Origin of the sequence: Shewanella sp. SR44-3, assembly GCF_014163735.1 — a bacterium.
In the GTDB taxonomy this organism is placed as follows: domain Bacteria; phylum Pseudomonadota; class Gammaproteobacteria; order Enterobacterales; family Shewanellaceae; genus Shewanella.
Genome location: NZ_JACJDV010000002.1, coordinates 1 through 57,671 on the forward strand (window position 1 = coordinate 1; position 57,671 = coordinate 57,671).

Below are 57,671 nucleotides of genomic sequence, written 5' to 3' on the forward strand. Positions count from 1 at the left end.
CTATGTACATATTTCTATGAACACTCTTTGTTGCATTGAGTTTAAATTTTTTGATTATCTAAAGCAGTTAAACTGATTTAAATAATTGTCGAATAACTCAATACCTGTGAGTGTCCACACAGATTACTTGATAAATTGTTAAAGAGCGTACACGCTACATGATGTTGATTCATTTGTTCTTTCAAACGTTGAATCGATTCACGCCGTGTCAGTGGTTGCGCATTATAGGCACTTCAATATTTCCTGCAACCCCTTTAAAGACTTTTCTTTATAAAAGCGCATCAAGCGAACACTTTTCAGTCGAAACGGTGTTTTTATCGACTTCAAATGCTGTGCTGCAGGGGTTTTCTGCATATTTACTGACGTTTAGTGTGGTTTCCCCCACTTAATCCTGTACATAGATAGCTAATACCTTATTAGCATCTTACTAAACATGCGACTTTAGCGGCTTATCTAAACCAAACGCTAACTAAAGGCTGGCTAAGTAACCTGGCACTTGGGCAATGCTGTCTACTACTCTAGTCGCAAGTTCAATTCCAGCATCATCGACCGTTTTACCGCTGCGCACCAGAATTGATGTACCAACTCCTGCAGCAATGGCGGCGCGCATATCATCGGCCTTGTCACCTACCATCACAGACTGACTTAAATCGATATTTAAAAACTGCGCGGCATCTATCAGCATACCTGGCTTAGGTTTTCTGCAATCACAATCTTGCTTATACTCGCCTATGCCTTTTTCATTGTGATGGGGACAATAATAGATCCCATCAAGCTCAACGCCTTTGTCGGCAAAGTTCCAATCCATCCACTCAGTTAATGAATGAAAATCGTCTTCACTGTACATGCCCCGAGCAATACCCGATTGATTGGTTACTACTACTAATAGGTAGCCCATTTTCTTTAATGCAAGGCAAGCGTCAAACACGCCTTCTATATACTCAAAATCATCGACAAGGTGAACATACCCAGTGTCTTTATTGATAACTCCATCTCTATCTAAAAATACGGCCTTTCTCACAGTCATTCACTCCTATCATTTTTCTGTGTAGATTATCCCACCCTCTTAAGCAGGGAGCCACACAAACCTTGGCCTGCTAGCCGATAAATATTTTTACTTTGATAAAATTCAGACTAAAGAGTAATCTTGCTCGGCACTTTTAGCTGTCGCTTCTGGGGTTATCAGCGCTGAACGTATTATCGGTGCACAGCTTTACTGACTTTATTCACCGTGTTTTTACTTTGGTTGCCCATGAATTTATCTTCGCCTGTTGTCCATAAAACTCGTAGCCAAGTGGTATTGCACACACTGAGGGAGTGGATCTTATCAGGGCAGATTAAAGGTGGCCAAGCTATTCGCCAGTCTTATATTGCTGAGCAGCTCAATGTGAGCCGCATTCCAGTACGTGAGGCGCTGGTGCAATTGGATACTGAAGGGTTAGTCAATTTTGAACCCCATAAAGGTGCCACCGCGACCTTGCTATCAGTGATCCAGGTGACCGAGCTTTTTGAGCTCAGGGCCATGATTGAAGCCGATTTACTTGCAAAAGCAATTCCGAATCTGCAAGATGAGGACCTAGACAAGGCAGAGCAAGTATTAACGCAATTGGAATTGGCTTTTAAGCTTGAAAGTTCCGTCGCAACGTGGAGCGAGCTTAACATGCAGTTCCATACTTGCTTATATCAAGCAGCAGGCCGTGCCCATACTCTTGATATTGTCAAAGGACTCAATACTCATAGCGATCGTTATATCAGATTACAACTGCTACACACGGGTGGCATTCCCACTGCCGAGAGAGAGCATAGAGCCCTACTCGATTTTTGTAAGAATAAAGATGTTGCTGGCGCCAGCGAGTTATTACGCCAACATATTCTAGGTGCTTTGGCCGCAATAAAAGTCTTGGTTGAGAAGCAATTGAGTTAATACCCTTGTAGCCGCTCAAGCAGTTAACTGCAGCGCTCAACCATTTCATTCTTCTATTATATTTACCGTTTTATTTTGAGAGAACATACAATGCAGTACGCTCATATCACAGGTTGGGGAAAATGTGTCCCACCGGCTACACTCACCAACGAAGACCTTGCTACGTTCATGGAAACCTCTGATGAGTGGATTAAATCACGCACAGGTATTAGCGAGCGTCACATTAGCCATGTGAACACCTCTGAAATGGCCAGCGTTGCCGCTCAGCACGCACTCGCGGCAGCAGGCATAGATGGCAGTGAACTTGACTTAATTATTTTAGCTTCAGCAAGCCCTGACACCTTAATTCCTAACATAGCATCAGCGGTACAGGTTAGCATTGGCGCCACTTGCGGAGCCTTCGATATCAACGCCGCTTGCAGTGGTTTTTTATATGGTCTTGGTCTTGCTAGTTCATTGATTAAAAGCGGTCAAAATCAGAAAATTTTAGTGATCGGCGCTGAGCGTCTGTCATTTTATTTAGATTGGTCACGTCGTGATACAGCAGTGTTATTCGGCGATGGCGCCGGCGCAGTCATTCTTGAAGCCAGCGCTGAAGAAGGCGGCGTGCTCGGTTATGAGCTCAATAACGACCCTGAAGGCCGCGATATTTTAAAATCACAGTTTGGCAGTCAAATGGACAGGTTCGATGCCAGCTCACTGGATTTTTTTATTCAGTTTAACGGCCAAGAAATCTTCAAACGTGCCATCAATGGCATGGGCAGCTTAAGTGCCAAAGTATTAGATAAGTGCCAGTTGGATAAAGACGATATTGATTTTGTTATCCCGCATCAAGCCAATGAGCGCATTATCGACACCTTAGTTAGCCGGATGAAAATTCCTAAAGAGAAAGCCTTTGTGAACATTGCCAAATACGGTAATACCTCGGCGGCCACGATTCCAATCGCTATTTGTGACGCCCTAGAGCAAGGTTTGATTAAACCGCAGCAGAAAATTCTATCTTGCGCTTTCGGTGCTGGATTAACCTCTGCAGCAGCGGTATTCCAGTGGGGCGATAGAGTGACGCCTATCAACCTCAGCGATGCGCAATTACCTCCTTGTGACAAGACGGCATTAGAGCTTATCAAACCTGCGGTGGATTACTTCTTAAAGCCTGATGTAAACGTTTAATATTCATTGCGATAAACGCGCTAACGCCAGCACTAACATTACCCTTAGCATTGGTGTTAGTGCTGGCTTTTTTTTGCTCTAATTACGTCATTTCTTAACTATAAAACCCATAGCCGCTATGCAAACTGCAGTAATTGCCACGGGCTGAGTTTATCTTTACCCGCTATCGCCGCCATTTGTGCCACGAGTAATTCAGCGCAGGCCAGTGCATCTATTTGTGCGCTGTGCGCTGCATAAGTGGGCAATCCATGGCGTTTACGGCAAGCATCTAGTCGCAGGCAATCTTGTTTCAGCACGCTATGTTGAGATAACCAACGCCGCTTAGCGATAGCCAAGGTATCAATAAAAGGCAGCGGACAGGGGCTCTGATAAAGCCGCTCAAATTGGACCTGAATAAAACCTAGATCCAGCGGTGCATTGTGGGCCACCAGTATATGGCCACGGCTTTCAGTGATAAACCATGCCATAGCCTCATCCAACGCCATGCCTTTAGCCAAAGCACTGTCGCTTAACCCATGAAAAGTGGCACTGTTGCCTACTCCGCCATTAATCGCCACTGTGCGGTGCTGCGCCTTAGCTAACGGAATCTCAGCGCCATAAATCGGCACTAGCCCAATACTGACGATTTGCTCTGTATTAGGGTCAAGCCCTGTGGTTTCTAAATCGATGGCCATTAACGGCAGCTCACGCAGGCATAACTGTAATTGGCTTTGCTTTGCTCCCTGTTGATCAGATGGCTTCAGGGTTAAAGCTAACGCCGCCTGTTGATAATCCAGCAAAATGGGATGACTTGGCTTTGGGGCCAATACACACTGCAGTTTAAATTTAAGGGCGCTTAGCATCAGAGGCTTCGCATAAATTTAAGTTTAACCCCAGACTGCGCCTCATGAACCACTTTGAAGGCATCTCGTAATTGGTGACGCAATAATGATGAAATTTGCTGCGGCTTCAAATAATTAGTGATTTCATGGCCATCACTGACCTGTGCCCCTTGATTAGCTAAGCGCATATGCGCAATAAATTCATGGGCATCCCCAAGATTTAACGCATCACTTCTTACTAATACTTTACTGTCCATCAAAGCGCGGATCCGCTTGGCGGTATTGACCTCTTTTAAGCCGACACTTAAGGCATACACCCGCGCGATATCATTAATCAGTGCACTGCCCTTGTGTTTAAGATCCATGCCTTTGACTTCACTGCCATCACGTTCAAGGACAAATTTTCTAAAAAAACCCAGTGGTGGCGACTCTGTTAGGGCATTCGCAGCCATGCCTGCCAAGAAAATATCATTGCCTTGAGTTTCTGCCAGTACAGTATCTTGCAGGGCATCAAATAGACTCCCTGGGCCAAAAACGGCGCGCATATCAAAGAAAATACTCGCGTGCATCAAAGCTTTAGGCTCTGGGGTATTCACCCATCCAGAAAAACGCTGTTGCCACTTTTTAAGCGACATTCGCCACGTGGGATTTTGCGCCATGATCCCGCCGGGGCAATAAACATAACCACAGGCATCAAGGCCCTTGCATACCCCATGACTCAACTTGTCAAAATAAGCGGCGGCGAATTCATCGGGTTCTTCCGCAAGTAGCAGGCCGTTGTCTTGATCTGAACAGCCGCCTTGATCTTGCCGGCCCTGTGAGCCAAACGCCAACCAGCAAAATGCCATTGGAGCTTCACCCAGCAAGCGTTGATTTAAGATAATAAGTCGCCGAGTAAGTGCATCCGTCATTGAGGTGAGCACTCGGCCAATTTCTTGGGCTCTTGCATCGGCGCTTATCAAGTTTTGCAATAACAATGGGATGTGTTTACTAACGCGAATTAATGCATCGATATCATTTTGGCGCTCAATCTCACCAATAAGCAGTAACGGCTGTGAGCCTTGGGAGCGCAAAATATCGGTACTGGTGACCATACCAACGGCAACACCAGCATCCACCACTGGCAAGTGATGAATATTGTGCTCACTCATGGCAAGCATGGCTTCAAAGATTAAGGTGCTGGGCTCTGCTGTCACAGGTTGCAGGGTCATCACTTGCTGTACTTGCGTGTCACCGCTGCGGTTATCGGCCACCACTCGGTTTCTCAAATCACGATCCGTTAATATCCCTATTAATCGTTGCTGTTCTAGCACCAATACCGAAGATACGCGGGCATCACGCATCACTTTTGCCGCTGCACACACACTTGAGCCAGAAGGGATACTGATGGGCCGTTTGGACATAATGCTGTGAATTTGGCTTGTGGTGATAAGCTCTTTGGCCTTAAAGCGGCCTTGATCTCGAAGGCGCTTGGCAAAAGCGCGGTTAAAGAAACGCTCAACATTGGGTTCTTGTGCCTTAAGACTTAAAAATAAGCTTTGGGGCAGATGATAGACCAAACTGTCTTCTAAAATCGCGACCTTATTGACCACCTCCTCCCCTGAGAGCAAGGTCGAAAAGCCAAAAAACTCCCCTTCTGCTACCCTGTCCACCAGCACCCCATCGGGATCGCGCACTTCAAACGCGCCGCTGCGAACTAAATAGAGTTTAGGAGCGATGGGATCAAAATTCACAAAACCCATGGCTTTAGTGTAATAGCCGATCGTCAGCTGGCGGGCACATTGAGCTATGGTGTCGGCGGACAATGCATTAAAAGGCGCTATTGAGCTGAGAAAGTCTTCAATGGGTTGTAACTCACTGGCATCCATAACATCCCCCTTAATCCCGCGCGGCTCTTATTCAAGTTTGATACTATCATCGCACAAGCCTTACTTTACTATCAGTGACTATAACGCGGCGTTTAGGTCATTGACTATAAGACTAAAGCCTATGCATCTATGATGGTAGTTAACGACACTCACGTTAGACAGAAAAGCGTGAAACATAAAAAAGGACGCCGAAGCGTCCTAATATTCATAATTAAAGCTGTGATTGCATAAATAAGTAACTAATTAACTAAGGATATTAATGGCTATTGCCGTAGTTAATGATCTTGCGCATTACCTGAACCTTTAGGGAAACGAATAGACTCCACCATGGCAACCACATCCTCAGGGACAGCTTTAGTGATCTTACTGACCAGAAAGGCCACTGCAAAATTAACCATCATGCCAACCATACCTATACCTTCTGGCGAAATGCCCATAAACCAATTATCTGCGGTGTTGGCCTCTACATTGATAAATTTGAAATACACTATATAACCTGCTGTAAACAATAAACCACTCAACATGCCTAACACAGCACCTTCCTTATTAACCGTTTTAGAGAAAATACCCATGATGATTGCAGGAAACAAAGAAGCTGCCGCTAATCCAAAGGCTATTGCAACCACTGCCGCCACAAAGCCCGGTGGATTAATGCCAAAGTAGCCTGCCATTACAATACCCAGCGCCGCTGCAATGCGAGCATAAAGCAGCTCTTTTTGATCTGAGATATCTGGCATCAAGTTTTTCTTAAGTAAGTCATGGGAGACTGATGTTGAAATCACCAGCAAAAGACCCGCAGAGGTTGACAGAGCTGCAGCTAAGCCACCCGCGGCCACAAGGGCTATCACCCAAGCCGGTAAGTCTGCGATTTCAGGCGTTGCCAACACCATGATATCTCTATCGATATCCATCTCATTGCGGTCACCGTTGGCGTAATAAATATTGCCGTCAGCATTTTTATCATCCCATGTGATTAGGCCGGTTTTCTCCCAGTTTTTGATCCATTGCGGCGCAGTTTCATAGGCAACCCCAGTCGACTCTGGACCATTAATGGTTTCTATCATATTCACCCGAGAGAATGCTGCTAATGCAGGGATTGTGGTGTACATAATGGCGATAAAGACCAAAGCCCAACCCGCTGAAATACGTGAATCCTTTACCTTAGGCACAGTGAAGAAACGCACGATGACATGAGGTAAACCCGCAGTACCAAACATTAAGGCGCCCGTGATGAAGAACACGTCAATCATGGATTTTGAGCCTTCAGTATATTGGGAGAAGCCTAATTCTGCTGATAGCCCATCGAGCTTATCCAGTAAATAGACGCCTGTGCCATTACCAGCTGCATCCACAAGTTCAGCACCAAAGCCAATTTGCGGTAAAATATGCCCTGTCATCATTACAGAGATAAAAATCGCTGGCACCATAAAAGCAAAAATCAGTACGCAATACTGGGCAACCTGAGTATAGGTAATACCTTTCATGCCACCAAGCACAGCGTAGAAGAACACCACCGCCATGCCTATATAGACACCGGTATCAATGTCCACCTCAAGGAAGCGTGAAAATACCACCCCGACGCCGCGCATCTGTCCAGCAATGTAAGTAAAACAAATGAAAATAGCGCAAATGACCGCCACAGTGCGAGCAACTTGAGAATAATATCTGTCACCAATAAAATCAGGCACAGTGAATTTGCCAAATTTGCGCAAATAAGGCGCCATACACAGGGCCAGCAGTACATAGCCACCGGTCCATCCCATCAAGTAGACAGAACCATCGTAACCGGTGAATGACACTATGCCCGCTAATGAAATAAACGATGCCGCCGACATCCAGTCCGCCGCGGTGGCCATACCATTCATCACTGGGTGCACGCCGCCACCAGCAACATAGAATTCTTTAGTGGAACCTGCTCGCGCCCAAATCGCAATGCCGATATAGAGGGTAAACGTCGCGCCAACAATCAAATACGTTAATGTTTGAACATCCATTTTAGTTCTCCTTAGCCATTAGTCTTCATGGACGTTATATTTCTTATCTAGGGCATTAACCAAAGCCACATAGACAAAAATCAATGCCACAAACACATACATGGCCCCTTGCTGAGCAAACCAAAACCCCAACTTAAAGCCCATAAAATGGAACTCGTTCAATACATCAACCAAAAGAATACCGCAGCCAAATGACACCGCAGCCCAAATCGTCAGCAAGCCCAACACTAAGCGTAAATTCTCACGCCAATAGCCCGCAGCTTTATCATTGTTTTCAAAACCCATAGCGACTCCCCTGTGTGATTGTTATTAAAGTCAGTTTTAATCTAACAATTCACACTGTGATAACAATCACGACCTTAGTCTAATGGGATTGGCAACATTATTCAGGATGATAGGAAAGTAAATTTAATCATTTAAAAACAATAAGTTAAAACAGCCCGCTAAGTAGGCAATTAAAATAACCACTATCACGCCTTAGACCAAAGTCGAGTCAACCTCAGCGCCTGCAAGCCGATTAACAACTCAGAAATATTATTCTGCACAGTTGAATTGTTGGTTTTTTATGCGTTAGTCTGTCCATCGGCTATCTTGGCTTGTGATAGTGCTGTAACAAGGTTAGTCTTTTGTTATTACGATTGAAAAATGGCGATCTCATTGTTGAACTTATCCCACGCTATGTCTCGATTCACCACCATAAATAGTTACCACCTTGGATTTTCAGTACTCCTTGGCGTTATAGGTTTTCTTATTAACCTCTACCCCATTCCTTTGTTTGCCAATGTAGAGCTGGTGCTAGGCAATACTGTAATGGTGATTGTCGCTGTGCTGCTCGGCCCTTGGTATGCGCTACTCAGTGCCACAATTGCTGTCACAGGTTTGATGCTAGTTTGGGATAGTCCCCACGTTTATCTGCTGTTTACCCTTGAAGCGATATTTCTTGGCTTAGCAAGGCGCAGAGATATTTACGCTCTTTACGCTAGTGGAGTTTATTGGTTACTAATGGGCGCACCACTATTATACCTCTATGCCCAGACCTTCTTAGATGTCCCCCCTGAGCACATGCCGTTTGCTATTATCAAGCAAGTCATCAATGGATTAATTTGCACAAGTTTGGCCTCTATTATCATTATTTTGACCCCTTGGCTGTGGAACTTTAAAGGTAAAATTGTCGATAAGCGCCGCAGAGCGTTCAGCTCTCAGCTCACCTATTGCGTCACCTTATTGATCACCTTGTGCTTGCTTAGTTCTTCACTCATTTACAACTACGTATCTTTAGAAAAACAGCAGATATTGATCAGTGAAAGTTTAGAAGAAACTGCTGAACACATAGCCACAGCAACCGAGAAGTACCTTAACAATCATTTAAAGGTCGTGGCTAATGCCGCCCATCTATTGAGTATTTCCCAAACTAAATCACAAGACTGGCAAACTTGGCTTAAGAGTATTCATCAAAACTACCCAAGCTTTGCCACCATGATCATTGCCGATTTAAACGCCCTGGTGGTGGCCGCAAGTCCAGATGTGTTATTTACCGAGCTGAGTAAAGATAAGCAGTTGGCTTCAATTAAAGACAGGGAGTACTTTACTCAGGCATTTGTACAACAGAAAAATTACCTATCCCCAGCCTTTATCGGTCGTGGTTACGGTCGTGACCCCATAGTGGCTATCAGTGCTCCTTTTTATGCCAATGGCGACATGAGCACTGAAAAAAAGCCCATAGGTATTATTGAAGGCTCACTGGATCTGAGGAACTTTAATAGTCTAGAAAGTCATAACAGCCATAGACTAATGCAAGGCTTAGTGATCATAGACAGCAATAATAAGGTGGTATATTCCTCCAAAGAGCTAGCTTTGCCTATCATGAGTGATTTTAGTTACAGTGATGGCACTGGGCTATATAACACCCGTTTAAACCTTATCAACCTCCATAACTTGTACCCTTTTGTTCCTGAATATATTCATGCGAAACGCACCCTTAGCAATAACTGGCAAGTCTTTATCCTTGATCCTTTCTCTCCCCTACTCAGTGTTGCTCGAGAACAGCTCTTCAATAGTTTTTTAGTGTTACTCATCTCCTTGGTTGCAACCTTTTTTATCTCACGAAAAATCAGCCAATTGCTCACTGAACCTTTAAAAATTATTGCGGAAGAATTCAACCCATTACGAGATAACAAGGTGCAACTGCAATTACTCGATGATGCGACCTCACGAGAAGTGTACAGCTTGCATCAACGTCTAATTAAAAGTAAACGTAAGCTTATTACTCATCAGCTTGAGCTTGAAGAAACAGTCGCCCTGCGCACTCAAGAATTAGAGGCCGCTAATGAGCGGCTTCAAGTGCTGGTAGATAAAGATCCGCTAACTGGCATGTATAATCGTCGTTACGCTGAAAATAAATTTGCCGAGCTCAGAGAATTTTGCCATCGCAGCGGCCAAGCCATGACGATCGCTATTTTAGATTTAGACCACTTTAAGAAAATTAATGACACCTATGGCCACCAAGCTGGTGATGAGTGCTTAAAACAGGTCGCTCACTGCTTAAGTGAGTTCTTTACCCGCGATACCGATATCGTGGCCCGTTTTGGCGGTGAAGAGTTTATTTTAATTTTACCCATGAGTAATGCGCTGCATATTCAGCAGCACCTTAATGAATTTAGAGAAACGCTTGCGGCGACAATAATTCAATCCCCCCTAGATGAGCAAACCTTTCAAGTCTGTGCCAGCATTGGTGCTATCACAGCCAATGCAAATTGGAACAAAGACTTAGACCGTTGGTTAAAAGTCGCTGATGATAATTTGTATCAAGCCAAAGAGCAGGGCCGTAATCAAAGTGTGGTTAGCCTGATAAGTGATGAGCCCCGAACAGCAAAGCAGTAGACTTAGCCAAGATTTAGGTTACTTAACCGTGAAAAAATCATCCACCCGCTGCAACACATAAGGATAAAAAGGGTTCCACTTTTGTCTGAGCATATCAGAGGCTGACAAAGCGATAACGCCGCGCTCACCTGAATGAATATTACCACCGATATGGATTTTATCTTGCTTACCTGAAGGGCTACGCCCGTAAAGCTCATCAGATTCTGGATAAGGCAAAGCAATATGGGATAGCGAGTACACACCTTTAGGCCACTGCAGAGCTATCGATTCGATAAGAGGCTCAGTCTTGGACTTGAGAAGTGACTCTGCTGTACCTTGCCTCATGACCCTAGCTTGGATTTTATCCTGCGCATTAGGGTTATTTTCAATTAAGGTCAAAGTGAAATCAGCCTGGCTGCTATTCGGGACATTGCCTTGAGTAAACATCAGCTCATCCAATGGCAAGGCTAACCATTGTCGATATTGAGGGTTGCGGTTGACATCAAATAATACCAGCTCATGATGTGCTTGTGATGGCACGTCCTTCACAGGTATTTCAAATACTGCCATGTTAAGTGTCGGTTTACTTGGCTCAACCTGGCTTAGTCCCAGTTGTTGATACAACTCGGTTAGCACTTCTTGACTTGACACCGTATCATCCACCACAGATTGAAAGCTAAGTATGCTGCCCAACAGGCGTTTTTGGGTGGCGGTTAATTGATGCATTAACTGCTTGTTACGCTGGGACAACTGATACACTACATCTCCGGCATTAACAGCAAATGACTGATATTTAAATGGATCGTACTCAGTTTCTATGCTATTCCAGATTAACTTCTTCTGGCCTAATATCTGCCCAAGATAGGCTTGCCATTTAGCAAATGCCGCTATGGGTTTAAGGCCTATAGCTGGAGATAACATCACCATGGCTTGATAATCTGTCGTCTTATCTTGGTCGATATTCTCAAGCTCATGGTTTAATGCAAGCGCAGCCCCTGTTGAAAAACCAATGACATATAAAGGTTTACCCTTGAGTTGCAGCTTCATGTGTGCGGTGGCAAGGCTCACTGCACTGGCAAGATCTGGCCAAGTAATCGAGGTTAATCCCGATGGCAAGGTGCCGTGTCCTGGCAATCTTAAGCTTAAAACATGAGCCTTAGCGCTAAAGTGTTTAGCAAAATGCGACAAGGCATAAGGTGAGTCAGACATGCCATGAAGTAGCAATACACCAAACTCGGCATCTGGATGCTGCCATTCATAACTGCGATTCCAATTGTGATCAAAGCGAAGCGGTGAAGATGGGCTTTGATTATCATAACGATTAAAGTCGCTATGTTGCGGATTTGAGGCAAAATCTATCCTTTGAATTTGCGTATCAAGTTCACTAAAAAGACTTTGTTCTAACTGCAAATACTCAGAGAAATCTTTCAAGCCCAGTTGCTGATGATATTCATTCTTAAGCTCAAGCGTGTGCCAAGGCTTAAGTTCGGGTCTGTCGTTAAGGGTCCACACAGCCCCAAATAACGCCGCAGCTAAAATGCCTAGCAATCCATAACCTAAGGCAAATAAAAAATGTTTTGTCGAGCCTATTACTATCGCGCGCATGAGTTGCCTTGAGTCTATTGGATACCTGTATCACTAAATTTAAACAAAACGATAATTAACTGACATAACCATCTATTATGCGCTAAAGTTCTTCCTCAATGCCACTAACAACAGCCTTTGAGTTCACCGCCTTTATGACAGATGCGCCCCAATTAGATTCTCTGTATTTTGAAAGCCAATCCGGCCAAATAGAAGTGGCATTTTATTTACCTAACCCGCCAATACTGCCTAACGGCGTGTCTAGCTCTTGGCAAGTCAACACAGAGACAGCGATTGATGAATTAATCGCTATTAATGGTAACCATTGGCGCAAAATTTTTACCATAATGGCAAAACTTTGCCAAAGCCAATGCACAAGCACAAAAACGTGGCAAGGGCTTAGAAAAGCGCTGTTTGTTGCTGCCCCTGCAGATAATCCATCAACAAATGTACCGTCAACAAACGTACTATCAAGACGATTGCATTTTTTATCAGGCGCTCATGAGCCTTGGGACGATGTCGCGACCATTAAGCCGCGCTATCAGCTGGATCCCGAAGCCAAATGGCATATAGTCTGTGGCCTAGAAGCACAAACCAAACTCGGCATTATTGATATAGGCAGCCGCACCTTAGATAAGCAAGGCAAAGTCAGGTTGTTATCAATTAATGATAAGCTGATGCAAGGCCATAACAGGGTACTGCTAACGCCCTATCTTGATTATCGCCAGTTTCCCAACCTCTTGATTGAGCAAGTCCATACCCTATTGCATTCATGTGACGAATAACGGCATTCACTAGTGGTATTAGTTCACAGCATTAGTTAGCAACAATTAGTCATAAATGGTCGCAATAGGCTGACGCTTATGTTGAGTACGCTTATAGATAGCCACAAGTTTGTCCGAGACTGAGCTATCAACGGGCTTACCTTCTAAAAAGTCATCGATTTGATCGTAACTTAGCCCTAAAGCCACTTCGTCCTCGAGCTGAGGCTTATCTTCTTCCAGATCCGCCGTAGGCGCTTTAACAACCAGCACTTCTGGTGCCCCTAAAAACGCTGCTAACTGACGCACTTGCCGTTTATTCAAACCAAATAACGGTGCTAGATCGCAGGCTCCATCACCCCATTTAGTGTAAAAACCAGTGATATTTTCAGCGCTATGATCTGTGCCCACCACCAGCCCGCCCACAAGCCCTGCGATATCATACTGAGCTATCATGCGCATTCGCGCTTTGACATTGCCCTTAATAAAATCAGCTTTAGTGCTATCATGAGCCAAACCTGCCGCTTCAAGACCTGCAAGGGTGGCATTGTGCACCCCAACTACGCCATCGTGCACATTGACTGTGACTAATTTACTTGGCTGAATAAATTGGCAAGCAAGTTGCGCTTCATGCTCATCTTTTTGCACATGATAAGGCAGGCGCACCGCAATAAACTGGTAACTCGCTTCGCCTTGTTGCTGATTCAAGCTGTCCACGGCCAACTGGCATAGACGCCCGGCAAGGGATGAGTCTACTCCGCCACTAATGCCCAACACTAAAGTCTTGCTGTGGGCTGCTATTAATTTGGCTTTGATAAACGCGACTCTACGCTCAATCTCAAACTCAGGCTCTATGGCTGTGAGTACTTTCATTTCTCGTAAAATTTGCTGTTTCACGCCAATCTCCTTATACCAATCACATTAATTATGTGATCTATCAGAGCACCTCAAGCTTTTCAATTCAAGGCGCATTAATGCAGTAAGGGTTATTCCCTTTCAAACCTCATTCTTACACAGGAATGCAACGAAGAAGTGGAACGCTTGAGGTGCTCCCTAGGGTGGGTTTCAAAGGGGATTTCTCTGTGTTGAAGATTTTTGACATAGCACCACTATGCCTTCAAGCCTTCGCCTTGATTAATACCCTTTGAACTCCCGCTGAATCACCAGATAATTAATACGATTGGTATTAATTTAAGTCTCTGAGGCTATTCTATAAAATTTTGAGCAAAAAAAAACGATAATGAGCCGTCATTATTGTTTTTATTTCAATCAAGACACTTATTGGTATTTGCCTGTGATTATCTTTCCCAGTAAGACTCTTCTAAACTGTCTTCGCGCTCAGGCAGGCCGCGGGATAAACGTGGGCTGTGTTGAGCTAACACTTCATAGGCGACGCGGTTAGCGTATTTGCATACCTGAGAAAATGATGAGTAACACAGGCCATCACGCTTATGTTTGCTAGAACCTGGTACATTGGCCTTATGAAAGGTATTGGCCGATAAATCGTGCAGCAGCGCCGATAATGCGCCATCACCGGCACCATTGGTGTTACGAATAAGCTCAGGGCCGCCCATGTAAGGTGAAATGTGGGCATACACCTTGATGGGGGTTTCACAATCTATTTTCAATTTAGGGCGCGAGAACTCAAAACGATTAAATTCAGGAATGGCGCCAGGTAGCAGCGTGTGGCTGGTTTCACGTTTCTCTTCATCTTCAGTGTAGCCTGCGGTATAAAGCCCGATAGCACCGGCTGTCGTGAGCACCATATCACACCACTCAAGAGCGGCTTCACTGGCAAGCAGAGGATCTTTAAAGCCGGTTAATGCTTCGCCTTCATCTTCGTTCATCGCCAAAATGGTCACATGTTCGTTGATGAAGTTTTGCCACCAGTTAGGATCTTCTTGAATTAAAAAGCGGGTGCCTAAGGTTAATACCACAGGTACTTCAGCTTCTTTAGCATATTCAATTGCTTGCATTGCAGCAGAAGTAATACCGTCACCATCACTAGCACGCATTAAATAGGCTGTAAGCACTAACGCAGAGCTGCCTTGCACTACGCCTTTGTCTATATATTCTGGAGTCAGTTTATCCATCGAGCCTTTACTGATAGCAAAGGTGCGCTCGCCGCAATCTGAAATCAAAGTAAAACAGCGACCAATTGGGCCGTCCACAGGTTGCAGATAGTTAAGGTCGACTTTAGATGAGGTGTTGCACAAATAACGGTAAGCGTAACTGCCCACCATCACATTGCGACTCATGACCCCAAACAGTACAGAGCGGTCATCGGCCAAAATAGAGTAGTTGTGTACCGTGTTACCGATAGTGCCACCAGCAAACTCATCGCTTATCATCTCATTAGATTTAAGCTCATTGTATAAATTGTGAGCTTGCTCGTCGTTAATCAAGGTGGAGTTACCTTTAGGCAATCCATAACGGGTAAGCAACTCATCTTCAACTTTAGCTTCAATATCCACCAAAGTCTGATCGATACCACAAACATAAGTTGAGAATGGCTGAGGTTGCTGAGTCAACTGGGCTAATAAAGGATCGCGACTATTTACAGGAAAATAATGCTTAGACTTACGCTGACCGGGAAACTTCATTTTGGGCTCTCTTAGGTTGGCGTCCGTGCAACTTAGCTGGAGTGATTAACAATCAAATATAGCAAGAAAACTAATAGCGCAAACAGGGGGTCATTGTTACGTAAAAACGTGCAATTAAACTGTTACGGCCTAGCCTCGCGAATGGCGGCAGATTCTACCACAAAAAATAAAATGAGCCAGTTAACAAAGTCAAAAGTCAGCCAATTTATAGCTGCTATAAAGCAAAAAAGCCTGCAATTGCAGGCTTTTGTTAAAACAGGCGTAAGTTTAGCCCATTTCTAGCGAATAAATGCGCCAGTACTATTAGCCAATTGCATTAGCCAATCACTTTAGCTAGCTGTTCACTTACCGCAGCAACTGACTGAGTGCCATCAAAGGTGTTGTACTGAGTCTTACCTTGCGCAGCTACGTTACCGTAGTACTCAACTAACGGTTTAGTTTGCTCATGGTAAATATCTAAACGCTTACGCACGGTTGATTCTTCATCATCTGGGCGAATCGACAGGTCTTCACCGGTCACATCGTCTTTACCTTCAACTTTAGGTGGATTGAACACCACATGGTACACACGGCCAGAGCCTGAGTGAACGCGGCGACCACTCATGCGCTTAACGATTTCTTCATCTGGCACATCGATTTCAATCACGTGATCTATGTCGATACCGTTAGCCGCCATAGCGTCAGCTTGAGGAATAGTGCGCGGGAAGCCGTCTAACAAGAAGCCTTTAGCACAATCATCTTGAGCGATGCGCTCTTTAACTAAACCGATGATAAGCTCATCAGACACAAGTTGACCTGCATCCATGACTTTCTTCGCTTCTAAGCCTAATGGCGTGCCCGCTTTTACTGCTGCACGTAGCATATCGCCAGTGGAGATTTGGGGTAAGCCATATTGCTGCATAATAAACTGAGCTTGAGTGCCTTTACCGGCACCAGGGGCGCCCAATAGGATAATGCGCATGTCGAAAGTCCTCTTTGGTGTGATGTTCTTTTTAGGGCGGCGATTTTCGCACATTTGCCGTCTTTTTAGAAGGGAAAAAGTACCGAGATTAGACCAACATCTAATCCCGGCTTAAACAAACGTTTAATACAGTAAAGTATAAAGCTTGCGGCGATACTGATTAGCAATGGCGTTGCCTTGGCCTATGGCGGTGAGCATTTCCATAAAGACTTGTTTAACTTGCCCATCTAAGGCGGTTAAGTCTTTTTGCAAAATGGCGAATAACGCCTCTAAGGCTTCTTCGTCACGCTTAGCTTTATGCAGTGCTTTGGCCAGTGCTAACACCGCCTGCATATCGTCAGGTGCGGCTGCCACAGCTTCTTGCAACTGCCTAATTTCTGGGGTGTCGGTGGCATCTAATGCTAGGGTAAACTTTGCCATCAAGCTGTGATAAAAGCTGCCTTGATCAGCAAGGCCAATCACATCTAAGTTGACTTTAGCTTCAGTTAATTGCCCAAGTTGCAACTGCACATCAGCCATTAACAGGGCAATTTCTGCCTGTTTTCCTGAATCTTCATAAGCCTGTTTTAATCGCATTAAGATTGCAGTGAGATCCGCATCCGTTAACTCACCTTGAGCCAACAAGGTTTTGACCTCATCCACATCATCCATCCACTGAGGAGGTAGATGCTTATCTAACAGAGCCAACACTTGCTCTGCGTCTTGTACCCCAGAAAAGCCATCTAATGGACGACCATTTTCCAACAACAAGGTGGTGGGCAATGCCTGAATTTGAAAATAGTTGGCAATTTCCATCTCAGCTTCACAATCCACACTGGCGAGAATAAAACGCCCTTGCTGGCTGTTAGCTATCTGCTCTAAAGTATTCAGCATTTGCACACTTTCAACTTGCTGCTGCGCCCAAAAAGTAAGCATCACCAGCCTGCTGGCAGATTGATCCACCACAGCTTGAATGTTGTCTTTAGTGAGACGAATAATAGATTCCATGGTATTTCCTCAGCCTCAATAGGAGACGGGTATAAACACAAAAGCGGACCTCAGCGTAATCTCTAAGGTCCGCTTACCACAGGCTAACTTATTTAGCGCTGGCTAATAGCATCTGGTTCATCAGTTTGATGAAGGCCGATGGGTCGGCTAGGCTGCCCTTTTCAGACAACTGCGCCTGTTGTAGCAATAAGCTTGCCCAATCAGCAAACAACTGCTCATCGGCTTCATTGTGTAAACGTTCAACCAAAGGATGGCTTGGGTTGATTTCAAAGGTTGGCTTAGTTTCAGGCACAGCTTGACCTGCAGCTTGCATCAACTTAATCATCTGCGTCGACATTTCACCTTCACCGGCAACCACACAAGCTGGGGTATCGGTTAAGCGGGTGGTCACTTTAACGTCAGAGACTCTGTCGCCAAGGGCCGCTTTCATGCGCTCAACTAAGCCTTTCGCCTCTTCGGTGATCTTATCTTTGGCTTCTTTATCAGCCGCATCTTCAAGTTCACCCAACTCTAAGTCGCCGCGGGTCACTGAATGCAGCTTTTTGTCTTTAAATTCAGTTAAATGATTGATTAACCACTCATCAATACGCTCAGACATTAACAAGACTTCGATGCCTTTTTTGCGCAGTAGCTCAAGGTGCGGGCTATTGGCCGCCGCTTCATGGCTGTCAGCAACTATGTAGTAAATCTTATCTTGGCCTTCTTTCATGCGGCCTAAGTAATCTTCTAGAGAAACCGTGGTGGCAGCCGTATTTTCATGGGTCGAGGCGAAACGCAACAAACCTGCAATGCGCTCTTTGTTAGCAAAATCTTCAGCAGGGCCTTCTTTTAACACTTGACCAAACTCACTCCAGAACGCTTGGTACTGCTCTGGCTCATCTTTGGCTAACTTTTCAAGCATGCCCAATACGCGCTTAGTTACGCCGACTCGCATTGCAGTAGTCACTTGATTATCTTGTAAAATCTCACGAGATACGTTTAACGGTAAATCGTTTGAATCAAGCAAACCACGCACAAAACGCAAGTAGTTAGGCATAAACTGCTCGGCTTCATCCATGATGAAGACCCGCTGTACAAACAGCTTTAAACCGTGCTTATGATCACGATTCCACATGTCCCATGGGGCTTTAGCTGGAATATACAAAAGGCTGGTGTATTCTTGCTTACCTTCAACGCGGTTATGTGACCACTTAAGCGCATCGGTGTAATCGTGAGAGATATGCTTATAAAACTCTTGGTATTCCTCGTCGCTAATGTCTGACTTGTTGCGAGTCCACAAGGCGGTGGCCTTATTCATCGGCTTCCACTTGCCTTCAACAGCAGGAATGGTTTCGCCATCTTCGCCTTCTTGTGCGTCTTTGCCCGCTTCAAACATTTCGACGGGTACTGAGATATGATCAGAGTACTTAGTGATGATAGAGCGCAGGCGCCAGTCATCGGCAAACTCTTTCTCTTCATCACGAAGGTGCAACACAATTTCGGTACCGCGAGAATTCTTAGTGATAGTTTCTACATTGAATGAACCTTCACCTTCTGACTCCCACAACACGCCCTCAGCTGCTGCATGGCCAGCGGCGCGAGTACGCACTGTGACTTTTTTGGCCACGATAAAGGCCGAGTAGAAACCCACACCAAATTGACCAATGAGCTGCGAATCTTTGTTAGCTTCACCGGATAGATTGTTAAAGAACTCTTTAGTGCCCGATTTAGCGATAGTGCCTAAATGCTCAATTACGCTGTCACGTGTCATGCCTATGCCATTATCAGCAATGGTCACAGTGCCTTTTTCTTTATCTGTGCTTACACGCACGCGTAGCTCGCCATCACCTTCATATAGGGCATCGTTTGTCAGGGCTAAATAACGCAATTTATCCGCGGCATCTGCGGCGTTTGAAACTAATTCCCTTAGGAAAATTTCTTTGTTTGAATACAGAGAGTGGATCATCAATTGCAGAAGTTGTTTTACTTCAGTTTGAAAGCCATGAGTTTCTTGCTGTGACATGATAGTTCCTCTGATATTAGCTATTAACTATTAGATATTCGGTTTTACCATTACGCTGCCCGCAGGCAGCCTAATAAAATACTTTGATAACCAATAGATGGGGCTTAGGGGAGTGATTTCAAGGGCCGCTGTGTTTTTATGGCTAAATATTGTTCAAACAATCACTTTTAACGCAAAATCCCAGCGAACGCTGGGATTTTTCATTATTTAACAAAGCGATTACTGTTTGCCTTACAAGGCAATACGGCCATTAAATGATAATGCTAAGGTGGTGCTGTCCACATACTCAAGTTCCCCGCCCACAGGAACGCCGTGGGCGATACGGCTAATGATCACCTTGTGACGACGGGCCATATCGGCAATAAAATGCGCGGTGGCATCGCCTTCAACCGTAGGGTTAGTGGCTAAGATAAGCTCGGTCACGTCCTGTGACGCGAGATGCTGCTCCAGTAAACTTAAGCCAAGCTCATCAGGTCCAATACCATCTAAGGGCGATAAATGCCCCAAAAGCACAAAATAGCGACCATTAAAATGCCCGCCCGCTTCTATTGCCAATACATCGGCAGGGGTTTCTACCACACAAATCACCCCAGAAGCACCGCGTTTATGGCTTGCACAAATGGGGCACAAGCTTTGCTCGGTAAAAGTGCGGCAAGACTGGCAATGACCGACCTCTGTCATGGCCGCCTGTAAAGAACTGGCCAATTTAAGGCCGACTTTGCGGTCCCGCTCTAGCAGATTAAATGCCATACGCTGGGCAGATTTAGGGCCAACACCTGGTAAACCTTTCAGGGCTTGGATTAACTCATCGACGAGGGGACTGAATTTCATAACACTCTCTAACCTAACGCTTAATGAATTGATTGACTCCAGAGCGGCACCAAAGTGCATGCACCAATAAAACTCTGGTTCAAACTGAGCTGGGATTATTATCTGTCACGGCTAAGATTGCAAAGGATAGTGTTAACTTAATCTCGCAATAGGCAGTGTCTTTTAACCTATTGCGATGTCTTTCGAACTGAATATACAAATGTACCAAGAAATACTTAAGTGACATTATCATATCGACTAGGTTTAATTTTCCAATCAACCTATGATAATGCAATAGTCTTAGGGAGGTATATATGCAACATGATGGCACGACTCATCACACCCTTAACCACGGCCAAGCGGGCACGGCTAAACTCGCAAATCCTAGCCCTATTAATAGCCATTCAATCAATATGGATTTTAGCCAACGGGTAGTAATAAGGACTCATGAACTTAGCTGGGATAAAAGCCCAGCAAAAGGCGTGTGGCGTAAACGCCTTGCTAGAGAAGATGCTGAACGGGGTCATGCAAGCAGTATTGTGAAATATGATGCTGGTGCCAGTTTCTCACATCACCCACACCCTTTAGGTGAAGAAATCCTCGTATTATCAGGGGTGTTTTCTGATGAAACAGGTGATTATCCCACAGGTAGCTATATCCGTAACCCTGAAGGTTTTAGTCACGCCCCTTTCAGCGAGCAGGGCTGTGAGCTGCTGGTTAAATTGCATCAGTTTCAAGCATCAGACTCCCAGCTTGTGCGCATTGACACGAAAACCGCCCCTTGGTTACCCGGACAAGGGCAGCTTCAAGTCATGCCATTACATCAGCATCTAACCGAGTCCAGCGCGCTGGTCTACTGGCCTGCTGGCTGCAAGTTTCAGCCGCATCGTCATTTTGGTGGTGAAGAAGTCTATGTGATCAGCGGTGAATTTATTGATGAACACGGCCGTTACCCAGCTGGCACTTGGCTTAGAAGCCCTCACCTGAGCCAGCACAATCCCTATGTCGAGCAAGATACCGTTATTTGGGTGAAAACAGGGCATTTGTGATAATCAGCTAAGCCCGTTGTACTAAGGACATGCCTTAAGCGCTTAACCGTTGTGTCGATTAAACCAGATTAATGGTTAAGCGTTTTTGAAAACACATTAATAACCATGACGCCAGCCAAAATAAGTAGCATGCCTAGCATAGCCGCAAGATCGGGGATTTCCTTGAATACCAAGGCACTGACCAATGCAATTAAGACTATGCCCATACCAGCCCAAATGGCATACGCAATACCGACTGGAAGAGTTTTTAGCACTAAAGAAAGAAAATAAAATGCCACTCCATACCCTATTACGCAAATTGTGCTGTATTTGGGTTCGGTGAAACCATTTGATGATTTAAGAGCTAATGTCGCCATCACTTCAGAACCTATGGCTAATGCCAAATACCAGTACCCCATATCCTACCCTATTACCTAATCTTGCATTAAAATGCGTTAATCGAATGATGAAGTTCACCATTCAATCCAGCTATTTTATTAATGTTAAATTTTGCGCGCTGCAGTGTAACCCATTGGCTAAAATCGCACCATATCTTGTTTAACCGTAAGCTCAAGTTCACCTTAGTTAGGGATAATTATCTTTACGGCTAAAATAGCAAAAAATGTGCTAACTTAGCTCAACGCTAAAAACACTAATCAACCCCTAACGTGATGATACTATGGCACTATTAAAACTTATCCGCTGTAAGGTCGCCGCTGAAAAACGTGCAGCCTTTTGTAATTCTCAACAAGCTTGGCAGCCCATAGCGGACTGCAAAGGCTTTATCGCACAGCTTGGTGGCTGGGAAATACCGTCAAATAACCAAGGCTTAGACGATACTCACTTATCTGCTGCAGACTCAGATGCAATTGTATTAGGAATGTGGCGTTCAGAGGCTGACTTAAGCCAATTTATGGCTTTTGAACATGATAAAATTTTTGATATAAATCAGCAGCAAACCAGTTACTTAAGCTGTAAAGTCAGCCGTTTCAATGAAGTCTCAGCAATTCATCAGGCGGAGGTTAATGACAAGACTAGCAGCCCTGCTCTATTACATATCAAGCAGTATAATGGCGTAATAAATATCCATATTTTTCGCGCGATTCTTATGGCTTGGCTATCTGTCGCCACTCAAAAGCAGCGCAAGCCTATCTGCATTCACATCTGGCAACATACTGAGGATACTGATTGCCTATTAATAACCAGCCTGTGGAAAAATCAGCAAGCTTATGAGCAAGATAGACACAGCCCACACCGTATTACCATACAGTCTCGGCTAAATACACAATGCCATTCAACAAAGGACTGTTTGATCAAATTGGAATCTCTTTGGAATATAGCCCCTCAGGAAGTTAATGTATGACCAGAAATACTTGGGCTCGCGAGGCTGTAAAATGAAATAAAGAGAAATTATAACTGTAGATAAAGGCAAGACTATAAATTTAGCGATGGGCACCATTATCTGACGCTAAATTGGTCCTGTAATCTGTGATTATTTTTTCAAAATAACCAAATAGCAATGGATCTGTTTTTCTGCCACATTCACTTCTCATCATTATCATCACCTCCTCATGACTCCGTGATGAATGATAAGGCCTTGTCGTCAACATAGCATCATAACAATCCACGATAGAAATGATCCGAGAGCAAATAGGAATATTATCTCCAGCTAAACCATGTGGGTACCCACTACCATCAAAGGCCTCATGATGGTGCAGGACAATAACACCTATACTTTCAGCTTCTTCATGGAAAATTTTATTGCAAATATTTTGTCCCAGTTCAGCATGAGTCTTCATTATCGTCATTTCAGCAGCGCTCAAACGCTCGGGTTTTAGCAAAATACTGTCTGGGATACCAATTTTTCCGATATCATGCAGTTTTGCCGCTATTTGCAATAGATCAAGCTCTCGTTCACTTAAGCAACACTTTTGTCCCAACTGTAAGCACAAAGTTTCAACTCGACCGCAATGGGCTTGGGTATAAGCATCTCGCTCACTCAACGCCACAACAAGACAACTAGTTGGTGATGCTAATTCCATCATAAAACTCCATTTATCATTCTACAATCTGTTCCATAACTCTAGTGAGTATTGAAGATAATGAAGGTTTATACAAAAAATCAATAAACTCAGATAGCCAACTCAATCTGCGCGCCATTCGGTTTCAGAATTGGGACGGTTTATTAATCTGTGATGATAAAGACCAATGACAGCCAATACCGATTCAAAACCAAGGCTCAGTAGAGACCCAGCTTAATGAAGTAGAAAAAATGATCCGTGGTGAGCCCCACAGACTAGCAAGTTTCGCCGAAGCACTTGCCGTACAGCAAGTGGTAGAAAGTACCCTAGCCCATAAGCCTTTTTAAACACTAACATCAACTGATATCCAAAAGCACTGTGTTCGAAAACTGCTGGGTGTTGGCTGCTTTTGGCATTCCATACTTTAGATTGAAACCCTTGAACTGGATGATTTTTCTCTCATGTTTTATCTCAAGCTACCGATAGAATCTCAAGCTAGTGTTAGAATTAGTGCAGTTAATATCTGCAATTAAAGCACTAAGCTTAAGCCGTTAACGGGCTCACTAATTTGTTAACCTATTTGAAGAATGAGAATACAGCCAACTGTAGGCTCATTAAGGACTGTTACCCTAAGGATGGGCGTTTATGTCGATAAATGATGTTAGATCTGGCTTTGCTGCTATCAGTTCCACCAGTAGTCCCACAAATAGTCCTGCAAAAATGGCCGAGCAATTTAAGGTTAACCCAGCAAAAATCAATCAAGCCTCGGCCCAAGTTCAAGGGCAACACCTTGATCCACAGCATAACGCCCTTCTTACGGCTGAAACCCTAGAACAAATTAGCTTGTCAGCTATTAATAACTTAGGTAGCAATGGTTTAGAGCAAGTTGATAGCCTGTTAAAAAAACAGCTGACGACGCAGTTTTCTATCTCAACCATGTCCTCCGTCGAACTCGATATGCTCAAGTTCAACAGCAAAGCTGAAGACATGGCCATAAGCTATATCACTAAAAATGTTCAACAAGGCTTAGCGAAAGGGAAAAACGCAGCGGCCTTAACCCATATCCTCGACCAATCGGCGCAGAATTATCGCAAAGCCTATAGCAATACCAGCTCGATTTTAGACAAGCTCGGTAAACTTGGTCCAGAACAGCAATCTTTTATCAGTCGCAGTGAGTATCGGGTCGAGCGCGCCATCACAGGCTTTGGTGAATATCAGATGCGTCAGGATAATGCTGAGTCGGATAAAAAAGCCTTTGAACTCACCCTGAAAACTCAAGAAGGTGACACTGTTACTATTCGCTTTTCATCGGCTCAATCTATGGAACAAGACGGCATGTCATATGCTGCAGAGGACAGCAGTGACAATACTTTAGATAGCTTTCAATTGAGCTACGAAGTCGATGGTGACTTATCTGAGAAAGAATATAAGGCGATGCAAACCATTTTTGCCAATGTCGGGGAGTTAGCCGATGACTATTTTAGTGCGGTGGCAAATGAGCAAACCTATATTCCCCAAGGCAGCAATGCGGCACTGTCGACAGACTTACTCGCTGGATTTGATAGTCAGCAACTGGCAGGGGTTGAGCTGTCCATGGCGCTGTGGCAAGACCAAGAAGAAAATGGTGATGATGTTAATTATAGCTATCAGTTTAATCATAGTACTCAAGAGCAACACTTCTCGATGAAGCGCAATCGTTTTATGTTTCATCCTGTCAACTTTGATATCACCACGTCCACCAATGGTGGCAAGGATGCTGCGCAACTGGCACAATATTTACAGGTGATGGACGCAAGTTATAAAGAGGTCAATGGCGGCCTTGCCTCCCACACAGATAAACACCTTGCGGCGTCTATCGATATGTACAAAACCGCGCTCACCAGCATGTTCGACTTAAGCGATAGACATAGTCAAATTCAGCAACAAGCATCAGAAAACTTTACCAATGGCCGTCAATTAGTGGCAGATCTCACCAATAACCTGATATCCACAGATAAGCGCTTTCAAAAAATGTCCACGGGCAAAGGCAATATATTCCAAGAAGGAATGTCTAAGCTTGCTGATTTCAACGCACAATTTAAATCTGGTGATAAAAATCAATATGGTTATTTTGATGTGAGCCAACAGCAAAAAACCACCATGACTGCTGAAGCTGGATTTCAAGGCATGAAACAGCAAAAAAGCTATAACAGTCAAACGCTGTCAGGTTATGGTGCTATTGGCGCTATTGAAACGAAAAAGTCGGAGCACTATGAAGCCAAAGCCGTGATAAATGAAGGCGCTGTCGTTGCCTTAGATCAAACTCGTGATGCAAAGCGCAGCGATAACATCCACACTAAGATTGATTACGGCATCTACGTTCACGAACTCATCGACAGCAAGAATAGCGCCTCAAGCAGCATGCGTTTAATAGAAGATATTTGGACTCAACATACTGAAAATAGCAGTAGCACTAAGACAGATTATAAAATGACTGTCGGTAAAGAGGTTGCGTTACATTCAGTAAAAATACATACCGAGGCAAGTCAAAAGCAGCAGTTAATTGCCGCCTTAGACAAGCTCAGTGACAATGATTTTCTGCGTAAAAAATATGCCCCTAAGCTTGAGCGCGTGAATAATTTTATGCTTAAGGTTTAACCTCTTCGCTATGCATTTATGTCATATGCCGTGTACTGCATGTTGTGTGCTGCATGCTGAAAATACCTAAGCCCTGTTTTCAGCTGGCTCACCGACAAAGGCAATGAATTACAGCCTTGTTAACCCTCTTTTCGCGATGAAATTATCGAACGTTTGAGTAACTCAAACGATGCCTGAATTTGCTCCAGTGGCGAGGCAAAATTCATCCGATAAAAATGCTCATTTGGCTCGCCAAACCAAGTCCCTGGAGTTAATGCCATTTTAGCCTGCTGGATCAGCAAGTATTTTAATTGCACAGGCGTTAATCCTAAGCCTGAAAAATCAAACCACATTTGATTAGTGCCTTCTGGGGCAAAAGTCTTCACCTGTGGAAGCTCGCTTGCCATAAATTTTACAATCCAATTGCGAGTATGTTGGCTGTAAGCTAAAAAACCATCAAACCACTCTTTACCCTGCTGATAGGCGGCAATGGTGGCATAAGTGGTAAAGGCATTGCCGTGATCGAGCGACATAGACGCTGTGGTGGCTTTTATTTTATCCAAAAGCCCTGGGTTATCGCTGTAGATATAGCCATTGGCAATACTGTTTAAGCCGAAGTTTTTAGCAGGCGAGCCAATAATGGTTACGCTATGCTCATAATCTAACGCCGTCATGCTAGTAAATGTTGCGCCCTCAAAAATAATGTCAGCGTGCACTTCATCGCTAATGATCATAGTGTGGTATTTGTTGGCGATAGCAACTAACTGCTTAAGCTCTGCTTTTGTCCACACCCGTCCCACTGGGTTATGTGGGTTACATAGCAGCACCATTTTTACAGCGCCGCTTTTCAGTTTATTTTCAAAATCGTCAAAATCCATCACGTAGCGTTCATGTTCAATCTTAAGGGGATTATTGACCACTTTACGCCCAGCAGACTCAATCAAACGGCGAAATTGATGGTATACCGGCGTTTGAATTAATACCCCATCACCCGCGTCTGTAAACTCACGGATCAATAAGGCTATTGCACTGAGCACGCCCGGTAACTGAACAAAATGCTCGGGGGTTAACTCAAGGCCATGGCGTTCCATATTCCAACGTGAAATAGCATTAAAAACTGATTTTGAATCAAACTCATAAGAATAAGACTGCCTGTCTACTAATTGCTGCATGGCCTGGCTTATGGGCGAGGCAATAGGGAAATCCATATCGGCTATCCAATAAGGTGTCACGTCCTTGGTGCCATAAATTTGATTAAGCATAGGGCTATCGTACTTAATAAACTTGTGGTTAATAGTGCTTTGATTAAGATTATTTGGGTTAAAATTATTCGGATTATGAGTAGCCTGAGACATAAATTTTTCCTTTAGATAAATGAGTTATCCTTAAGACGCCCTTACAGCAAAAAGGACGCAACATTTTTATCTCTTTAGCTAATTAATCCGTTAATCAGTTAATCAGTGCCAGCGAATCCAAAATGCCTTTGCCGCTATGAATACCGCCCTCATTTTCGCTAGCCGGTTTGCTGCGGATAAGATAACCCGCGTAGCCATCCATCTCGGTCACGGGCTTGCCGTCATAAAAGGCGGTAAACAAGCCGATTTCACTCACCAGATGGTTAACCTGTGTTTGTTTGCTGTCTCGCACGGCAATGGTCGGTACCTCACGAATTCGGGGCTCTAAACGCTGCATAAGTGACCATGCCGCATATTCATGGGGGGCAAGTGCAGCCAATTTATGGCTAATATCATCAGCAAAAATACAGTGACCGCCGCCCTCTCCTTGATTTTTTAGCACCCACTGCTGTTGATTAGCTTGGCTGTTAAACCAATGAATCGTCTCAGGGTTAATCGGCTTCATCGGTGCTAATACGCGCTTTACCAACTGGGCTTGTTCAAGGGTTAATCCCCAGCGTGCATAGTCTTCCTCTGGCATTTGAGTCAGTAACATCTGCATGGTTTTACTGGTAGCAAGCTGCTGGCTAAAAGTGGCATTCACCGCCACATGGTGCTGCTCAATAAACAGCCGCGTTTGGCTTAACGTCTGGCAGCAGATGGCTTCTGCTCGCGCCGGCGAATAGTAATCTGCATATTGATAACCCGCTCGCAGGTACACCACATCAATAGCGCCGACGCCCTCTAGCAATAAACGCTTATTGTCACCCGTTGAAAGCTGACTGCTAAGCTGCTCAAAGGTGCGTCTAACTGTACGTAGCCCCCGTTTTTGCAGGGCAAGCTCAAGTAAATGCTGATCAAAGACATTGTCTTCATTTTCTTGCACTACCATCAAAAACGTCGGTTTACGCTGAGTCGTTTCAACTGGCACTGGCATCTCAGAAGAAAATGCCGCCGCGATACTGTTCGCGGCTTGCGCTATAGCCAAAGCAAGTTGCTCAAGGCCTTGATTCTCAGCCGGCATCGAGTGCCTATCTGCTATCCATTCTTGATACACGTCTGGGAATTGCTCACGCATAAAAGCATGAAACTCAGTGGCACGTTGACCAAAGGGTGCCATGCCCGCAGCAATACCATTAAACTCTATGATTTTAGCGCCATACTGTCTGTCATCCATAAAATCGGTGCGCATTAACAATAAGGGTTTACGAGCGGGATTATGTCGATGTTCAGTATCTCCCTGTGCCTGTTGATGTAACGACAATAAGCGCGCAAAAAACGGATCCGCTTTGGCCACCTCAGCCAACGCAGATTGGAGGAAATCATGATCTTCACTGACATTGCTTATCAGCTTAGTGATAAGTGGGGTAACTTTGCGTAAGTGCTCAAACATGCTGCGATCCATGGTCATGGGCGCAATACTAAAAGGGCAATGCCTTGCTGTGTCATCAGCTTGACGAAAAGCCACCCCATGCATAATGGCCCATTCAGTGGCTTCATTAATGATTTGCTGGGAAATCAACGGACGAGATGTACTGCCCATAACAGCTCCAAAAGTAGTGTTGCGTGAAATGAATAAATCAGTGGGTCGATTAACTCATTGGCATCGAACGCCTTTGTTTGACGATTTAGGGGAATAGTCGACTATCCCTTCTTGAGCAAGCTCTAAGTCGCAGCAAGCCATCATTTGCTGGCGAAACTTAACCCGTCCTCGTTGAATTCGACTCTTTGCCCCCGAAAGTGACAATCCTAATAGATTAGCAATCTCTTGCTGCGACACGCCTTCAAGCTCAGCCAATCTCAATGGCACGCCATATTTTTCCGGCAGCTCATCAATCAAGGGGCCTAGGCATTGCGCTAGCTCTTCACGGGCCTGTTGACCAGGCTCTTGTTCCTCAGCCATAAGATCTTCAGGCAAAGGTTCAAACTGCTGCCGCTGGCGGTAAAAATCCATAATGGTGTTGTGAGCAATGCGATACAGCCAAGCTTTGAGGCTGCCTTTAGATGTCAATTGATGCAGGTTGACACTGGCTTTGATGTAAACATCTTGAAGTATGTCATCGACGGCATTTGCATCATCAACGCGTTTGCTAACGTAGCGTCGAAGTTGCGCTTTGTGATTTTGCCATTGGGATATCATATAAATAGGCTCTGTATTCAAGATAAATTTCCGATATAGACCAAGACGCAGCAATCAGTAAAAAGATGCACTATTTGGCAGATTTATTTAATGTGATTTTGATAACGCCACTAATTAGACTCCTCATTAGATATGAGGCGCTAAAATTGGCTGTCTACACAACATTCATCTTGCAAGAAATTAAGTACATTTTCGCGCATCTCATAATTGGCGATGCAATGTAATACGCGACCTTCCCTATGTTGTGAAATCAAGTTTGCCGACACCATACTTGAGATATGGTGCGACAAGGTTGAATTAGGAATGCCAATATTTTCACCTAGCTTGCCCACAGCCACACCGCTAGGCCCCGCTTTCATGACCTGTTTATAAACGGCCAATCGTGTCGGATGACCGAGCTCTTTCAATGCTTTAGCAACTATTTCGATATTCATTAACCACTCCTGCATAAATTTATATTTCGATAATACTAGAAATAACTTGACGATACTATAACGGAAGTCTACATTTCGACTAAACCAGAAATATGGAACCTATATTATGATCAATATTACCCAAACCATGCTCACAGAAACCATAAACATGTTTGTCTTCCTTGCCCTAGAGCTCACTGTATTATTTTTAGTAATAAGTTACTTAGTAGGTATACTGCAGGAATATATCCCGCCATCAAAAATACAAGCTATTTTGAGCGGCAAAAAAGGCAAAGGCTATATCGTCGCGGGATTATTAGGCGCGATCACCCCTTTTTGTTCATGCTCCACTATACCTTTCTTAAAAGGGCTGTTACGGGCCAACGCAGGATTCGGCCCTATGATGGTGTTCTTGCTTGCAAGCCCGCTGCTTAACCCAATTATTATTGGATTATTTGCCGTAACCTTCGGCCTCACAGTCACAGGCTTCTATTTTATTATCGCAATGGGGGTCTCGGTAATCGCAGGTTTTGGCCTTGAAAAGCTTGGCTTTGAGAAATACATCAAGCCAGAAGCCAAATTTAACCAAGCCGCGCCAAGCCCACAAACAGCAGCCACCAGCGCCGAAAAACCAGCGTGCCCAGCCTCATGCAGTACAAAAGTAACACCCGTTAGCAAGTGGCGAAAAATTTGGCTCAGCACTTGGCGCGACTTAAAAAAAGTGCTGCCTTATTTAATCTTAGGTATTGCGCTTGGTTCAATGATTTATGGCTTTATGCCCACTGAATTTGTGGCAAGGGTTGCCAGTGAAAATAACCCTTTTGCCATCCCAATTGCAGCTGTAATTGGCATTCCATTGTATATTCGCGCCGAAGCCGTTATTCCATTAAGCGCCGCATTGGCCGCAAAGGGCATGAGTCTTGGCGCAGTCATCGCCTTAATCATTGGCAGTGCCGGCGCAAGTTTAACAGAAGTGATTTTGCTGAAATCTATCTTCAAAAACCAAATGATAGCCGCGTTCTTATTCGTTATCCTAAGCATGGCAATCGGCGCAGGAACCCTGTATCAACTGATCTTTTAGTTATAACCATACGTCGCAGCTCTTGGTACCAAACCATTATGAGCTGCACGAGCTTGATGCGCTTTATTGCAATATACAACTGAGACTAGACATAAAAGGATAATTAATTAGGAGTGTGTCTATATTTGACAATAATAAGTAATCCAAGCTTTGCCTGAAGTCCACTTAGGATCATTGAGGCAATTTATTGACCTAGTTAAGCTTATTTTACTAAAGCCTTTATTTAGCTTTAAGCTCCATAAAACCACCGCTGGCAACATCTTCTTTAAAGACTAGACCAACAAACTCATCATCTAACAACATAGCTTGATGGTGCCTATTATGAGTGGCGATGCATAAGCTTTCTCCAGGCATTAAGCTACGAAACTGAGTGCTAGGTTTTTGCCATTCAGTCGAGCCCAAAGGTTTTGATTCAGGCAGCGCGATAGGCGCTAGCCCCATGTGGTTACGCAAGTAACAACGTAGACCTGTGCCAGCTTGACCAATTGCAACCCGATATTGAGTTAGCTCAATGCAAATATAACTGATATCAACTTGCATATGTAACCCAGATTTCACCATCCGTTCATTTAAATAGCTCAACATATTAAAAGGTTCGATAAGCGTCGTGCTTAAGCCATTACGGTAAAGTTTAAGCTTTTGATTAACGAAACTTCGTAATAACACACAGCCAAAGGCAGCACTATTATCTTCTGGGTGAAAATGGGCCATGTAGCAAATTAAGTGCTTATCTCCAACCATAGTTGAGTCGATGAAATAGGCACTGATATCATCTCGTTTAAATAAACTGTAATTAATTTCTGCAAGCGGATAATCCACATTCGATGCGGGAAATAGCTGCTGTTGAACACTTTTAGCGGCTAAAGCGCTTTGCTCTAGCAGGTGCAAGTTGTCATTCAGTTCTTGGTAGGATAATTGATTTAAAGGGCCCATTTCGGACTCTAACATAGACTGAAGCGGGCTTTCATCAGATGACTGCCGGTTAGTGGCGTTATTAACGGCATCTTCAATCGCCTGCTCTATGGCTTGCGCGATGATGAATAAATCCGGAATGGGTTTTATAAGGTAGTCACAAGCACCAATACGTAGCGCCTCTACAACATCAGCCATTACGCTGTGACCTGAGATCACTATCGCTGGAATTGAAGGCTGTATCTCAATAAGCTGTTTAAGCATGCTCAGCCCACCTAGACCTGGCATGCTTAAATCTGCAACTACCACATCAATCTGTTTTTTCTCAAACAGCTCAACACCTTGATGACCGCTCGCTGCTTGATAAACAGTGGCTTGTTGTGAGACTAAGAAATCAGTCACTAACTGACGAAAAACTGGATCGTCATCGACTAAAAGAACAGCTACATCAGTTAGTGCCATACAACCTCACGGAGATACTCGGCGAATTCAGGTAAAATGCTTAGTTTAAGATTTATTCTAGTTCATCCATAAACTCATCCAGCAACACGTCATCTTCCTGAGTCGTTGGGACATTTCCATCATACAGCTTGTAATCCACATGCTGAAAATAAGCATCTTTAACAAAAGCATAAGGATCTAAAGCATTGTCCAGTAACCGTTCTCTATCGATGGCCTCGGCGCGATTATGCAAACTTTTCAGGCCCCATTTCAGCGCAGATTGCCACATAGTCAACTCCGATAAAGGAAAGTATAGACCATCAACCCAATCTGATGCGATTTCTCGAGCCACAAAAGGACCAAAAAAAGGCGCCATAAAATATGGACCATTTGGCACGCCATAAAAACCAAGCACTTCGTTAAAATCGTCCTGTTTACGCTCCATACCCATCATCTGAGCAACATCGAAAATACCCAAAATACCTAAGCTAGAGTTAACAGTAAAGCGGCCGCCAGCATTCGCAGCCCAGCCCCATTTCCCTTGCAACACGTTGTTAACCAAAGAACTAGGTTCATCTAAGTTAGTGGTGAAATTATTCACGCCTTCCTTTACTGGCAGAGGTATATAATCGTTATAGCCATGTGCTACAGGCTTAAGAACATACTTGTCTAAGTACAAATAGTTAAAGTCCCACATAGCTCGGTTAAATCCTTCAAATGGATCTCTAGGGTCAAGAAATTCAACTTCAACTTGGGTTTGATCTTCTGGCATTTCTGCTTCTTGAGCCAAAGCGTGTCCGCTTAATAAAAAACTTGAGGCGGCTAATATCCATTTATAATTCATAGGTCACTCATAAAAACTGCATGACAAAAATCTGCCATAAACACGATACGATAATTAAAGCTAATCTACTTTTGGTCGATAGCAAATTAGCGAGACAAAAAAATACTGTGTCATAATAGACATCATGTCGCAGTAATATTATATCGATGAAATATTCACGGATATAAAGCGACACAACAAACAAAAACTTAACATCTACACACTAAATGGCACGAACAGGGCATTTTAGGTAAGGTGTTCACTAAGTCAGCTCACAATTGATCCGTTATTATACAAATTAAGTTAACGATCGAACAGCCTAGATTTCTGAGCATAGGAACTAGATCAATGACTATTTATGAATAAATCACTAAATAAGAGTTTGTTATGTCTGAGCTTATCCCTAACACCTTAACCGCATCTGCACCACCGCAAGATCAGGTGCCAAATAAAGCTCAAGTTGATCAAACCTTAATACCCGCCACCGTCACTAAAAGCATTAACGCAAGCTCAGAGCTAAACTCCGAAACCGTTAACGCTGACAAGCAAACCCTTATACGCCTTACACTGCAAGGCACCCAATATCAATTAGCAACACAAGCTAAACTTGAGCTAGCACTGAGACAAAATAACGCCCAGCTGCAAGTGATGCTGAAAACCGAAGATGCAAGAGCCTTAGCACAAGGTCAAACAGAAGCTAAACTCACCTTACTCGGACAAAGCATTCAAATCTCACTACCAGGTTCATTGCAGCTGCTAGCGAATAAAAATGGAGTTAGCGATCAACAGCTACAAAGTCTAGCCCAAAGAACTCAAGGCTACCCATTAGGGATTACCCAATCTCAAGGTAATAAACTCAGTTTTGAGAATGGCACCAGTATAAGCCTAGACAGTAAATTACAGCTTCCAAAAGGAAGTTATATAGCCAATATTGCAATGCAAGGGACCCAGTTAATTCTTAAATTAACCTCAGTACAGGGGGAAATATCTATTCAACTTGCGCCCAAGGAATCACCGTCACTGCCAGTGAATAATAATCAAATCCTACTAACTAAAAATGAACCTGTTCAAATTTTGAATCAGTGGCTTAAAAAGCTTGAAGCGACCCCATTTTCAGCAAGCACTGAACAAGGCAAAACAAATATCACTCTCCCTTCGCTAACGAATACCTCTCAATCAAAGGGTAAGTTAGCTACAGATGCACTTATTCAGCAAGGATTAAAAATAACTAAAGCAGAAGTGAGCAATAACATAGGTGATGAACTCTCGAGCAAACAGACTGAATCAAAAACAAATCAATCCGCAGGTCTATCACCAACAGTCACTTTGAAGGATCACGCTAACAGCAACCACACTAACAATGGAACGCCACTACTAACGAAAGGCAATATTGAATTAGCGCCAATGGATGTACTGCAAAAAGCGTTGAGTAAAGCGGGTGCTATGCCAGAAAGGATCCAAAAAACGAGTAATGATGTTAATAATATGGCCAGTCAGTTATTAAAAAGCTTGCCGCAACTTGCCACTATGCCTTTATCTCAATATGCAGATCCACATTTACTGCAAGCCCAATTGACCAGTTTTAGCGCACTAAACTTAGCGCACAGCCCGTTAACTAGCCCTGCACCTTTAACTGGTGAGGCTATCACCACATTATTTCAATTATTATTGGGTTTTAAGGCCAGCAGTAACGGCCAAACGGTTTCAAATAAGCTCACAAAGCATTTACAGCAGCTGTCGCTCAATATGCAGGTAAGAATGACTCAAGGTTTACTCGGCGCATTAGACAAAGGCGCGAGTTTAGATAGCATGGCGCAATTGGCGACTAGCTTGGCTCTTTATCAGCAAGCCAGCACGGATCCTAACCAAAACTCAACCTGGTATTTCGCGCTGCCTTATTCTATAAACCAAAGGGATGAGCAACTTGAAGGCAAGTTTGAACGCGACAAACCTGATGAAAACGATCCTAAAAAAGTTGGTTGGCGACTACAACTTAAATTCAATTTATCCCAAGGCAGTATTGTCATCAACGCCAATCGCCAAGGTAAGTCTTTAGGGCTTAAATTTACCGCCAATAATGAGGAGCTATTAAAAAGAGTCACCCAATTTCAGTCACCGCTAAGCCAAAAAATGGCACAGATAGGCTTTGAGCTTAATGACTTTTCAACTCAACTAGGCACGATACCCGCGACCTTACTACCGGGTGATCATTACCTGGTAAAGACTCGTGCGTAAGGAGATCACATGAATAACCGCAAACAAGCAGTGGCGTTAAGTTTTGATGGTAAAAGCGCACCTAAAGTAACCGCCAGTGGCACTGATCTATTGGCAGAAGAGATTATCGCCTTAGCGAAAAGCTCAGGGGTATATATTCACAAAGACCCTAATTTAAGTAACTTTTTGCAAATGCTGGAGCTGGGGGAGGAAGTACCAAAAGAGCTATATTTACTCATTGCTGAGTTAATTTCATTCATCTATATGCTGGATGGTAAATTCCCTGAACAGTGGAATAATTTACATCAAAAAATTGTTGAAGCTGTGTAGGCGATTAGCGCCTACCTTTTATGCAGCCTAAGCAATAATTCAGCCTCAGCTTTAGGCAGCTCACACTCATTCATTAGTTCATCAATACCAGCACCCAATGACACCATTTTAACGGCCCTAGCGTAGAGTTTGGCCTGTGGATCGTTGTAGCTTGCTTCTTCAAGCATCTCAGATTGCTTGCCTAATTTCTTTTCAATTTCAAGCACTCGGCGTCCAACTCCTATGGTTCCGCTCCTTAGCTCTTGCAATTCACGCTTAACGGCCTCTCTTTGACGATCGCTCTCTTTTATCAACACAGTTAATGCATCAATTTTGGTTTTTAATTTACTGGTTCTACGCTGTAAATATAAAATTAACCCTAAGCAAGCCACAACATATGCTAATGCCGCGATTAACAGCTCATCGGCCATCGAAAATCCCTTAATAAATACCGTTATTGGCATCAAGCAAATATCAGACAAACAAATGCCAGCAATCAAGCTGGCATTTACGTCAAATCAACAACTTAGACGTCAGTTAACTCTGCCCATTCATCATCAGATAATAGCTTATCCAAATCAACTAGAATCAACAATTCATTGTCTCTGTTACTCACGCCTTGAATGTATTTAGCACTTTCTTCAGTACCAACATTCGGAGCATTGTCTATTTCTGAACGGCGTAAATAAATAACTTCAGCCACGCTATCAACTAAAATACCTATGACTTGTTTTTCAGCTTCGATAATTACGATCCGAGTAGAATCATCAACTTCCACAGAATCCAAACCAAAGCGAGCACGAGTATTAATTACTGTGACAACATTGCCACGCAAGTTAATGATCCCAACGACATAATCTGGCGCACCTGGCACAGGAGCGATTTCAGTGTAACGCAAAATTTCCTGTACTTGCATTACATTAATGCCATAGGTTTCATTATTGAGCTTAAACATAACCCATTGTAATACCGGATCATCTTTACTAGCAGCAACAGCTGCAATTTTTCTTGATTCTGTCATAGTTAACCTCAGTCAATCGAATCCTGACACCCTAAACCTGCATCTAACATTTCAATTAAAGCTTGTACATGCAAAATGCCACACATTTGTTCTTTTACAACACCAGCAAGCCATGGACGCTTACCCGGTTTATCACGCCAGTTAACGTGAGATTTATTAATTTTTACCGCATTAACTAAGGATTCACACGCTAATCCCCATTCACTGTCTTCTAATAATACAAGATATTGATAATCTATAGATTCAGCAAGCTCTTGTGAATATTTTTCTGGCATTACCCAAGCACAAGTATCAACCACGTTAAGTTTAGTATCTCTGTGAGTTTGCACACCTTTAAACCATTTAGGCCGACCAATTAAATGGCTAATACGTTCAATTTTAACAATACCACCTAAACTGACTAATGGAACCGCTAAGGTTAACCCTGCTACATTAAAGAATAGTACCTGAAACTCATCATCGAGAACTTCTTGTAAATCTTTTGTAATACTTGGTGGTACTGAACCAGTTTGAGTTTGTAGCGAAACAGCAATCTCAGGCTCAACAGCAGTTAAATCCTGGTCAATCACCACTGATTCAAGGTGCATATTTTTATCGGCAGAAAGAGTTATTTCTTTATCTTCCAATACCTTATTTTTATCAGACTCAGATACAACTGATGGAACTTTAGCCTCGGGTTGCAATTTTATTGCTTGTCGGATGAGCTCAGCTTTCGCTTTTATCCCTTGTTCTAGGGTTGTTTCCGTTGCAATAGCTGGTTTTGATACAGCTTCTAATAATTTTTCAAGCGCCTTCTTATCAACATCACGGTTAACTTGAGCTATGGGCTTTGGCAATATACTTCTAGCAACTGAGCTTGGCGCAACTTGAGTAAATGCGGCTTTTGGCTCGAGCAAGACCTTATTAGCTTCAACAGGCTTAAACTGTTTCGCTTGGGATGCAACTTTAACGATTGGCGCAGATTTCTCTTTTAACAATAAATCAAAAAAATCAACTACCGCATCATCAACCGACTTTGACATGAGAAAACTCCCCAGCCAAAAGAAAATCTAACAGTCTATCGTAGGCCTTCACACCGCGACAGCTTGGCGCATAATGAGAAGCTGGTATATGGGCTAAACTTGAATCACGAAATTTTGTATCTACTGGGATCATATCTGGCCACAATGCATGTCTATACTTATCTTGTAATACTTCAAGGGCTAATGGGGATGCTTTAGTTCGCTTATCATACATGGTAGGCAAAATCGTATAGCTATAACGGGTTTTCTTCGAACGCCCCATTAACTCCATGGTTTTTATCATTCGGTCTAGCCCTTTTATGGCTAGAAACTCCGTTTGCACTGGAATGATAATATGCTGACTTGCAGCTAAGGCATTAACCATTAAGACACCTAATACTGGCGGGCAGTCAATGATAGCGACATCATAACGATTTTCTAATAGGCTAAGTAAGTTTCGTAGGACCAATCCCATACCTTCTTGATGTCCAAGGGCACGATCTAACGTGGCCAATGCCATAGTGGCAGGAATAAGATCTAAACCTTCAACTTGTGAATGAACAATATGTGCCGTGATTAGTTCCAACGATAACTCATTGTGAGCCAAAAATATGTCATAAAGCGAACCAGAAACCGTTTCTGAGTCTATGCCTAAGTAATACCCAAGCGAAGCATGCGGATCGGTATCTATCATTAATACCCGCATACCCCGTTTAACCAGCGCACCAGCTAAACTTGCAACAGAAGTTGTTTTACCAACACCACCCTTCTGATTTGCTACTGTCCATACTTTCAAATCACGCCTCTCAAGTTTGCCTCAGATAAATTACTGGTTGCCTTTAGTTTGGCTATCTTCACGGGTCGTTACTCTGATCCCGCCATGGGGTAACTTTATGACTTTAACCCCATCTTCAGTTTCTGACACTATAACGCTATTTTTTTCTGGCGTACGGGATATGTCTCGTACTTTCACGGGTTTATGATCGTTAGATGTTTCTTTTACCGGTGTTTGACTAAACATATCTATCAATGCATGAGTTTGTTTTGGGTGTTGCTCCAGCCAATCTGCTATCACAGCAGCTTGTTCATCTGGCACCATAAGTAAAACCTGTGATTGCTGTAATCGATGAACTTCATCCTTTAGCAGTACCAGCTTATATCGTGACTCTAAATACAAACTGCCAAACACTAGGCTCAAGACTGTGGCAACAAATAAACTTAGCCCCAGTACAATACGACTCACACCTTTAGCCACGACTAGACTCTTTCAATATCGCTTCAGCCATTTGATCTAATGAAATTGACTGCGTAGATAATCCTGCAGCAGCAACTGCTTGGGGCATACCGTATACTACACAACTGGCCTCATCTTGAGCCCAAATGGTTGCACCTGTAGCTTTAAGCATACGCGCACCTTCTCGGCCATCAGCTCCCATGCCCGTTAATATTACAGCCAGTACATCACCATTATAGGCCTTAGACGCTGAAGCAAATGTAATATCAACGCTAGGCTTATAGGTCATATCACTGCTACCAGCCAACACTTTAAGGCGACTGACGCTTCCTGCTCGCTCCACCATCATCTGCATACCGCCAGGTGCTAAATAAGCACAACCTGCTTTTAATTGGTCACCATTCTCAGCCTCTTTGACTTCTATTTTGCACAAACCATTTAAACGAGTAGCAAAGGCCGGGGTAAACGCCGCTGGCATATGTTGAATTAATAAAATTGGATGTGGGTAATTAGCAGGAAATTGAGTCAATATTTTTTGTAGTGCAACAGGCCCACCTGTAGAAGTACCTATCAGCAGGGCTTTATATTGCTTACCACTGGCACGTATTGCAGCAGCTGAAGTACTCACTGGCGCTGGAGCTTTAGAAGGTATTGAGCTTAAGCTTGATGTTGGGCTACGACTTAAACTCGCCGTGCCAGCTAATGTGCTGGAACTGGATAAACCAGCACGTGGTGGCACACTTGTTCCAGCCGTAGTCGTAGAGCTGGTTGGACGAGAGATTGGTTTATAGATGCGTCTACGGCCAAGCTCACGGATCCTTTGCTGCAATAAGCTAATAGCTTCGTCTTTATTTGTAGCGATATCTTCGAAACGTTTTGGTAGAAAATCCAACGCTCCAGCATCTAACGCATCTAACGTTGCTTTAGCACCATCATGAGTTAATGATGAAAACATCAAAATAGGAATAGGGTTTTGAGCCATGATCTCACGGACAGCTGTGATGCCGTCCATGACAGGCATTTCTATATCCATAGTGATCACTTGAGGATTCAATTCCGCGGCCATTTTAACGGCTTCTTTACCATTAACTGCAACGCCTATCACTTCCAACTCAGGATCTTGATTAACAATTTCACTGACTCTGCGACGAAAAAAACTTGAATCATCTACAACTAATACTTGTATGGCCATTTAATTCCTTAACACGCTATAAAACTTACTTCTTAGAGCCAGCATAGTGTTTGAGTAATCCAGGGACATCTAAGATTAATGCGATACCACCATCAGAGGTAATTGTCGCCCCCGCCATACCAGGTGTGCCCTGCAACATTGAACCTAAGGGTTTAATGACCACTTCTTCTTGACCAATTAGCGCATCAACCACAAAACCAACCTGGCTGGTTCCTAACTGTAAGATGACCACGTGTCCGTGCTTCTTATCGCCATGCTTTAAAGTTGTCTTGTTTCTGTGCAGCCACTGCTCGAGATAAAAAAGTGGCACAGCTTTGTTTCTCACGATAACCGTTAACTGGCCATCAACAATATTGGTCTTAGTCAAATCTAAGTGGAAAATTTCGTTCACACTTGATAAAGGTAAAGCAAATATTTGTTTAGAAACATCAACCATCAATGTCGGCATGATAGCAAGTGTCAAGGGGACTTTAATTTCAAGTATGGTGCCCTTTCCCTTCACAGAATCAATATGCACGGTACCGTTAAGTTGGTTAATGCGGGTTTTAACCACATCCATACCCACGCCGCGGCCAGAGATATCTGAAATTTCAACTTTGGTTGAAAATCCAGGCGCAAAAATTAAGTTATAAGCTTCATTATCAGACATTCTGGCGGCAGAATCTTCATCTAATACACCTCGAGATATCGCAATCTCTTTGAGTTTATTAGGATCCATGCCAGCGCCATCATCTTCAATTTTTAATAAGATGTGGTCACCTTCCTGACTCGCAGACAAGGTGATAGTACCTGTACGTGACTTACCACTCGCCTCACGAGCAATCGGCATTTCAATACCGTGATCCACCGAGTTTCGCACTAAGTGGACTAGTGGATCTGCTAATGCCTCAACCAAATTTTTATCTAGGTCGGTCTCTTCACCTACCATGATTAAATCAATTTCTTTATTCAATGTTCGCGCTAAATCTCGTACTACTCGAGGGAAGCGACCAAACACCTTCTTAATTGGCTGCATGCGGGTTTTCATTACCGCACCCTGCAAATCTGCAGTTACTAAATCTAAATTCGCCAATGCCTTAGACATGGCTTCATCTTCACGAGTAATGCCCAAACTGACCAAGCGGTTACGTACTAGTACTAATTCACCGACCATGTTCATGATCTGATCGAGTCTAGCCGTGTCAACACGAACCGTCGTTTCCCCCTGAGGTACAGCTGTTGCTTTAGCAGGTGCTTTAGCGTCATCTTTAGGCTCAGAAGCTTTAACCACAGGTTTAGGTGCAGGGGGTACCGGAGCAGGTGCTTTAGCTACTGGGGCAGATGGTGCCACCGGAGCTGGTGCTTTAGCCACAGGAGCTGGTGCTGCTTTTGCAGGTTCAGCGCTGCTTTTGCCATGAAGCTCATCCAGTAGGCGCTCAAATTCATCATCAGTGATATCATCTGAATCTGTGGCGGCCGCAATTGGAGCTGGTGCTTTAGGTACTGGTGGCGGTGTAACATTCGCTTGGTTACCTGAACCGTGAAGCTCATCCAACAATGCTTCAAATTCATCATCAGTGATTTCATCACTCGGGGTGCTGCTAGCCACGGTTGTACTCACTGCTGGTTCTGCTTTACCTGGACCATGTAACGCATCCAGTAAGGCTTCAAACTCACTTTCATCTATATCGTCAATTGTGTCATTTTGAGTTGATTCAGTACTAACGTCTTCAATGACTTCGACCACTTCGACTTCAGGCTCAGCTTCTTCATAAACGGTTTCTACCACACCACCCATTTCAGAAGGCAATGGCGCACCAGAACTGAGCAGTTTTAGCTGTCCAAGAAGTTCGGCATCAACAGGGTCTTGAGCTTCCCCTTTCTGAGTTTGACTAAACATCATGTTAATTGCATCTACAGCCTGAAGGATAATATCCATCAACTCAGCATTAACACTCCGTTTGCCTGTACGAAGAAGGTCGAAGGTATTTTCTGCCTCATGGCAAACTGCAACCATGGGATTAAGGCTTAAAAAACCAGCACCGCCTTTAACGGTGTGGAATCCCCTAAAAATAGCGTTTAGTAGATCTGTGTCATCAGGATTATTTTCAAGAGCAACAAGCTGCTCCGACAGAAGCTCTAAAATCTCTCCAGCTTCTACCAAAAAGTCCTGGAGTATCTCTTCATCAACATCAAAGGACATTAAATTGACTCCTAATTAGAAACCCAGACTCGATAGCAGATCATCGACTTCATCCTGACCTGTGACCACGTCTTCACGTAATTCAGCGTTCATTATCGGTCCTTCTGCTTCTATCTTATTATCTACTTTAGCGACAGGAGTGCTTTCTATAGCAGTGTCACCAAATACTGTCAGCATGGACACTAGATTGTTTTCCACTTCTCTAACTAAATCAATGACCCTGCGGATCATTTGCCCTGTTAAGTCTTGGAAATCCTGTGCCATCAGTACTTCATTCAAGAGTTCACGTAGTCGGTTTGAATCGTGCTGACTATGGGACATAAAACTCTGTACATCGTGACAAAGGCTTTTAAATTCATCTAAAGCTATGTCACGTCGCATCAATTTTTCCCACATAGGGGAAACAGAATGAATATTGATAATAATGCTATCGGCCAAAGGGATGCATTCTTCAACCGCATCCATGGTTTTATTTGCAGCTTGTTCAGTCATCTCAATAACATAGTTTAGTCTTTCCTTGGCATCTGGTATTTCTGTATTGGCCAATTCAACTAATCTGTTATCAACTTGAAAATCCATTAATGCACTATGAAGTTGGCGGGTTAACTTACCCACTTCTTCAAAGAGTTCGCGCTGCAAAGGCCCCGCTAATTCTCTAATGACATCATCTGCTGTATCTTGATCACCCGCCTCAAGCAATTTAACAAGTTGCTGGGCTTGCTCGAGGGTAATAAGCCCCGATATTTTTGCCTGCATGACTTAATCCTTGCTTATGCGAGTCGCTCAAAGATTTTATCTAACTTTTCTTTAAGAGTTGCTGCGGTAAATGGCTTTACAACATAACCATTTACCCCGGCTTGTGCTGCTGCAATAATCTGCTCACGCTTTGCTTCTGCAGTTACCATAAGAACAGGTAAGTGCTTCAACGAATCATCTGCACGAATCGCTTTGAGAAGATCGATACCCTGCATCCCTGGCATGTTCCAATCAGTAACGACGAAATCGAAGTCACCTTTTTGCAACATGGGTAGGGCTGTAGAGCCATCATCTGCTTCTTGGGTATTGTTAAATCCCAAGTCTCGCAACAAGTTCTTGATGATACGTCTCATTGTTGAAAAGTCGTCAACAATAAGAATCTTCATATTCTTGTCCAAGGTTTCCTCCGGTGAGCTGACACTCTTTTTGCTCTATTAATAATTATGTTTGTGTCCAATGCTTGAGTTTAGCTTTTAATCTGAGCATAGCCTGACTTAAAATCTGACTGACTCTGGATTCGCTAACTTCAAGTATGGCGCCAATTTCTTTTAAATTTAGTGCTTCATCATAATAAAGCGATAACACTAAAGCATCTCTTTCTGGCAATGTTTTAATTGCTTCAACCAGCGCTGATTGGAATTGAGTTTCAACTAATTCATCAAAGGATTTATCCATTGATGTCTCTTCGGTAACAATCACATCCTGTGATACACCCAAATCTTCTATGCCTATGATTTTTCCAACAGAAACATCATTTAAGATATGATGGTACTCATCGAGTGACATATCAAGTTTTTCTGCAATTTCTGTGTCACGCGCATCTCTTCCAAAGTGTTGTTCTAGCTCATCAATCACCTGAGCCACGCGCCTTTGATTGCGATGCACTGAGCGTGGAACCCAGTCTCCTCGGCGAATTTCATCAATCATGGCACCACGAATTCGAATTCCTGCAAAGGTTTCAAACTTAGCACCCTTGGTACCATCAAATTTTGAAGCAGCTTCCAGCAGCCCCATCATTCCCGCTTGCAGCAAATCATCCAGTTGCACCGATGCAGGTAATCTTGCAAGCATATGATGAGCAATTTTTTTCACCAACGGAGCATACTGTTCAATAACGGACGACTTATCATCGAACTGAGTATACGCTGCGGCTTTATTCACTCACTCTATCCTCTTGTAATTCTTTACGTTGAACCAAACGTTCGACAAAGAATTCTAAATGACCACCGGGCTGCTGTGGAACGGGCCAAGTCATCACCTTATTCGCCAAGCCATGATAAGCAATGGCTGAAGGTGACTTTGGAAATGCTTCGATGACAAGTTTTTGTTTACGAACTGCTTTACGTAAGTTTTCATCAAATGGCACTGTTGCGACTAATTCTAGAGCAACATCCAAAAATCTGTCAGTCACTTTACTGAGTTTAGCAAATAATTCCATGCCTTCACGCAAACTTCGCACCATATTGGCCACAATTTTGAAGCGGAACACACCATGCTCTCGACTTAAAATCTTAATTAAAGCATAAGCATCGGTAATTGAGGTCGGTTCATCACAAACAACCACAACCACATCTTGAGCCGCACGAGAGAAACTCAAAACCATATCAGAAATACCCGCAGCGGTATCAACAATGAGAATATCGAACTGAGTACGCATTTCGCTAAACGCACGAATAAGACCTGCATGTTGTGCAGGCGTTAATTCAACCATGGATTGGGAGCCAGAAGTGGCAGGAACTATACCAATGCCTTTAGGGCCGCGAACAATAATATCATCAAGCTCAGCTTCTCCCTTTAATACATGGGATAGATTGCGCTCTGCGCGGATGCCAAGCATGACATCAACATTTGCCAGACCTAAATCGGCATCGAGTACTAATACTCGTTTACCTTTTTCAGCAAGAGCCACTGCGGTATTGATTGAAACGCTAGTTTTACCTACGCCTCCCTTACCGCCAGTCACGGCAATTACTTTTACTTTTTCGTTATACGGTTGATTCATCATACGTAAACCACTTGCTTGATCTCGGGTCATATCTTTACTCGAATGCATAGGCCATGTCATTTGACCATGCCGTGTCTTTTGTCGATTGTAGTTCAGTTTCGTTCATTGCCGCTAGTGCTTGTTTCGCTAATACTAAGGTATCTGCGACTTTCATGTCTTCTGGAACCCTTTGACCATCAGTAACATAGCTTAATGGCAATTCATTTTGAATTAATACACTTAAAGCGCCCGCTATGGAGACAGACTCATCCAGCTTAGTGAGCACAACCCCAGATAAAGGAATGCGTTTAAAATGGGTCACGGCATCTTGTAACACTCGGCGCTGCCCTGTCGCTGACAGTACTAAGTAGCTACGGATAGGAATTTTACTATTTGCCGTTAGATTATCGAGCTGTTGATAGAGACGCATATCCCGTTGTCCCATACCAGCGGTATCAATTAATACTAGCTTGCGATTCCTAAACTGATAAATAATTTGTTCTAATTCAGCTAGATCATGAGCTTGCTTTACAGGACATCCCATTATTTTGCCATAGGTTGCTAACTGTTCGAAAGCTCCGATTCGATAATGATCAGTAGTGATGAGTGCCACTTGCTCTGGACCATGTTGAGCTGCAAATCGTGCTGCAAGCTTAGCCAAAGAGGTTGTCTTCCCAACACCTGTAGGGCCTACAAAAGCCACGACCCCTCCACGCCTAACAATATCATCACCTTGATTATCAAGAAGATTGGCTAGTGTCTGCGGCAAAGCCCGCACTAAATCTACTGGTGTATAATGCTGACTAAGTCCCGCAAGTTTTGCCGCTATAGGCGCTGAGAATTCTGCAGCTAATAATTTACTTTCCAGCATAGCACCCATGGGATCTGTGCGTTTTTTCTGATCTTTCATTAATGCCGATACTTGATGAGTCAATAGGTTGCGCAGTGACGCCATTTCATCTTTAAGAGCATCAAAATCAGCTTGGTTATGCTTAGTATTTTTTTGAGGCTTATCGGCAAACGATGCAGTTTGAAAACTAGCCGCGGGCTGAGGTTTTTTCGAGGCCTCTAATTGCTTGGCCCACTCTGGGAGCTCAGGATCATTATTCTGTGATGCCATTTGCTGCTGTAATCGAGAATGCTGCTTCTCAAGTAATGCTTGCAGAGAATCGGCAACTGGCGGAGGATTTAGTTTAGTCTCAGCTTTAATTGCAGGCTTTGCGCCGATAGACACTCTGTCTTCGCTGACGTCCATAAAACCTGGTACTGGAGTATTAACCTTAGCGCTGACCTTTGGCTCGTCGTAATCCACAGCAGCAACGATCTCTATGCCACCAGTGACCTTCTTATTGGACATGATAACGGCATCAGAACCTAGCGTGTCTTTGACTTGAGCTAATGCTCCGCGCATATCTTTGGCAAAAAATCGTTTAATTTTCACTTATGCACCCTCAAAATTCTGTTTTCATCGCTATTGGCCCACTGCCGATACTATTCGAATTTGCTTTTCATCAGGAATTTCTTGATAAGAAATTACCCTTAAATTCGGAATTGTGTACTTAACAAAGCGTGATAACGTTGACCGTAACATGCCTGATGTCAACAAAATGGCTGGTTGCCCGACCATTTCTTGCTTTTGCGCTGCACTTAATAGCGATTGTTGCATCCGCTCTGCAAGACCTGGTTCAATATTTGGACCTTCACCACCTGTTGCCTGCATTGACTTATGCAACATTTGTTCCAACTCTGGCGCCAATGTTATGACAGGAATTTCTAATTCGGGGCCTGAAAGCTCTTGCATTATCATTCGTTTGAGTGCAATACGCACTGCGGCGGTTAAGACTTCAGTATCGGCGCTCTTGCTGCCATATTCTAACAGGGTTTGCACTATGGTGCGCAGATCTCTGACAGAAACTCCTTCATTAAGAAGATTTTGCATCACTTTAACCACACTGCCCAGTGGCATGATATCGGGAATAAAGCCGTCAACCAATTTAGGTGACTGACGCGCCAGCATATCCATGAGCTGTTGTACTTCTTCATAACCGAGTAATTTAGCCGCATTATTAGTCAGCACTTGGCTAATATGAGTCGCGACAACTGTCGCAGTATCAACGACTGTATAACCTAAGGTTTGTGCATGCTCACGCTGCTCTGCATTGATCCAGACAGCCTCTAGGCCAAACGCAGGATCTGTTGTTTCTATGCCATCTAGCTTGCCATACACTTGCCCTGGATTGATAGCAAGTTCACAGTCATGCCTAACTTCAGCTTCACCGACCACAACTCCCATTAATGAAATCCGGTAGGCATTTGGAGATAAATCTAAATTATCGCGGATATGAACTGCTGGAACCAAAAAGCCCAGTTCTTGAGATAACTTCTTACGCACGCCCTTAATTCTACCGAGCAATTCGCCGCCCTGACCTTTATCCACTAAAGGAATTAAACGATAACCCACTTCAAGACCAATAGTATCAACATGACGTACATCATCCCAACTAAGATCTTTAGGCTCTTTATCTTTAATCTCACTCGGGCCTTTTATTGCCAATTCTAAGGCTTCTTCTTTTTTAGTTTTAATGCGTTTTTGAATATAAAAAGCCGTTCCTGCGGTAATCGCAGCGAAGCTTAGGAAAGCCACATGTGGCATACCAGGGACGATACCCATGGTAAATAATAATCCTGATGCTATAGCCAGAGCTTTAGGACTTTCAAACATTTGACTGATGAGCATTTTCCCCATGTCACCAGATTCATTCTGTCGGGTAACCATTAGCGCTGCTGCAATAGAAAGCAAAAGGCCGGGTATTTGCGCGACTAAGCCATCGCCTATGGTCAATAAGGTATAAATTTCTGCTGCTGTGGAGAAGTCCAGCCCATGCTGCAGCATACCGATAATAAAACCACCTAAGATATTGATGACCAAAATCATGATCCCAGCAATCGCATCACCCTTTACAAACTTAGAAGCACCATCCATCGCACCATAAAAATCGGCCTCCTTGGTTACTTCAGCTCGGCGGATCCTGGCTTGTTCTTGGGTTAATACCCCAGCATTTAAATCAGCATCAATAGCCATCTGTTTGCCAGGCATAGCATCCAAAGTAAAGCGAGCGCTTACCTCTGAAATACGCCCTGCACCTTTGGTCACTACCGCAAAGTTAATGATGATCAAAATCAAAAACACGATTAAACCAACGGCATAGTTACCGCCAATCACCACTGAGCCAAACGCCTCAATCACTTTACCGGCGGCATCACCACCATTATGCCCCTCAAGTAGCACGACTCGAGTGGAAGCCACATTGAGCGCTAAGCGAAGTAAGGTTGCGATCAGTAGCACGGTTGGAAAAGCGGCAAAATCGAGCGGTCTATCGGTATAAATGGCAACAAGTAATATCACCAAAGCTAAAGAAATGTTAAATGAGAATAATATATCCAGCAGGAAAGGAGGTATGGGTAAAACGACCATGCCTAATGCAGCCAGTACCAGCAAAGGCGTACCTATGCCTTTAAAGCTACTAATGCGGATCGATTTTATTTGCCCTAACGCGGCTTTTACTTCCATTGGCTATTGACCTTAATGCTGCATTTTTGACACTGATAATAGTGAAAAGCAAAAAACGAGCCAATTATTAGAATTCAGTTTGACACCAAGGTCAATCTTTTAATGTTTGAGTTCATCAGGAATGGGCTGATTGAGTGGAATAGGCTTAGGTCGTCGGCCCTGGCCTTTTTGAAATGTTCTTAATTGGAATACATAAGCGAGCACCTGGGCAACGGCGGTAAACAAGCCCTCTGGAACTTGCTGATCTAATTTGGTGGTATGATAAATTGCTCTGGCTAATGGCGGCGCTGACACAATCGCAACATTATGCTCTCGAGCTATGGCTCTTATTTGGAAGGCAACATCATCAATCCCTTTTGCGACCACAAAAGGGGCGGTTGAACGGCTAGCATCATATTTGACGGCAACAGCATAATGCTCAGGGTTAACCACGATCACATCCGCGCTAGGGACTTCTGCCATCATGCGCTTTTGCGCCATCTCTCTTTGCATTTGTCTGACTCGGGCTTTAACCTCAGGCTGACCTTCGGTGTCTTTATATTCATCTTTTATTTCTTGTTTGGTCATCTTGAGCTGTTTATTGTGATTCCATACTTGAAATGGCACATCGATAAGCACAATCAATAACGTCGATGAGCATAAAAGAATAAACATCCACACCAATAAATCTAACGCATGGTAAACATTGCTGGGTAAGTGATCATTAGATAATTGAAGAATTTCAAAAAAATAGACATCCAGCAATAGATAAGCAGAAAACGCCACCACAGAAAATTTTGCAATACCTTTGGTGAGCTCAACTAAAGCCTGGGTACCGAACATACGCTTAAAGCCACTCATGGGATTCATCTTGCTGCCTTTAGGCATAAAGGCTTTAACGGAAAAGTTAATTCCGCCTAAAACGATATTCCCCAGAAAGGATACTACCGCAACCATGACAATAAAACTCATTAAAGGGATTGCAAGCTCAGTGCCGACTAGCCCCCAAACACGGAACATGGAGTTAGTGTCAAAAATTTGTGCGCGCTCCATGGTAAAAATCTGCTCCATGATACGAAACAAACTTTTAGCAAGAGCAGGCCCTGTCATCATAAATCCCACAGAAGAAGCCAATAGCACTGCAGCTGTGCCTAATTCTTTTGAGCGAGCAATTTGCCCTTTTTCGCGCGCCTGCTCAAGGCGCCTCCCAGTAGGTTCCTCGGTTTTTTCTTGGCTACTATCATTTTCGGCCATAACTTATCCTAAATACTGCAGTGATAAGACTAAATAATACGTTTAGAACACGGTGGCTTGATCAAGCTGACAATTTAGCTTGAGTAAATCACACATCAACACTTGGGCTGAATACCATACTTCATCAAAATGAGCCATAATTGGCCCAAGCGTTAGCCACAAAATAAATAAGCCACTCACCATGGTGACAGGGAAACCAATAGAAAAGATGTTTAGCTGCGGCGCCGCGCGGGTCATAACCCCAAAAGATAAGTTAATTAATAATAACGCGACAATGGCTGACATTGACATAGTTAAGGCTGCACCGAACATATAGCCCCCCCACTCCGCCAATATTTTATAATTAGCAAGTTCTATGCCTTGATTTGATATTGGAATTGTTTCAAAACTTGCCACTATCATGCGAAACATCAATAAATGCCCATCAATAGACAAAAAAATCAGTGTTGCAAGTAAAAGAAACAGGTTACCGACCACAGGAGTTTGCTCACCTGAGCCTGGATCTATCATAGAAGCAAAGCCTAAGCTGGTCTGCATACCAATAATTTGACCCGTCAATACAAAGACTTGCATCATCATCAAGGTGACAAAGCCCATAACAGTACCAATTAAAATTTGCTGCAAGGTGATAAATACAGCACTCAAAGCAAATAGCTCTACGTCTTTGATTTCAGGTAACACTGGCGCAATGGCAAAGGTAAAAGCCACGGCTAACAATAAACGCACCCGCGAAGAAGTCGTGTTCGCGCCAAATACAGCCATGATCATCAGCATTGAAGATATACGAAATAGTGGCCATAGATAGGCTGCTATCGTTTGACTGATTTCATCAAACAATATTTCCATCGGTTAGCCTATTACTTGTGGTATTAGGTTCACCATTTGTAGGAAAAAATCCATCATGGTTTGTACCAGCCAATGACCTAAATACATTAAAGCAAATAGGGTAACCAACAAGCGAGGTAAGAAGCTTAAAGTTTGTTCGTTAATGGACGTTGCAGCCTGAAATACTGCCACAATTAAGCCGATAAACAGACCGGGAAGAATAATCGCTGACACTATGAGTACTATGACAGATAAAGCTTCACGAAAGATATCAATTAAGGCTTCAGGAGACATGGCACAGCTCCTTAAATTCCAAAACTATTGGCTAAGGTACCCATGACTAAACTCCAGCCATCCACCAAAACAAACAGCATGATCTTAAATGGCAATGATACGATCATAGGTGACAACATCATCATACCCATGGCCATTAAAATACTGGCGACCACCAAATCTAATACCAAAAATGGAATAAACAGCATAAAACCAATTTGAAAAGCAGTTTTAAGTTCACTGGTGATGAACGCAGGAATGATAACGCTCATGGGCGCTTCTTCAGGTGATGTAATGCCTTTATAACCCGAGATTTCCACAAAGGTTTGCAAATCAGTTAATCTTAATTGCGATAGCATAAAGCTTTTTATGGGCAGCTTACCCACTTCATAGGATTGTTGCAGTGTCATGGTTTCATTGATGTAAGGCTCTACTGCCTCGGTGTAAATTTTATCGAACACCGGCGACATAATAAAAAAAGTCATAAATAAGCTAATACCCACTAACACTTGATTTGAAGGTGTCTGCTGCAAACCTAATGCTTGGCGTAAAATAGACAATACCACTATGATGCGAGTAAATGAGGTGAGCATAATGACCATGGCAGGAATAAAGCTCATTGCTGTCATTAAGATCAAAATTTGCATGGTCACAGAGTACTCTGCAGACCCATCCGCCGCTGTTTTGACCGTTACAGCAGGTAAAATACCTTCTGCAAATCCAGCTGGAGAAAACCCTAAGCCAATAAGCAGAACAAGCCCAATCCAATAACGCATTATTGACTCTCCTTAGCCTGCTTTAGCCGCTGAGCAAAGGACTCACTTTCAACCTGAACTTGTGTCTCAAGTTTTTCAATTAAGTTTATTTGCGAGCTGGTGACACCTAACAGATATTGCTGGCCATTCACTTCAATCAACACCACCTTTTCTTTTGGTCCCATAGAGGCCACGGCGATAGATTTAATCACGCTGTGCTGCGACGGCACTAAATTGAGGCGTTTAACGATATAAGCCAAGACAAAGATAATCCCTAATACCACAATCAAGCCGCCCACCATACTCGCCATTGAAGCAATATGTGACGTGTCTTGGCTTGCATTTATTACAGGTTCAGGTGCTTTCACCCCTGATTCGCCTATAACCCCTGCAGCAACAAGCGGTAAATTTAATAATACATCTAACACAGCGTTCTCCTTGTAGCCTTGATAAATCAAAATGAGGTCAAAGGACCTCATTTATCACGCTACTCAACCCAACTTACCTCTAGATAAGTTATTTAAGCTTTTTAATACGTTCGGTTTGGCTGATAACGTCAGTTAAACGAATACCAAACTTATCATTGACGACAACCACTTCACCGTGAGCAATTAAGGTGCCGTTAACCATTACATCAAGCGGTTCACCTGCAACTCTGTCAAGCTCAACCACTGAACCTTGATTTAACTGGAGTAAGTTACGAATGCTGATAAAACTCCGGCCCACTTCCATAGAAATCGTGACAGGGATATCAAGTATCGAATCAAGCTTGTCAGCTTCTTCTTGAGTTATCGGCCTAGATTCATCAACTAGCTCATCGAGCTGAATTTGCTCAGCTTCTTCGATTGCTTGTTCAGCCATGGCCGCAGCCCAATCATCACCTGTGTCTTCTGTACTCATTACATCACCTTATAATTCGGAAATATCACGGCCTTTGCTCTTACGGGTCACTAGCTGCAATTCAGTTTTCACTGTCTCTGGACGAGCAATTTTTTCACTGATTTTCAATGCTAAATGATCTCTAGACTTACCCATTTTACAACGGTATGTAGGTAAATCTTCGATACGCATCATAATATGCTCAGGTAATTCAATAGGAATAATGTCCCCAGCTCTTAACCCCATCACATCACGTAAGGTTAATTCATGCTCAACAATATTGGCATCAAACCCTACTTTCACATCCATAATTTCATCGCGTAGTGCCTGAGACCAACGCATATCTGTATCTTGCTTATCACTTTGCACCCCCGCATCGAGCAATTCACGAATTGGCTCAATCATGGAGTACGGCATAGTAATGTGGAAATCTCCGCCGCCGCCATCAACTTCTATATGGAATGAGTTAATCACTACCACTTCCGTTGGACTGACAATGTTTGCCATTGCAGGGTTAACTTCAGAGTCCAAATAATCGAACTCAACATCCATAACGGGCGCCCAAGCTTCTTTATAATCTTCGAAAATGATTTTCAACAGTAACTGGACAATTCGACGTTCTGTGGGCGTAAATTCGCGGCCTTCAATTTTGGCATGAAAACGACCATCTCCACCAAAGAAGTTGTCCACAAGAATAAACACTAATCTTGCTTCCATGGTGATAAGTGCTGTGCCTTTCAGTGGGCTAAAGCGGACCATGTTAAGACTGGTTGGCACAAATAGAGTGTGAACATACTCGCCAAACTTCAGCATTTGAACGCCATTAATAGACACTTCTGCGGCTCGGCGCATCATGTTAAACATGCTGATCCTAAGATGGCGAGCAAAACGTTCATTAACGATTTCAAGGGTGGGCATACGCCCGCGAACAATACGATCTTGAGACGAGAAGTCATAGGACCTGGCATCGCCGCCATCGTCATCGACGTCATCCTCATCTACATCATCAACACCATGTAGCAGCGCATCAATCTCATCTTGGCTTAATAAATCACTCACATTATTGCCTTAGCATTCCATTCATGGGGGGAATTCACCGGTTATTGCATCACAAAGCCGGTAAATAAGACTTTCTCTACCACAGTGCGGCCAGTAACTGGCTGTAAGGTATTTTGCACATTAAGTAGTGCCAGCTGCCTTAGTTCATCTTTGCCCGCCTGGGTGCTTAATTTTTGCACATCCGCGCCACTAAAAGTGGTTAATAATGCATCTTCAATTAACGGAATGTGCTTTTGAGTTAATATTCCATCATCCCCACGAACCATAAGCTGTACTTTGATTTCAACTAAACGGGAACGATCAACACCAGGAAGGTTAAATAGAAATGGCCTTGGCATACCTATGTAATTAGCTTCTGCAAGGGGCGTTCTTCCAGCTGCAGGAGCACTAGTTGAGCCAGCAGCTTGGGCGACATCTTCAACTGGCGCATCACTTGACCCCATAAAAAACCATAAGCCACCTCCGATAGCGAGCACTAGCACTAAACCAATACCGCCAAATATAATCAGTTTACTCTTGCCCTTACCTTCATTTTTAAGTTCTAACGATTCTTCATCTGCCATAGTGTTGTCCGTCTGGGTTAAGGCTATTGGTAGACCGAGTCTTTGAAGTTACTCCAGCAAGAATAACCCTAAAGCGCGCATATCTCACTTAAATATATAGACTATTCTGCCTTAGATGTTTAATTGTGTATAGGTTACCGACTTATGCATAATAATCTATAGCAGAATTGGAGTGGCTGGTACGATTTGCCATCAAGTTAGTCTCTTGTGCTGCATTATCATCCAGTTGTTCACCACCATAACGCTCGCCACCCTGCCGCTGATCTTTATCTCCACGTCCGCCATCGCCTTGCGAAACATGGCTATCAGAAAGTTGCATTCCCTCTTGAGCCAATAAATCCCGTAACTTTGGCAGTGCCTGCTCAACCAAATCCTTAGTCTGCGAGTGAGCGACTTGAAACTGTACCTGTGTCTGATCCCCTTGGACATTAATTTTGACTAACATATGCCCAAGCTCTGGAGGATCAAGACGGATCTCTGCTTGCTGTATGCCTTTACTCACCATGGTGATCAATTGTTGCTGCATCACTGGTGAAAACTTTTTGATCATTTCCTGCATCTGCAAGCCAGCTTCACCTTGTTTCAAAGATAACTGAAATTGTGGCACCTCACTCTTATGCACGGGTGTGAAACTTGACTGATTTTGCAATGCCTTAAGTGCAGCGCTGTCATCTGAGTTTGTGTCTCCAATACTGTTACCTAACTCATTCACAGCCATGCTTGCTGCATTTATGCCTTGACTTAATTCAAACTTTTTAGCCATTTGAGTATCCAAAGTAACATTAAGCTCAGCTTTAGCTAGCTCAGCACCGGCAAGTTTGGCATCCACTGGCTTTGCGACCTCTTCATTGCCAAGAATATGTAATTTATCCTTAGCTAAGACGCCGGTTTTGATTTTATCATCAGCCACCATTTGTGCTCCCAACTCAGCATTTTCATTTTCTTGTGAGTTATCTGCCGCAATATTGGCTTTATCTTGTAGCCAAGCTAGAACACCTGCTGGCAAGGCTATGGGAGCAACGGCATTATTTGCAGCTTGAGCATTGTAATTTTCCACCAATGCCGCTAACTCCTCTGCTGAAAGCTGAGTCAATGATTCAGCATCTAGCTCGGCAAAGCTTGCTAAAGCAAGCTGCTGCTCCTCTGACAGCTGAGAAAGAAAGTTGTCTTGTCCCATCTCATCGAAGACACTCTTGACTCCTAAGGATCCGTCAATAAGCTCTGGCGGCAATTGATTGCCGACAGCCTCTTCATTATTGTCATTTGCACTCGTTTTACCCGTTAAATCAATTTGAGCCAGAATAAGCTCTAAATTAACATCAGCCTCATCTTCAGAAAGAATGTCATTTTGAGCCGATGAAAATGAAGCTGAAATACTTGCCGATGTATTTGAATCGTATTTACTCGATGAAAACCCTTCGCTTTGAGTGTTAGACACTTGATTTAGCGCAGCTAAAAATGCATCTGAGCCAGAACTTGAAGACAATTCTCCTGGTGAGGATTTGCTCACCTTCGCGCTTGAACCCAATAAAATATTGTTCATCTGTTCCATAGCTATCTCCAAACCTGTGTTATCAACGGACTCAATCAACGTCTAAATTTCAAATCAGCATTAACCAAGCAAATATAGTGCCACATTAAAAAATTGTTTCAAGCTGGTCTGCGGCGTAATAAAGACAAGGCATTTTTCTTACACTTTTACTGAGGGCGATGGGATAGAGTTACTGCCTTGGCTTTTTGCGAATAAACTGCTGCATCGCAAATTCATCAGACATCTTTTGCTCACGCAGGTTTTCAGCATGAACGCGTTTCTGCGCTTTTTGATCTAGCAACATTTCTACCGCTTTACGTTTTTGCTGTTTCTCTTGCCAATTGTTTTGTCGATAAATCACTTGAGTTTCAGCATCTTTCAGCACATTCACTTGTTGGGAAATCGCATTATCAACCTGTTTAATAAACTGATGAAATTGGGAGTAATGATTAGCACTGAGTGTTTTGCCCTGCTGCTGTCCCATTTGCTTCATATAATCGAGACGATAATTATTTAATACCTCCAGCTGCCCTTGGTACTTTTGTTTATCTGACTGAATAGATTTAAGTTGCAATGCCGCTTTTTCTTCGGCGTCACAAGCAAGCTTTAATACAGTAAACAGGGGATCTTTTTCCATCGAATAGCACTCAATTAGTGTTTAATAAATCGTCACTCGGACGTAACTTGAACGTAATTCTAGGTGCACTCTAGCAGTAAAATGGCCAATAACTTGACACTAGAATGGGCCTACGGCTAGATATTACATTGAGCGGCGATTTGGCTCAGCATAAGCTGGCTATCATCAAAACTAATGGCGTCTTTAAATCCTTGGCGTAGGAAAGCATTCATCGCAGGCTGCAATCTAATGGCATTGTCTATGCGTGGATCGCTGCCTTGTGCATAAGCGCCGATAGAAATAAGATCTCGGTTTTGCTGATACATGGAATACATTTGTTTCACCCTTCGCATCGCTTCGAGGTGTTCATTTGATATAACCATAGGCGCCACACGACTAATTGATGATTCAATATCTATCGCAGGGTAATGACCTGAGTCGGCTAAACGCCTTGAAAGTACAATGTGTCCATCCAAAATCGCCCTTGAAGCATCTGCAATAGGATCTTGCTGATCATCACCTTCAGTCAGTACGGTATAAAAAGCGGTAATAGAGCCTTGCCCTGGACCGCCGTTACCAGCCCGCTCAACTAAACGAGGTAGTTTGGCAAACACTGAAGGTGGGTAACCTTTAGTTGCAGGTGGCTCACCCACAGCAAGCGCAACTTCACGCTGTGCTTGGGCGTAACGAGTTAAGCTATCCATCAATAACAATACGTTATAACCTAAATCACGAAAATACTCAGCGATTCGGGTCGACGTTTCACAGGCACGTAAGCGCATTAAAGGTGAAGTATCGGCAGGTGCTGCCACCACCACTGAGCGCGCGCGGCCTTGTTCACCTAAAATTTCTTCAATAAATTCTTTGACTTCGCGGCCACGCTCTCCTACTAACCCCACCACAATAATATCGGCAGTAGTGCCTCGGGTCATCATACCTAAGAGCACACTTTTACCAACGCCAGAACCTGCAAATAGCCCCATACGCTGACCTTTACCTACAGTTAGCATGGCATTAATGGCCCTCACTCCCACATCTAAGGGCTCAGTAATCGCCCGGCGTGAAAGTGGGTTAATGTTAGGACCATGGCGTGAAGCATGCTGATCGGTATTAAGTGGTCCAAGTCCATCCAAAGGTAAGCCACTACCATCTAATACTCTGCCTAGTAAGGCCATGCCAACATTGAGGCCTGATTGCTCTCCAAGGGGCTTAACTTTTGCCCCAGGAAGTACCCCTCTGAGCTCTTCAATCGGCATGAGG

The 57,671-nt window shown here is 43.6% G+C and carries 54 protein-coding genes (1 of these 54 running past the window's edge); 10 read left to right on the forward strand and 44 right to left on the reverse strand.

Going from position 1 to position 57,671, the window contains the following annotated elements:
- Positions 1 to 469 precede the first annotated feature (469 nt).
- Positions 470 to 1,027 (reverse strand): D-glycero-beta-D-manno-heptose 1,7-bisphosphate 7-phosphatase, encoded by a 558-nt coding sequence (gmhB, locus tag H5073_RS01470; RefSeq protein ID WP_182676353.1) that lies wholly within the window; start codon positions 1,025 to 1,027, stop codon positions 470 to 472.
- Positions 1,028 to 1,252: 225 nt separating this feature from the next.
- Here gmhB and H5073_RS01475 point away from each other — a divergent pair, with 225 nt between their 5' ends.
- Together H5073_RS01475 and H5073_RS01480 are read left to right on the forward strand one after the other, a co-directional pair.
- A complete protein-coding gene (locus H5073_RS01475) occupies positions 1,253 to 1,924 on the forward strand; it encodes a GntR family transcriptional regulator (protein ID WP_182676354.1) in 672 nt (223 codons plus the stop codon).
- 90 nt (positions 1,925 to 2,014) lie between these two features.
- Positions 2,015 to 3,094, forward strand: a complete 1,080-nt coding sequence (locus tag H5073_RS01480; protein WP_182676355.1) for a ketoacyl-ACP synthase III — start codon at positions 2,015 to 2,017, stop codon at positions 3,092 to 3,094.
- A gap of 116 nt (positions 3,095 to 3,210) precedes the next feature.
- Here H5073_RS01480 and H5073_RS01485 read toward each other — a convergent pair whose 3' ends face one another.
- From H5073_RS01485 to H5073_RS01500, 4 genes are all read right to left on the reverse strand, one after another.
- Positions 3,211 to 3,900, reverse strand: a complete 690-nt coding sequence (locus tag H5073_RS01485; protein WP_259394780.1) for a 3'-5' exonuclease — start codon at positions 3,898 to 3,900, stop codon at positions 3,211 to 3,213.
- A gap of 35 nt (positions 3,901 to 3,935) precedes the next feature.
- Positions 3,936 to 5,783 carry a DUF294 nucleotidyltransferase-like domain-containing protein gene (locus H5073_RS01490; RefSeq protein WP_182676357.1) on the reverse strand — a complete coding sequence of 616 codons (1,848 nt, stop codon included), beginning with the start codon at positions 5,781 to 5,783 and terminating at the stop codon, positions 3,936 to 3,938.
- 275 nt (positions 5,784 to 6,058) lie between these two features.
- Entirely contained in the window at positions 6,059 to 7,777 is a 1,719-nt protein-coding gene (locus tag H5073_RS01495; RefSeq protein WP_182676358.1) for a sodium:solute symporter family protein, read from the reverse strand.
- A gap of 18 nt (positions 7,778 to 7,795) precedes the next feature.
- The gene (locus H5073_RS01500; RefSeq protein ID WP_182676359.1) at positions 7,796 to 8,062 is read right to left on the reverse strand and encodes a DUF4212 domain-containing protein; all 267 of its coding nucleotides are present in this window, start codon (positions 8,060 to 8,062) and stop codon (positions 7,796 to 7,798) included.
- Between the two features lie 360 nt (positions 8,063 to 8,422).
- On the opposite strand from H5073_RS01500, the gene H5073_RS01505 reads away from it, so the two are divergent.
- On the forward strand, positions 8,423 to 10,657 hold the full coding sequence (locus H5073_RS01505; protein WP_259394781.1) for a diguanylate cyclase: 2,235 nt from the start codon (positions 8,423 to 8,425) through the stop codon (positions 10,655 to 10,657).
- Positions 10,658 to 10,675: 18 nt separating this feature from the next.
- Here the strand turns inward: H5073_RS01505 and H5073_RS01510 are convergent, their stop codons facing one another.
- On the reverse strand, positions 10,676 to 12,241 hold the full coding sequence (locus tag H5073_RS01510) for a carboxylesterase (protein WP_182676360.1): 1,566 nt from the start codon (positions 12,239 to 12,241) through the stop codon (positions 10,676 to 10,678).
- A gap of 98 nt (positions 12,242 to 12,339) precedes the next feature.
- Between H5073_RS01510 and H5073_RS01515 the strand changes: the two genes are divergently transcribed.
- Positions 12,340 to 13,005: a DUF6942 family protein gene (locus H5073_RS01515; protein ID WP_259394782.1), complete on the forward strand. Its 666-nt coding sequence runs from the start codon at positions 12,340 to 12,342 to the stop codon at positions 13,003 to 13,005.
- Positions 13,006 to 13,050: 45 nt separating this feature from the next.
- Here H5073_RS01515 and nadE read toward each other — a convergent pair whose 3' ends face one another.
- The 6 genes from nadE to recR form a co-directional block, all read right to left on the reverse strand.
- A complete protein-coding gene (gene nadE / locus H5073_RS01520; RefSeq protein ID WP_182676361.1) occupies positions 13,051 to 13,878 on the reverse strand; it encodes an ammonia-dependent NAD(+) synthetase in 828 nt (275 codons plus the stop codon).
- 401 nt (positions 13,879 to 14,279) lie between these two features.
- Positions 14,280 to 15,584 carry an inosine/guanosine kinase gene (locus H5073_RS01525; protein WP_182676362.1) on the reverse strand — a complete coding sequence of 435 codons (1,305 nt, stop codon included), beginning with the start codon at positions 15,582 to 15,584 and terminating at the stop codon, positions 14,280 to 14,282.
- A 316-nt stretch (positions 15,585 to 15,900) separates the two neighbouring features.
- Positions 15,901 to 16,545 (reverse strand): adenylate kinase, encoded by a 645-nt coding sequence (gene adk / locus H5073_RS01530; RefSeq protein ID WP_182676363.1) that lies wholly within the window; start codon positions 16,543 to 16,545, stop codon positions 15,901 to 15,903.
- A gap of 123 nt (positions 16,546 to 16,668) precedes the next feature.
- Positions 16,669 to 17,532 carry a tetratricopeptide repeat protein gene (locus H5073_RS01535; RefSeq protein ID WP_182676364.1) on the reverse strand — a complete coding sequence of 288 codons (864 nt, stop codon included), beginning with the start codon at positions 17,530 to 17,532 and terminating at the stop codon, positions 16,669 to 16,671.
- A gap of 88 nt (positions 17,533 to 17,620) precedes the next feature.
- Positions 17,621 to 19,534: a molecular chaperone HtpG gene (gene htpG / locus H5073_RS01540; protein ID WP_182676365.1), complete on the reverse strand. Its 1,914-nt coding sequence runs from the start codon at positions 19,532 to 19,534 to the stop codon at positions 17,621 to 17,623.
- A gap of 231 nt (positions 19,535 to 19,765) precedes the next feature.
- The gene (recR, locus tag H5073_RS01545; RefSeq protein WP_182676366.1) at positions 19,766 to 20,365 is read right to left on the reverse strand and encodes a recombination mediator RecR; all 600 of its coding nucleotides are present in this window, start codon (positions 20,363 to 20,365) and stop codon (positions 19,766 to 19,768) included.
- Positions 20,366 to 20,757: 392 nt separating this feature from the next.
- Between recR and H5073_RS01550 the strand changes: the two genes are divergently transcribed.
- On the forward strand, positions 20,758 to 21,393 hold the full coding sequence (locus H5073_RS01550) for a cupin domain-containing protein (protein WP_182676544.1): 636 nt from the start codon (positions 20,758 to 20,760) through the stop codon (positions 21,391 to 21,393).
- A 68-nt stretch (positions 21,394 to 21,461) separates the two neighbouring features.
- Here the strand turns inward: H5073_RS01550 and H5073_RS01555 are convergent, their stop codons facing one another.
- Positions 21,462 to 21,791 (reverse strand): multidrug efflux SMR transporter, encoded by a 330-nt coding sequence (locus H5073_RS01555; protein ID WP_182676367.1) that lies wholly within the window; start codon positions 21,789 to 21,791, stop codon positions 21,462 to 21,464.
- Between the two features lie 260 nt (positions 21,792 to 22,051).
- Between H5073_RS01555 and H5073_RS01560 the strand changes: the two genes are divergently transcribed.
- Entirely contained in the window at positions 22,052 to 22,735 is a 684-nt protein-coding gene (locus tag H5073_RS01560; protein WP_182676368.1) for a DUF4937 domain-containing protein, read from the forward strand.
- A gap of 79 nt (positions 22,736 to 22,814) precedes the next feature.
- Here the strand turns inward: H5073_RS01560 and H5073_RS01565 are convergent, their stop codons facing one another.
- Positions 22,815 to 23,417: an HD-GYP domain-containing protein gene (locus H5073_RS01565; protein ID WP_182676369.1), complete on the reverse strand. Its 603-nt coding sequence runs from the start codon at positions 23,415 to 23,417 to the stop codon at positions 22,815 to 22,817.
- Positions 23,418 to 24,038: 621 nt separating this feature from the next.
- On the opposite strand from H5073_RS01565, the gene H5073_RS01570 reads away from it, so the two are divergent.
- Positions 24,039 to 26,030, forward strand: coding sequence for a hypothetical protein (locus tag H5073_RS01570; RefSeq protein WP_182676370.1), 1,992 nt, complete (start codon positions 24,039 to 24,041; stop codon positions 26,028 to 26,030).
- Positions 26,031 to 26,149: 119 nt separating this feature from the next.
- Here H5073_RS01570 and H5073_RS01575 read toward each other — a convergent pair whose 3' ends face one another.
- From H5073_RS01575 to H5073_RS01590, 4 genes are all read right to left on the reverse strand, one after another.
- Positions 26,150 to 27,364 carry a MalY/PatB family protein gene (locus H5073_RS01575; RefSeq protein ID WP_182676371.1) on the reverse strand — a complete coding sequence of 405 codons (1,215 nt, stop codon included), beginning with the start codon at positions 27,362 to 27,364 and terminating at the stop codon, positions 26,150 to 26,152.
- A gap of 94 nt (positions 27,365 to 27,458) precedes the next feature.
- Positions 27,459 to 28,946, reverse strand: coding sequence for a glutathione synthase (locus H5073_RS01580; RefSeq protein WP_182676372.1), 1,488 nt, complete (start codon positions 28,944 to 28,946; stop codon positions 27,459 to 27,461).
- Between the two features lie 54 nt (positions 28,947 to 29,000).
- Positions 29,001 to 29,564: an RNA polymerase sigma factor SigZ gene (gene sigZ, locus H5073_RS01585; RefSeq protein ID WP_259394783.1), complete on the reverse strand. Its 564-nt coding sequence runs from the start codon at positions 29,562 to 29,564 to the stop codon at positions 29,001 to 29,003.
- Between the two features lie 119 nt (positions 29,565 to 29,683).
- Complete coding sequence (locus H5073_RS01590; protein ID WP_182676373.1) at positions 29,684 to 29,977, reverse strand: helix-turn-helix transcriptional regulator; 294 nt, start codon at positions 29,975 to 29,977, stop codon at positions 29,684 to 29,686.
- A 106-nt stretch (positions 29,978 to 30,083) separates the two neighbouring features.
- Between H5073_RS01590 and H5073_RS01595 the strand changes: the two genes are divergently transcribed.
- Positions 30,084 to 31,037: a permease gene (locus H5073_RS01595; RefSeq protein WP_182676374.1), complete on the forward strand. Its 954-nt coding sequence runs from the start codon at positions 30,084 to 30,086 to the stop codon at positions 31,035 to 31,037.
- 219 nt (positions 31,038 to 31,256) lie between these two features.
- Here H5073_RS01595 and H5073_RS01600 read toward each other — a convergent pair whose 3' ends face one another.
- Positions 31,257 to 32,411 (reverse strand): response regulator, encoded by a 1,155-nt coding sequence (locus H5073_RS01600; protein ID WP_182676375.1) that lies wholly within the window; start codon positions 32,409 to 32,411, stop codon positions 31,257 to 31,259.
- 52 nt (positions 32,412 to 32,463) lie between these two features.
- Positions 32,464 to 33,234 carry a VacJ family lipoprotein gene (locus tag H5073_RS01605; protein ID WP_182676376.1) on the reverse strand — a complete coding sequence of 257 codons (771 nt, stop codon included), beginning with the start codon at positions 33,232 to 33,234 and terminating at the stop codon, positions 32,464 to 32,466.
- 366 nt (positions 33,235 to 33,600) lie between these two features.
- Here H5073_RS01605 and H5073_RS01610 point away from each other — a divergent pair, with 366 nt between their 5' ends.
- Positions 33,601 to 35,448 carry a hypothetical protein gene (locus H5073_RS01610; protein WP_182676377.1) on the forward strand — a complete coding sequence of 616 codons (1,848 nt, stop codon included), beginning with the start codon at positions 33,601 to 33,603 and terminating at the stop codon, positions 35,446 to 35,448.
- 9 nt (positions 35,449 to 35,457) lie between these two features.
- Positions 35,458 to 35,757, forward strand: a complete 300-nt coding sequence (locus H5073_RS01615; protein ID WP_182676378.1) for an EscU/YscU/HrcU family type III secretion system export apparatus switch protein — start codon at positions 35,458 to 35,460, stop codon at positions 35,755 to 35,757.
- An 11-nt stretch (positions 35,758 to 35,768) separates the two neighbouring features.
- On the opposite strand, the gene H5073_RS01620 is transcribed toward H5073_RS01615, so the two are convergent.
- From H5073_RS01620 to fliI, 24 genes are all read right to left on the reverse strand, one after another.
- Positions 35,769 to 36,167, reverse strand: a complete 399-nt coding sequence (locus H5073_RS01620; RefSeq protein WP_182676379.1) for a DUF2802 domain-containing protein — start codon at positions 36,165 to 36,167, stop codon at positions 35,769 to 35,771.
- Between the two features lie 95 nt (positions 36,168 to 36,262).
- On the reverse strand, positions 36,263 to 36,757 hold the full coding sequence (locus H5073_RS01625) for a chemotaxis protein CheW (protein ID WP_182676380.1): 495 nt from the start codon (positions 36,755 to 36,757) through the stop codon (positions 36,263 to 36,265).
- An 8-nt stretch (positions 36,758 to 36,765) separates the two neighbouring features.
- Positions 36,766 to 37,779 (reverse strand): chemotaxis protein CheW, encoded by a 1,014-nt coding sequence (locus tag H5073_RS01630; protein WP_182676381.1) that lies wholly within the window; start codon positions 37,777 to 37,779, stop codon positions 36,766 to 36,768.
- Positions 37,763 to 38,554 carry a ParA family protein gene (locus tag H5073_RS01635; protein ID WP_182676382.1) on the reverse strand — a complete coding sequence of 264 codons (792 nt, stop codon included), beginning with the start codon at positions 38,552 to 38,554 and terminating at the stop codon, positions 37,763 to 37,765. The genes H5073_RS01630 and H5073_RS01635 overlap by 17 nt, the downstream gene beginning before the upstream one ends.
- Positions 38,555 to 38,584: 30 nt before the next feature.
- Positions 38,585 to 39,013 carry a membrane anchored protein in chemotaxis locus gene (locus H5073_RS01640; protein WP_310734216.1) on the reverse strand — a complete coding sequence of 143 codons (429 nt, stop codon included), beginning with the start codon at positions 39,011 to 39,013 and terminating at the stop codon, positions 38,585 to 38,587.
- A complete protein-coding gene (locus H5073_RS01645) occupies positions 39,006 to 40,184 on the reverse strand; it encodes a chemotaxis response regulator protein-glutamate methylesterase (protein WP_182676383.1) in 1,179 nt (392 codons plus the stop codon). The genes H5073_RS01640 and H5073_RS01645 overlap by 8 nt, the downstream gene beginning before the upstream one ends.
- Positions 40,185 to 40,209: 25 nt before the next feature.
- Positions 40,210 to 42,366, reverse strand: a complete 2,157-nt coding sequence (locus H5073_RS01650; protein ID WP_182676384.1) for a chemotaxis protein CheA — start codon at positions 42,364 to 42,366, stop codon at positions 40,210 to 40,212.
- Positions 42,367 to 42,381: 15 nt separating this feature from the next.
- Positions 42,382 to 43,122 carry a protein phosphatase CheZ gene (locus tag H5073_RS01655; RefSeq protein ID WP_182676385.1) on the reverse strand — a complete coding sequence of 247 codons (741 nt, stop codon included), beginning with the start codon at positions 43,120 to 43,122 and terminating at the stop codon, positions 42,382 to 42,384.
- A gap of 14 nt (positions 43,123 to 43,136) precedes the next feature.
- Complete coding sequence (cheY, locus tag H5073_RS01660; protein WP_007649667.1) at positions 43,137 to 43,520, reverse strand: chemotaxis response regulator CheY; 384 nt, start codon at positions 43,518 to 43,520, stop codon at positions 43,137 to 43,139.
- Positions 43,521 to 43,563: 43 nt separating this feature from the next.
- Positions 43,564 to 44,283 (reverse strand): RNA polymerase sigma factor FliA, encoded by a 720-nt coding sequence (locus H5073_RS01665; protein WP_182676386.1) that lies wholly within the window; start codon positions 44,281 to 44,283, stop codon positions 43,564 to 43,566.
- Complete coding sequence (locus H5073_RS01670) at positions 44,276 to 45,157, reverse strand: MinD/ParA family protein (protein ID WP_259394790.1); 882 nt, start codon at positions 45,155 to 45,157, stop codon at positions 44,276 to 44,278. Before H5073_RS01670 ends, H5073_RS01665 begins: the two co-directional genes overlap by 8 nt.
- 4 nt (positions 45,158 to 45,161) lie before the next feature.
- Positions 45,162 to 46,547 carry a flagellar biosynthesis protein FlhF gene (flhF, locus tag H5073_RS01675; RefSeq protein ID WP_182676387.1) on the reverse strand — a complete coding sequence of 462 codons (1,386 nt, stop codon included), beginning with the start codon at positions 46,545 to 46,547 and terminating at the stop codon, positions 45,162 to 45,164.
- A gap of 30 nt (positions 46,548 to 46,577) precedes the next feature.
- The gene (gene flhA / locus H5073_RS01680; RefSeq protein ID WP_182676388.1) at positions 46,578 to 48,677 is read right to left on the reverse strand and encodes a flagellar biosynthesis protein FlhA; all 2,100 of its coding nucleotides are present in this window, start codon (positions 48,675 to 48,677) and stop codon (positions 46,578 to 46,580) included.
- 99 nt (positions 48,678 to 48,776) lie between these two features.
- The gene (flhB, locus tag H5073_RS01685; RefSeq protein WP_182676389.1) at positions 48,777 to 49,910 is read right to left on the reverse strand and encodes a flagellar biosynthesis protein FlhB; all 1,134 of its coding nucleotides are present in this window, start codon (positions 49,908 to 49,910) and stop codon (positions 48,777 to 48,779) included.
- Positions 49,911 to 49,952: 42 nt separating this feature from the next.
- A complete protein-coding gene (gene fliR, locus H5073_RS01690) occupies positions 49,953 to 50,756 on the reverse strand; it encodes a flagellar biosynthetic protein FliR (protein ID WP_182676390.1) in 804 nt (267 codons plus the stop codon).
- 3 nt (positions 50,757 to 50,759) lie between these two features.
- The gene (gene fliQ, locus H5073_RS01695; RefSeq protein ID WP_011495781.1) at positions 50,760 to 51,029 is read right to left on the reverse strand and encodes a flagellar biosynthesis protein FliQ; all 270 of its coding nucleotides are present in this window, start codon (positions 51,027 to 51,029) and stop codon (positions 50,760 to 50,762) included.
- 11 nt (positions 51,030 to 51,040) lie between these two features.
- Positions 51,041 to 51,784, reverse strand: a complete 744-nt coding sequence (gene fliP / locus H5073_RS01700; RefSeq protein WP_182676391.1) for a flagellar type III secretion system pore protein FliP — start codon at positions 51,782 to 51,784, stop codon at positions 51,041 to 51,043.
- Positions 51,784 to 52,191, reverse strand: a complete 408-nt coding sequence (gene fliO, locus H5073_RS01705) for a flagellar biosynthetic protein FliO (RefSeq protein WP_310734217.1) — start codon at positions 52,189 to 52,191, stop codon at positions 51,784 to 51,786. The genes fliP and fliO overlap by 1 nt, the downstream gene beginning before the upstream one ends.
- 88 nt (positions 52,192 to 52,279) lie before the next feature.
- Complete coding sequence (gene fliN / locus H5073_RS01710) at positions 52,280 to 52,663, reverse strand: flagellar motor switch protein FliN (RefSeq protein ID WP_182676393.1); 384 nt, start codon at positions 52,661 to 52,663, stop codon at positions 52,280 to 52,282.
- Between the two features lie 9 nt (positions 52,664 to 52,672).
- The gene (fliM, locus tag H5073_RS01715; protein WP_182676394.1) at positions 52,673 to 53,701 is read right to left on the reverse strand and encodes a flagellar motor switch protein FliM; all 1,029 of its coding nucleotides are present in this window, start codon (positions 53,699 to 53,701) and stop codon (positions 52,673 to 52,675) included.
- 41 nt (positions 53,702 to 53,742) lie between these two features.
- Positions 53,743 to 54,264, reverse strand: coding sequence for a flagellar basal body-associated protein FliL (fliL, locus tag H5073_RS01720; RefSeq protein ID WP_182676395.1), 522 nt, complete (start codon positions 54,262 to 54,264; stop codon positions 53,743 to 53,745).
- Between the two features lie 142 nt (positions 54,265 to 54,406).
- Positions 54,407 to 55,816: a flagellar hook-length control protein FliK gene (locus H5073_RS01725; protein WP_182676396.1), complete on the reverse strand. Its 1,410-nt coding sequence runs from the start codon at positions 55,814 to 55,816 to the stop codon at positions 54,407 to 54,409.
- A 169-nt stretch (positions 55,817 to 55,985) separates the two neighbouring features.
- The gene (gene fliJ / locus H5073_RS01730; RefSeq protein WP_182676397.1) at positions 55,986 to 56,432 is read right to left on the reverse strand and encodes a flagellar export protein FliJ; all 447 of its coding nucleotides are present in this window, start codon (positions 56,430 to 56,432) and stop codon (positions 55,986 to 55,988) included.
- Between the two features lie 116 nt (positions 56,433 to 56,548).
- Positions 56,549 to 57,671, reverse strand: the 3' portion of a protein-coding gene (gene fliI, locus H5073_RS01735) for a flagellar protein export ATPase FliI (protein WP_182676552.1). Its footprint extends 218 nt past the window's final position; 1,123 of the gene's 1,341 nt are visible here — the last part of the coding sequence; its start codon lies beyond the right edge, outside the window; the stop codon is at positions 56,549 to 56,551.

Bases quoted from the DNA above. Each gene is read 5' to 3' on its own strand.
- gmhB (WP_182676353.1), bottom strand. From the start codon at position 1,027: ATGACTGTGAGAAAGGCCGTATTTTTAGATAGAGATGGAGTTATCAAT.
- H5073_RS01475 (WP_182676354.1), top strand. From the start codon at position 1,253: ATGAATTTATCTTCGCCTGTTGTCCATAAAACTCGTAGCCAAGTGGTA.
- H5073_RS01480 (WP_182676355.1), top strand. From the start codon at position 2,015: ATGCAGTACGCTCATATCACAGGTTGGGGAAAATGTGTCCCACCGGCT.
- H5073_RS01490 (WP_182676357.1), bottom strand. From the start codon at position 5,783: ATGGATGCCAGTGAGTTACAACCCATTGAAGACTTTCTCAGCTCAATA.
- H5073_RS01495 (WP_182676358.1), bottom strand. From the start codon at position 7,777: ATGGATGTTCAAACATTAACGTATTTGATTGTTGGCGCGACGTTTACC.
- H5073_RS01500 (WP_182676359.1), bottom strand. From the start codon at position 8,062: ATGGGTTTTGAAAACAATGATAAAGCTGCGGGCTATTGGCGTGAGAAT.
- H5073_RS01505 (WP_259394781.1), top strand. From the start codon at position 8,423: ATGGCGATCTCATTGTTGAACTTATCCCACGCTATGTCTCGATTCACC.
- H5073_RS01510 (WP_182676360.1), bottom strand. From the start codon at position 12,241: ATGCGCGCGATAGTAATAGGCTCGACAAAACATTTTTTATTTGCCTTA.
- H5073_RS01515 (WP_259394782.1), top strand. From the start codon at position 12,340: ATGCCACTAACAACAGCCTTTGAGTTCACCGCCTTTATGACAGATGCG.
- H5073_RS01525 (WP_182676362.1), bottom strand. From the start codon at position 15,584: ATGAAGTTTCCCGGTCAGCGTAAGTCTAAGCATTATTTTCCTGTAAAT.
- adk (WP_182676363.1), bottom strand. From the start codon at position 16,545: ATGCGCATTATCCTATTGGGCGCCCCTGGTGCCGGTAAAGGCACTCAA.
- H5073_RS01535 (WP_182676364.1), bottom strand. From the start codon at position 17,532: ATGGAATCTATTATTCGTCTCACTAAAGACAACATTCAAGCTGTGGTG.
- htpG (WP_182676365.1), bottom strand. From the start codon at position 19,534: ATGTCACAGCAAGAAACTCATGGCTTTCAAACTGAAGTAAAACAACTT.
- recR (WP_182676366.1), bottom strand. From the start codon at position 20,365: ATGAAATTCAGTCCCCTCGTCGATGAGTTAATCCAAGCCCTGAAAGGT.
- H5073_RS01550 (WP_182676544.1), top strand. From the start codon at position 20,758: ATGGATTTTAGCCAACGGGTAGTAATAAGGACTCATGAACTTAGCTGG.
- H5073_RS01555 (WP_182676367.1), bottom strand. From the start codon at position 21,791: ATGGGGTACTGGTATTTGGCATTAGCCATAGGTTCTGAAGTGATGGCG.
- H5073_RS01560 (WP_182676368.1), top strand. From the start codon at position 22,052: ATGGCACTATTAAAACTTATCCGCTGTAAGGTCGCCGCTGAAAAACGT.
- H5073_RS01565 (WP_182676369.1), bottom strand. From the start codon at position 23,417: ATGATGGAATTAGCATCACCAACTAGTTGTCTTGTTGTGGCGTTGAGT.
- H5073_RS01570 (WP_182676370.1), top strand. From the start codon at position 24,039: ATGTCGATAAATGATGTTAGATCTGGCTTTGCTGCTATCAGTTCCACC.
- H5073_RS01575 (WP_182676371.1), bottom strand. From the start codon at position 27,364: ATGTCTCAGGCTACTCATAATCCGAATAATTTTAACCCAAATAATCTT.
- H5073_RS01580 (WP_182676372.1), bottom strand. From the start codon at position 28,946: ATGGGCAGTACATCTCGTCCGTTGATTTCCCAGCAAATCATTAATGAA.
- H5073_RS01590 (WP_182676373.1), bottom strand. From the start codon at position 29,977: ATGAATATCGAAATAGTTGCTAAAGCATTGAAAGAGCTCGGTCATCCG.
- H5073_RS01595 (WP_182676374.1), top strand. From the start codon at position 30,084: ATGATCAATATTACCCAAACCATGCTCACAGAAACCATAAACATGTTT.
- H5073_RS01600 (WP_182676375.1), bottom strand. From the start codon at position 32,411: ATGGCACTAACTGATGTAGCTGTTCTTTTAGTCGATGACGATCCAGTT.
- H5073_RS01605 (WP_182676376.1), bottom strand. From the start codon at position 33,234: ATGAATTATAAATGGATATTAGCCGCCTCAAGTTTTTTATTAAGCGGA.
- H5073_RS01610 (WP_182676377.1), top strand. From the start codon at position 33,601: ATGTCTGAGCTTATCCCTAACACCTTAACCGCATCTGCACCACCGCAA.
- H5073_RS01615 (WP_182676378.1), top strand. From the start codon at position 35,458: ATGAATAACCGCAAACAAGCAGTGGCGTTAAGTTTTGATGGTAAAAGC.
- H5073_RS01620 (WP_182676379.1), bottom strand. From the start codon at position 36,167: ATGGCCGATGAGCTGTTAATCGCGGCATTAGCATATGTTGTGGCTTGC.
- H5073_RS01625 (WP_182676380.1), bottom strand. From the start codon at position 36,757: ATGACAGAATCAAGAAAAATTGCAGCTGTTGCTGCTAGTAAAGATGAT.
- H5073_RS01630 (WP_182676381.1), bottom strand. From the start codon at position 37,779: ATGTCAAAGTCGGTTGATGATGCGGTAGTTGATTTTTTTGATTTATTG.
- H5073_RS01645 (WP_182676383.1), bottom strand. From the start codon at position 40,184: ATGGCCATACAAGTATTAGTTGTAGATGATTCAAGTTTTTTTCGTCGC.
- H5073_RS01650 (WP_182676384.1), bottom strand. From the start codon at position 42,366: ATGTCCTTTGATGTTGATGAAGAGATACTCCAGGACTTTTTGGTAGAA.
- H5073_RS01655 (WP_182676385.1), bottom strand. From the start codon at position 43,122: ATGCAGGCAAAAATATCGGGGCTTATTACCCTCGAGCAAGCCCAGCAA.
- H5073_RS01670 (WP_259394790.1), bottom strand. From the start codon at position 45,157: ATGACCCGAGATCAAGCAAGTGGTTTACGTATGATGAATCAACCGTAT.
- flhA (WP_182676388.1), bottom strand. From the start codon at position 48,677: ATGGAAGTAAAAGCCGCGTTAGGGCAAATAAAATCGATCCGCATTAGT.
- flhB (WP_182676389.1), bottom strand. From the start codon at position 49,910: ATGGCCGAAAATGATAGTAGCCAAGAAAAAACCGAGGAACCTACTGGG.
- fliR (WP_182676390.1), bottom strand. From the start codon at position 50,756: ATGGAAATATTGTTTGATGAAATCAGTCAAACGATAGCAGCCTATCTA.
- fliQ (WP_011495781.1), bottom strand. From the start codon at position 51,029: ATGTCTCCTGAAGCCTTAATTGATATCTTTCGTGAAGCTTTATCTGTC.
- fliP (WP_182676391.1), bottom strand. From the start codon at position 51,784: ATGCGTTATTGGATTGGGCTTGTTCTGCTTATTGGCTTAGGGTTTTCT.
- fliN (WP_182676393.1), bottom strand. From the start codon at position 52,663: ATGAGTACAGAAGACACAGGTGATGATTGGGCTGCGGCCATGGCTGAA.
- fliL (WP_182676395.1), bottom strand. From the start codon at position 54,264: ATGGCAGATGAAGAATCGTTAGAACTTAAAAATGAAGGTAAGGGCAAG.
- H5073_RS01725 (WP_182676396.1), bottom strand. From the start codon at position 55,816: ATGGAACAGATGAACAATATTTTATTGGGTTCAAGCGCGAAGGTGAGC.
- fliJ (WP_182676397.1), bottom strand. From the start codon at position 56,432: ATGGAAAAAGATCCCCTGTTTACTGTATTAAAGCTTGCTTGTGACGCC.